We start from the raw sequence: 56,479 nt of genomic DNA on the forward strand, positions 1-56,479 counted from the left end.
CGGCACGACAACAATGAACTTAGTGAAGCCGTAACGCTTGTTCAGCTCGTAGACCGTGCGCAGGTATACATACGTCTTGCCGGTGCCGGTCTCCATCTCGATCGTGAAGTTCAGGTCGCGCCCGTCCGCCAGGTTGGACAGCGAGGAGAGCGGCAGACCATTACGCTCCTGGACCTCGTTCAGGTTCGCGTGCAGCTGATCAGGAAGAATTCGCAGCCGGTTCCCGACGCCGGCCGCGGGCGTGAACAGGTCGTCGTTGGCTCCGCTGACAGTGAAAAGGCTGTGTCCGCTCTCCTGCCCGTGGAATAGATCGCACACGGCATCCACGGCCGCCTTCTGATGCGGCAGCTCGGAATCGAAATGAAGCTTGGGCTTTTTCATCCTGACGTCCCCTCGGCTCACAGGCTCTTCACGACGAAGGGAGACTCTTGCTGTTCAAGGATTGCCACGAGGTTCGCCTTGGCGACGTCGTCGGCGAAAGCTGCGTCCTTAAGGAAGACCGTCACGTCCGCCTCAGGTTGCAGTTCGTAACGCCAAGCAATGATGCCCTTGGCGATTTCCTCCGAATTACTTGCATCAATTGAACCGGAGGGGGGAAGGCAGGCGAAGAGTAGGCCCCCGCCAGTCGCGAATACCTGGACGCCAGCAAACACGCGCGACTTCACGGACGAAGCAAGATCGAGCCCCTGACTCAGCAGCAACTCGAAAAGAACGTCCTGCTCCGCACGCTCTTCGCGGATGTTATCGATCTGCTCGAACGCTTGCTGCTCAAAATCTTGCCGGGAGGTATCCCAACGAACAATATTTCCTGCGCCTAGTGAGAATGACCGAAAACCGGTGTCCGCCGTACTAGAAATGCTGGCGGCAGCTTGCGAGGACGACCGCAAACGAGCACGAGTGATGTCCGCAATCGTGGGGAAGTCGCCGAATCCCGTCGGCTCCGGAAGCTGAGCAAGAATAAAGCGGCGGTTTCCGGGTCCTTCAGAGTTGGACTTCAGTACCGCCTCACCCGTTGATCCGGATCCCGCAAAGAAATCCAGGATGATATCTCCCGGATTACTGCCGATGCGGATCAGTAGACGGAGGAGATCTACAGGCTTGGGCGTATCAAAGATGGACTTTCTCCCAAATAGCACCTCCAATTCGCGGGCTGCATGCTGATTAAATGGCATATCCGGGAGGATTGAAGGGGTTGTCATGCCGTCCTTAGCCTCGGAGCGGTACAGTTTCCGCATAGGGGTAGTGGCTGTGCCATTAACACCCCAATAAAGGCGCCCATCAGCCTGCAGTCGCTCCATTTCTTCCTGTGAATGGCGCCAGCAAGTGCCTTGACGAGGGTAGACCACCTCTCCGGTATGCGGGTTAGTTAGGCCATAGTGAAGTGAGGCAACGTCGCGCCCGCCTTTGGCGTTAGCCGTCGTATCAATTTTACGGAAGGCGCCTCGCGGATCCGGGCCACCCGGCTCTCGAAAAACCTGGTACTGCGCGTCTGCCTTGGCCGTGCGCGGCATGAGGTTGAAGCGCTCTTCGGCTAGTGTTCGGGTCGAATTGGGCGCCAGCGCCTTCCCGTACACCAAGATGTGATCGTGCACGGAGCCAACAGTTCGATCGTTGGGGGCGCCATCACGCTTCCGCCAGATGAGGTCGATGACAAAGCAATCACCACCGAAGATCTCATCGCAGATAAGGCGAAGGTTAGCCACCTCGGTGCTATCAATAAAGATGAAAATTGCTCCGTCTTCGCTTAGGAGCTGTCGAGCGAGGAAGAGCCGGGGGTACATCATGTCCAGCCAGGCGCTGTGGTAGCGCCCAGAGGTCTCGGAGTTGCTGCTCAGTCGTGTTCCATCCGCGCCAGTCTGGCCTGTGAGCTCAAGGTAGTTCTGGATGCTGTCCTGGAAGCTATCCGGGTAGATAAAATCTTTGCCGGTGTTGTATGGCGGGTCAATGACGATGAGCTTGACCTGGTTTGCATAGCTCTTTTGTAGGAGCTTCAGAACCTCAAGATTATCGCCCTCGATCATGACATTCTGGGTGCTGTCCCAGCTCAGCGATTCATCCGGGCGCGGCAAAAGGGTCGCTGTGCTCGGCTTGAGGGCGATGCGACGGGCGTTGCGCTTGCCGAACCAGGTCAGCCCGAACTTCTCGTCGCCGTCATCGACGACGTCACCAAGCAGCTCGCGCAGCGCGTCAAAGTCAACCTTGCCCTCTGTGAAGGCAGACGGGAAGATCTTCCGGAGCTGTTCGAGGTTCTCTGCCACGAGATCCTTGGAGTGGGTCTCCGGGTCCCCCGGCTCAACCGTGTGCATCGTCACCCTGATCGTCCCCTGCTTCACTACGGCACCGCCCTGCTCGCCCGGTGCCCTCTTCTATGACCGTGGTCTTCGTACTTGCTGCGTTGCTACGCCAAGTGCAACGTATCTTGCACCACCGACAAGGCGACCCTCTTCGCCTTAATCTGGTCCTGTAGCTCGATCCTTCGTGGGATCTGCTTCTCCTTCTTGATCTGGGCAACCAACTTGTTGATCTCTGTCTCGAGTCGGCTGTTCTCCGTCAGGGCCGTGAGCTGGGCCTGTGCCGCATCCAAGGTGCCCGCGAGCGCAAACTCTCCGGTTACCGCAGCGACACGCAAGGCAACCGTACAGACCAGCCATCCCTCGTAGACCGTGCTGAGGTCGCTGCGCGGTTGCCGGTCGAGCTGCAGTGCGCTCAGGAAAGCATCGGCCACAGCCGCGGGGACGTCCCCAAGGGAAGCGGTCACAGGCGGGCTGTCCAGTGCGACATCGCCTTTGCGCACGTGTGACATGCGCTTCAGGGCAACCGATACACGCGGGCCGGACTCCAGCTCGCTGACGAGGAGGATCGGGTACGGCACGGCTCGATGGACAAGCTCTTCCAAGCGGGTGAGCTTGGTCCCGGTCCGGGCCCGGAGAGACATGACGTGGAGTTCCGGAACGCGTCGGCTGCCGTCCGGAGCCGTGTAGGCAGGAATTCCCACGGCATCAGGGCGTATCGCGGCGGCCCAGCACAGGGCATCGATGCCTTCCTGAAGCAACCGCCGATCACCGGCACTGAAGTCGGAGTGCGCTTGCAGCTGGGTCTTCGGTACTCGGACATCCACGGCACAATCCGCAGGCAGCCGAAGCGCGTCGACCACGTCGTCCGGGGTCATTGCCGGGCTTCCTGACCGTGGTGTGCAGCTGATCCGACTGGTTCGGCGCCGACACGGGGCAAAACGGCAAGAAAGGCGAGCACTTCGAAGTCATTGGTCCCGGCGAAGCCTCCTGCCGCAGCAGCCTGGGTGCCGTCCAGGCTGAACAGACTGGCGATAGCGCGTTCCTCCGCCTTGCCGGTGATGGAGCGTACAGCGGCAGCGAGGGCCTTACGGGCCGCTCCCATGTCGGCGCCGCGCCGGGTCCGGGCATCGAATAGCGCGGTGAGCTCCGGGTCAACTTGACTCTGCTCGGCACTGACCTTGCGCACCCGGTCAAGGATGCGTTTGGCTTGGGTGTGGCTGAGCTGCACCACGCCCTCCTCCCCGACATGGATGAGGTAGTGAGGGGCAAGTGGGTCGCCGGCCTGCACCGCCCGATCAGCCGCCTGTCCTTCGGCACGTAGGCAGAAGATCAGTCCGGGCGGGGTGTCGCCGTCGCTGTCCGCGACCGCGTGTACCCCGAGTGGTTCCACATCCAGCTCGCCGGGGTGCCGCTTGGCGTAGTCGGCGAGGTCGATGCGCAGATCGGTGAGAGTGAGGTCGGCGATAGACACACCGGTCGACAGGTCCTCTAGGTCGAGGACGGAGTCCTGGAGCTTGAGAAGTTGTGCGCGCCGGTACTCGAGATCGTTCATGGGGTCGCCGGCGCTGGTCTCGATGACGTTCTCTTCCCCAGTGGCGGAGATATCGAGGAGCACCATGCGTCCCGTGACTCGCTGCTCGAGGCCGATGTACTCTTCCAGGTCCATTTGCGGCCAGAAGTTAACGAGCTGGATGCGAGCGCTGCGCGAACCGAGACGGTCGATGCGGCCAAAGCGCTGGATGATGCGCACCGGGTTCCAGTGGATGTCGTAGTTCGCAAGCCAGTCGCAGTCCTGCAGATTCTGGCCCTCGGAGATGCAGTCCGTGGCAATGAGCAGGTCAAGCTCGCCTTCTCCTGCCAGGTCGTCCGGGCGCTGCTTCGAGCGCGGAGAGAACGCAGAGAGGATTCCGGGAAGATCGCGGCGCAGCTTGAGTGTGGTGCGGTTACTCCCGGTGCCCGTCACCAGGCCAGTCTCGACGCCGAGTTCGGCCCTAGCCCATTCGGCGATTTCTTCATACAGGTAGGCGGCGGTGTCCGCGAAGGCGGTGAACACAATGGCTTTGCGGTTGCCCGGGTTGATGGGATTGCGAACCTTGTCCGCGATCAGCTGCTTAAGGCGGCCCAGTTTCGCGTCACGCTCCGGGATCACCTGCTCGGCCCGATACAGCATCGCGGTGAGGCGTTCGCGGTCCTCCAGAAGGTCTTGGCGCCAGCGGATCAGGTCCATGTCCGCGATGAGAACCTTGATCTTGCCGCCACCGATCGCCAGCTCGTCTGAGCGAACGTCGTCGTACTCCTCCTCGTCGAGGGAGTCGGGGCGGTAATAGGTCTCGTGGCGGTCGATCGCACTCAGGTGCGCGTCGATGCGCTCCAGCTGTCGACCCACTGTCAGCTGGAAGGAGTGAACGGAGCTCTCCAACCGCTTGAGAATGTTCACCCTCATCAGGTTGACCAGGCTCTGCTCTCGGTCGGTCTGCTGGAAACTACCCTTGCCGCTCTTCAGACGGGTGGCGTACTTGTCCGCGTACTCGGCCCGCTTGTCGGGTCGCAGGTACTGCATAGGCGAGTAAGCGGCCAGATTGAGCTTGCGGATTTGGTCGTTGAGTTCGCCGATGGCGCCGAAGTCGCCCTGCGTGTCGATCTCCGACTTCACGTTGAGCGGTGCAAGACGCTCGGGGAATGAGCCTGTTTCGGCGGTGCCGTAGTACTTCTCGATGTGCTTGCGCGAGCGGGCGATAGTGAGCATGTCGAGTAGCGCAAAGTAGTCGAAGCCCAGCATGTCCACGAGCTGCGCCGCCGTGCGCTGCTCTGGGCCAAGTTCCTGCCACCGATTGAACTGGCGCTGCGCGACGCGGACAGTCTCGGCGATGCTGGCGATGCCGTACGGCGCCAAAGCCGTGTCGTCACTTTCAGTGGCGAAGGCGATCTGGTTGCGTAGGTCCGCGAGCCGGTTATTTACGGGCGTCGCGGAGAGCATGAGGACGCGGGTCTTCACCCCCTCCTGAACGATCTGGCGCATCAAGCGGTCATAGCGCGTTTCGCCGTTCTGCTTCGGGGAGTTGGCGTTGCGGAAGTTGTGTGACTCGTCGATGACAACCAGGTCGTAGTTACCCCAGTTGATGTGCGCGAGGTCGATGTCACCCGATCTTCCGGACTCGCGGGATAGATCAGTGTGGTTGAGCACATCGTAGTTGAAGCGGTCCGGGGCGAGGAGGTTTCGTCGGTCGTTCGCCGTGTACATCGTCCAGTTGTCTCGTAGCCGCTTCGGGCAGAGCACCAGGACACGATCGTTACGCAGCTCGTGGTACTTGATCACGGCTAGCGCCTCGAAGGTTTTTCCTAGACCGACGCTGTCCGCGACGATGCAGCCGCCGTAGCGGTTCAGTTTATCGATGGCACCGATAACGCCGTCCCGCTGGAACTTGTAGAGCTTCCCCCAAACCACGGTGTCGCGGATGCCGGTCTTCGCGTCGATGACCGTGTCCTCATCCAGCTCCCCGCCAGCAACGCTGAACAGGTGGTGGAGCATGAGGTGGTAGATGCGCTCCGGATCGCGGTAGCGCCCGAGGGCGCGCATCTGCTCCAGTAGCGGGCCTGTTTCAGGAGAGCCAGGGGTACTCTCCCACATCGCCTCGAAGAGGGCCGGGGCGAGAGCAGTCGCCTCGCTCTCGTTCTCGGACCGCAGGATCGACGTGTACGGGTTGCCGGGGGTCAGGCCGAGACCAGCGCGATCAAAGCCGAAGGAGCCCTGGGCCAGCGAAATCACTTCGCCGGAGGCCGCTCGGGTAACCAGGACGCCTTGGGGAATGGAATAAGACGGCGCATGACGCACCTCAGCCCGCCGCGCCAGCCACTCGGCGCACGATGCGGCCAGATAGCGGGACGACAGGCGATTGCGCGCTGCGCGATCGTGCTCACCGCCCAACAGATGCAGATCGGCGCCTACGCTCGGGAGCAGGAGGCGAGCCTCTTCCAGCTTGGCCAGCTCGTCACGGAGCTCTTCGAAGGCGTACACAGAGAAGGTCGGCGAGGTGAGATCCATTCCACCGCCCGGCTGCAGACTCGGCCGCACCGCATCGATCAACCGGTCGTTACCTCGGTTGCTCACGACCTTCAAGGCGTCCCCCCTCCAGACGCTGGTCCGCCCAGCGCACTCGATGCGGAAAAGTTTAGTGCCGACTGCTGATCCACTACGTGCACGATGCCCGTATAGACGCCCTGCCCAAGGGCTGGCACGGTCGTTTGGCCTTCGCTAGTGCGGCACTCCACAAGCACGGCCTTGAGCACTGAGTACAGGTAGGTGGCCCATCTGGTCGTCTTGGCCGGGTCAGGCTGGTGTGGCTGCACCTGCCGTTGGCGGCGTGGTTGTGAAGAGGCGGTTGTCGCGAAGAAGGGCCCACAGGACGCCGACGCGGCGGCGGGCGAGGGCGATGACGGCAGGTATGTGCTTGTGGCCCTCGGTGCGTTTCTTCAGGTAGTAGGTCCGGTAGGTCGTGACCGGGGTGGACGACCATTCCCGGCACTGCGTGATCGCATCGGTGGTCGAACGGGCGACCGGGAGGGCGGCCTGTGCGGCCTTCGTCCGGGCCTTGCAGCCGTTCGGGATGCCGGAGGAGGTGCTGACCGACAACGGCGAGCAGTTCACCGACCGGTTCGGGCAGGGTGGTGAGGTGTTATTCGACCGGATCTGCCGGGAGAACGGGATCGCGCACCGTCTCACTCAGCTGGCATCCTCGACCACGACGGGCAAGGTCAAGCAGTTCCATCAGACGCTACGGCGCGAATTCCTCGACGATTGCGACGCGTTCGAGAACATGGAGCAGGCTCAGGCGGCGCTGGATGCGTGGGTGGAGGCTCCTGCCGGCGACGTCGTCGCCGCCGACCCGAGCGACGAGGTCGCGCACGGACGGGAGCCCTGCTCGCAAGTGCAGATCGTGGAGTGCGGCGTTCACTACCTTCCCCGGCCCCTCGGGCAGATTCGGTCGCCTCAGGGTGTCCACACCGCCCTGGGACGCCATCGGCCAGGGTGCGCTCAGCGAGACGATCGGGTCTCTGATCGCCACGGGACTCGTGGCCGGCGGCGGTTGGTTGACCTGGAGAGTGCGCCGCCGGCGCAGGGGTAAGGCGACCCCGCACACCGTCGAACCCCTGTCGAGCCCTGTGCAGCACGACCGGATCCAAACCTGAGTCCGTGCCCGTCATCGGCTCCCGGACCCGCTCTGGCCGCCAGCCGCCGTTTTCACTCGCCAAGCGCCGCGCGCAGCCAGTCCAGTGAACCTGTCTCCAGCACAGCGTCAGCGAGCGCCTGACCCGCCTTGGTGGTGATCCGGCCCCGGCTGTTGTCGATCCACCGCTGAGCGTTGGCATAGCCCTGGTCCCGGTACTCGACGCCCTGGATCATGCACTCCAGCTTGTCGGCGTCCCGCGCGCAGATTGCTTCCGGGGACTCCTTGGCCTCGTACTCGGCGACCAAGTCACGTACCGCGTCGGCCAGGAGCTCGGGCATACCGGCAACTTGGTCGGCGGTGATGTCGCGGGGGTCGGCGTCGCCGCCGCTGTACTTCTTGCCGAGGTGGTTGACGTCCCCGGTGCGGGTCTCCTGGGAGTCGTGCCAGACGGCAAGGAACGCGGCCCGGGCCGGGTCGGCGCCCTCCAGTTTCGCGATGATGGTGGCGATGAGGGCCGTGCGCCACGAGTGCTCCGCGACCGACTCGGGGTGCTGTACGCCGGCCATCCACCATCCGGTGCGAGCCGTGTTCTTCAGCGTGCCCGCCTCGTACAGGAAACGGGCGACCGCGGTCAGGTCCTCGGACACCGTGGGGCTCCTCTCACGCCTCGGCGAGGCGGATCGCGTACCGGATGCTTTCCAGCTCCCGTCGTCCGCGCAACGAGAGCTCCCGGCTATCCAACATCACGGGGAGCCGATCGCGAAGGGCCCTAGCTGCGGCACCCGAGCGCAGCAGGTGGGGGCGGATCTGCAGCAGTGACCAGAGGGTGTGGATGTTGAGGTCGACGTAGCCGTGGTGCGGCGCCAGTCCTTGGACGAGGTGTACGAGGAGCTTGTCGCCGGGCCAGGGCCTTGGTGTGCGGTTGGCGATGAAGTCGTCCGACAGCTCCGTGTGCTGCATCTCGCCGACCCAGTAAGCCCAGTAGTTCAGGTTGGCGGCCTCGCCGGCTTCGTCGTCCATGAGCGCGGTGTCGATGAAGTGGCCCATGCGGTCGTGGTCGCCTTGCCGGGCGGCGACGGCCGCGACACTGCGAGAGTTGAGCCAAAGGGTCAGCCAGTCGTTCGGTCGCTCGGTGCGTTGTTGGTGGGCGAGCCAATCCGCTGCATCGGTCCGTGTGTCGTAGCCGGAGAGATAGAGGGCCTGGCGACGTAATAGGAATTGGCCTTCGCCGCGCGCCTGTTCAACGGTGCGCCGCATGGTGGAGAAGAACGCTGTGCGTTCCGGTTGGCTGAGCTGAGGGCCGGTCGGTGCGGGGCCGCGTCGGGAGCGCGGTGGCTGAGGCAAGTCCCGGATGGTCTGCGGCGGTACGCCGTTGAGTGGCCAGGCCACCACCTCGCCGAGGTCTCGCTGCATCACCATCGCGCCCAGCGGGCTTTCCTCAACCGGGACGTCGCAGTCGAGCACGGTCGACAGCAGGACATCTGCCTCCAGAGCGTGCTCGAGAGCTTGAAGGAGCGCGGACGGGGTTCCCATCTGCATCAGTCGGTGACGGTGCATGAGCATCTGACCGACCGGGACGGCGGTCAGCGGGCGGCGTCCTGTCTCCCAGCCGGCGATGGTGTCCATGGAGACTGACAGGTGCTCGGCGAGTTCCTCCTGTGTGTAGCCCTGCTGCTCCCTGACAAGGCGCAGGACGTACCCCGAGATCAGGCCGGAACGCGGTCGCGTCGGGGTTCCCGTACTGCCGGTCAGGGTTTTTCGTGAACTTGGCCGCATGGGGTGTCCGTTCCCGGGGTTCGAGTGCAAACCACCTGTACTCACAGTCACTTCAGCCTGTGATGTCGGAAATCTACCGTCGTAGCTGTCCCTGACTGAACGTAATAGGGAGGCAGTTGCTCATGGACCTCGATAGCTGCACAAATAGCTCGAACGTGTCATCTCGGACGGCGATGTCGCCCGGTCGCCTGCACCGAGTGGTGAGGAGAGAAAGCGGACGCACAACGCTGGATACGGAAAACGAAGTGGTCGCACGCAACCGCGCCGATCACCAGCTGGACGTCACCCAATGGCTTCTCCAGGCTGCCGATGATCCAGCCCGGGCGCGGGCTGAGTGGCAGACCATGGACGTTGCCCTCCTGCGCTGTGGCGTCCAGTTCTCTGCTATTCGTGTTCCGGCCCACGTCGTGTTCGCGGCTGCCCGTAGCGAGGACCGCACCGGGGTCGACGATTACCTTGAGGCAGCCCTGTTCGGCGGTCCGGTATTCCTTGATCGGCAATCAGGGCGGTACTACTGCCTGGTCCGGGCCGAACCGTGTACGCCCTGGCGGGTCCCAGATACGGCCTGCCTCGTCGCAGGGAGCTATCTCGGCGTCCCGCATCCGAGCATCGACTCGAGCCGATACCTGGCCCGATCGTTCTGGTGTGTGCCGCCGGACCGCCCCCAGGCCGTCTGCCAAGTCGACGCGGTGGCACAGATGGTCAACCTGGGCCGCTTCCGTTTGGCTGCGGAGAAGGAGCAGTCCGGTGCCTGAAGGCCGGCTGCTCGACTTCGATCTGGTCAGCCAGGCCTGGGCCGAGGCCTTGGAGCTGACCAGTGGGCTGCCCGCCACGGTTCCAAACCGGGCTGAGGTGGACGCGTTGACGCGCTATTTGCACAGGCACGTGGAACTGCTGGCCGCCGAGCTGGAAGCGGCGATCGAAGGGCAAGAGGAGGACACCAGCGACCGCGAGACCGCGCGTTGGCTCCTCATTCGCGCTCGCACGGCGCTCGATGACGAGCCGAGCTCGGACCATCGAACGGCCGCCGTCCACATGGAAGACCTCGCCCTGACCTGCCGGGCTCTGTACGCGCTGTGCCACCAACAGTCCAGCGCGCCCGTCCTCAGCGGTTAGCGCCCGCGAGCCCCGGTGCCAGCGACGCTCCTGGCCAGCCCGAGAGGGGCATGAGCCCACCCCTCTCGGCAGCGGGCAGTGGGGTCGCTTCTCAGGCTCCTGCCCACGTGACATGTGAAGGAACGCCATGCACAGCTTGCTCGCCAGCCCCTTCATGGGGCAGTACCTGCTTCTGCGGCCCGGCCATCCTCAAGGCATCCAAATACACCAGTCGAGCTACGAGGAACTGCGTGCCGCTGCTGCCGAAGGCCACGCGGCCCCGGCTTGGCTGCATGCCGCGGCCGCCGAGGCGTGGGGGACGACTCTGCCAGAAGGCGGCCTCTCCGCTGTGATGCTCGTCCGTGAGCCGTCGCCGTACGGCTTCGTGAAGGCGTCATGGGAGATCAACCTCGGGTGCGACTACGACTGCGGCTTCTGCTACCTCGGCGAGAAGAGGTTTGCCGGCCTGCCGTGGGAGGACAAGAAGCGCCTGCTGGAGATGATGCGTGACGCCGGTGTGTTGTGGCTGCAGATCACCGGCGGTGAGGCGCTGATCGACCCGCAGTTCGCTGCGGCCTACGAATACGCGCACGAGCTGGGCCTGATGGTGCAAGTGTCGACGAATGGATCACAGCTTCACAAGTTCGCGGTCCGTGAACTGTTTGCCCGATACCGGCCGTACCGGCTGACAGTGAGCCTCTACGGCGCGACCGAGGCAACGTACGAGGCGGTCACCCGCAACCGCGGCGCGTGGAACCGGTTCACCCGCGGCCTTGATGCGGCACGTGAGGCCGACCTGCCCGTACGCCTCAACGTGATCGTGTCCGACGCCAACGAGCACGAGTTGGACGCCATGGTGCGGCTCGCCGAGGATCGATGGGGCTTTCCGCAACAGGTGTACTCGAGTATGTCGCCGACGATCGATGGCGAAGCGAACCCGCTCGCCGCGCAGGCCGCCGGTCACCTGCGGCCGCGCAGCATCTTCCAGGGCTGCAACGCCGGTCACACCTTCTTCCACGTCAATCCGCACGGCATCGCATCCGTCTGCAAAGTAGGCCGCGATCCGAGCGTGAACCTCATGACCGAAGGCCTCGAAGGGCTTCGTCTGCTCGGCACAGTCGCCGAGTCCCTACAGCTCCGCACCGGTGGATGCTCCGGCTGCACGAAGGCCGCGACATGCAGGACGTGCCGACCGCTGGCGAGGCTCTACCAGGAGGCGGGGGACAACCGATCGCTCTACTGCCAACACGGAGGCTACGGATCATGACTCCACCCACCGCAACGCCAAGCCGACCTGAGCCGGTGATGGTCACCATCGGGCGCCGCCCGGCTGTGACCGCGACCAGCATCCTGCCCGTGCCCGTCCAAAATCCGGCGATCAGCAGGGGTGAGTTCCGGATCATCGGCGACGTGGACAGCGAGGTCGCTCAGGCAGCTGGGTGTAACTGCTCGGCCGGCGACGACAACCCGTACTAGACCGAGTCTCTGCCTTGCGCTGTCCCGGCTTACGCTGGCCGGGGCAGCGTCCCGCCCGCTCACCACCCGAGGAACCGCGCCCGTGTCCATGCCTCGCGTCGCCTTTGATGATCTTCCCCTCGCTGCCCGTCAAGGGGTCACCATCCACACGGGTCGGATCACAGCGACCAGTACCGTCGGCGGTGGCATCAACAGCGCCATCGCTGCCCTCCTCGACACCGAGACCGGCATCGTCTTCGTCAAGGGCATTCCAGCCGACAACCCGCAAGTCGCCTCACAGAAGAGGGAGATCGCGGTCAGCCCCTATCTGCCTGCGGCCTGCCCGAGACTGATGTGGCACGTGGAGGCAGGCGGCTGGGTGCTCCTCGGCTACGAGGCAGTCGATGGCCGCCACGCCGACTACACCAACAACGACGACCTCACAGTCGTCGTGGCCGCGCTCGTCGAGTTGCAAGAGGTCACTGCACCGGGTGACGTCCACCTGAAGACGGCGGTGGAGCGGTGGGGGAAGTACGCCAAGGAGGGGCAGGCAGGGCTGTTCGCTGGGACAGCCCTGCTGCACACGGACTTCGCGCCGGACAACGTTCTGATCGACAGCGGTAGGGCCCGCCTGATCGACTGGGCCTGGCCGACACGGGGCGCGGCGTGGATCGACCCGTTCATGCTTGCGCTGCGGATCATTGAGGCCGGGGCGACAGCCGCCCAGGCGGTCTCCTGGGTGCAGCGCGTTCCGTCCTGGCACGAGGCCGATCCCAAGGCGCTGGGCGCGTTTGCAGCTGCCGTGGCTGAGCTGTGGCGGGAGATCGCCGCCGAGGACCCTGCCCCTTGGAAGGTGGCGATGGCCGGCCACGCCGCTCGGTTGAAGACCTACGTCCTCGTCACACGGTGGGCGTCCTAGCCGTCACGGAATACGTGGCTGTCCCCGGCGTACAGCCCGACTCGGGAGCCGACCACGCCAAGATCCAGATCTAAAGGTGCAACGGCAGCGCAGCAGTGGGTCCTGCATGACGACGGCTCCCTGCGCGTCCTCGGCCGGTGTGGGAGCTCGCGTCGTCCAGGCAGAGCGTGCCCCCCGAGGAGGTCTTCACTGCGGAGGGCAGCGCGGTGTGAGTTGTCTACTGGCAGTTCGAAGAGCGCTTGTTGCTTGCTGGCCGTGTCCCTCAGGAGAGGTGTGCGGCTGCGGTCTTGTACGAGGCGGCCTGTGCGGGCGTCAGGTAGTGCGAGACGCGGATGAGGACCATGTCGTGGACGTAGTCGTACTCGGTGAGTGCGGGCATCGACTTGGTGACTGCCTGGATGTATTTGGCGCGGGCTGTCGCGTCGGCCGAGCTGCCGAACACCTCGATGGCGCCGCCGCGTTCGACGTCGCCCTTCTCTGTACCGGTCACGTCGGCCGCCTTGATCCTGCTGTCCGTGAAGGTGACCTTCGACGTGTACTGGTTCGGCCGGCCGAGGAGGTGGTTCGGGTCGTTCTCGGCCGTGACCGTCCCGGACAGCTTCGCGGAACTGACCTTGCCCGAGATGGAAGCAAACGCAGTGCTGGCGGTGAGCGGCTTACTCGCGGGGGCACCGGGTTTCTGCGACGAGCTCGAGTCGCTGTTGGACGTGCCGTTGCTGCATGCGGTGAGTCCCGTGAGGAGAGCGGTGGCGAGCGCGGCGGTGGCGAAGGTTCTGTTCATGCGGGCGATCATGGACGCCCGGCGCGTGATGGGTGGGCGGCGTGGCGCAATTGTGACGGGCTGTTCGGATTGCACGAGCGTCAGTTCCCCGGGTGCGGGTGAGTAGCACCGTCCCGTGTCTACGGGATCGGCGGGCTCGTGCGCGGCGGGCCGTTCACGGCCACTCTGAAGCCATCCAAAACCCAGCGGCCGGATGCTACGCCGAACTGGCAACTCCTGGGCCGTTCTTGAGGTGGACGGTCAGGCTCTGAAGTGCTGTCCACGCTTCGGCGTCGTGTCCGTCGCCAAGCGGGTAGTGGAGCGCCGGATAGCTGGGCGACCCGAGCTGCCGCGGTTTCGTCGCAAGGGGTGGGCGGCGCGCATGAGTGAGGCCGATGGCGCGCACGTCCCGCGGGCCCAGGGTGAAGGACACCGGAAGAGGTGGCGCTTCCAGGTGGGCGGGCAGGGTGAGGTCGGTGCGGCCGTTGCGGAGAGTGGTGAGCATCGTCGTCAGGCCGTGCGAGCTGACGAGCGTGGCGGCGAGGGATTCCAAGGCGGATAGGGGGATTTCGGCGGGTGTGGCGTAACCGAGCGTGAGGGCCGTGTCCTCGGCGACGCCTGCCGTGGTGCGGGTGATGCGGTGGGTGGCGATGGCCGGGTGGTCGGAGTTGCCGATCGCGATGAGGTGGGTCGGGGACGGAGCTCGGTCGCGGGCTAGGTCAGTCAACTGGCGTGGGGACCAGGGGAGGTTGACGGGTTCTGCCGTGCCCCAGCCCGTGGGTGCCGCGCCGGTGAGGTGGCGCCAGGCGGTTTCGAGAGCCCGGCCGAGTACGAGGTCGGCGTCGGGCGCGTGCACCGTGCGGAACGAAACCGTGAGTTGCCGCTGCTCGACGGGTGTGCTCGCTGCCGTGAAGGCGTCGGCGACCGTGGTGTCGGTCGGCGTGAACGTGCCGTCCCGCCAAGCGAGTCGTACGCCGGAGAGGCCGTCGTAGTAGCCGCCCGCAGGGTCCTGGATCACCCAGCGGTTGGGTGCACCGCCCAGTGCGGTACGCAGCGGCAGGGTGAGGCGGACGTGGGGTGGTGTGACGAGGTGGAAGGCACGGTTCGTCTGTGCCGTGGTGCGGAGGAGGTCCGACAGCCAGGCGGAGAGCGGGACGAGTGGGCGGTCGGCCAGGACGACCGCGGTCGAGTCGGTCAGGACGTCGACTATGGGGAGTGGCGAGGGGCGTGTCTGCGGCCGCTCGTCCGTCGTCGAGTCGTCCGGGATCGGGACGTGCGCCGTGTGTGCGGCGCCAGGCGGCCAGCTGGTTCCGCCGAGCAGCATCGTCAGGCGTCCGCAGACGGACCCGGCCAAGGCTTCCGCCTCACGTATGGCCGTGGAGGCGCGGGTCTCCGTCCACCAGAACGGCAGCTCGGGCGCTGTTACTTGGGGGCCCAGGAGGCGTTCGGCCTCGCCGGGGACGTGGACGAGGACCGGCGCCTCGACCGAGACCAGCGGGCGCCCGCCTGTCGTGCACAGCTGCAGGACCGCGCCGTCGTCCGTGGCGGTCAGGCTCAGCTCGGGGCCGCCTGCGTGCAGGCCGGCCAGGAGTGAGCGGGTGTCCGGCATCTTCGGGGTGAGCGCGATGACGTCCTTGGTCACGCGGGGGTCTCCATCGGGTCGGTCTCCTCTGTGAGGGCCGTCTGGATCAGCTGGTGGCGGCGGCCGCGGCGGACCAGGGTGCCTCGGCCCGGCGGCTGCGGGGAGGCGTACAGGCCGGGGAAGAGTTGGCCCTCCGTGCGGTCGCCCGTCATCACGAGGGCCGTGGCGCCGGTCTCGCGCAGCGTCGTCAGGAATGGCTCGTACAGCGCGCGCGAGGCGCCCGCGACGCGTCGGGCCACGACGAAGTGCAGTCCGATGTCCTGGGCCGAGGAGATGTACGGCAGGAACGGGTCAAGGGGCTGCTGGCCGGCGGCGGTGAGGATGTCGTAGTCGTCGACAAGGATCACGATCCGGGGTCCGGTGAAGGCCGGTTCGTCACTCAGCACGTCGGGATCGGCGGCTTCCGGGAGTCGTTTCTCCAGTTCCGTCGCGATGCCGGTGGCGAGGGCGGCGGACAGTTTCGCGTTGTGTGCGTAGCCGCCGCGGTACGGCTCCGGGATCACGCCGCGCAGGCCGCGCCGCGGGTCGAAGATGCCGAAGACGAGCTCGTCGTCGCCGTATCGGTCCACGAGCGAGCGAGAGACGAGCTTGAGGAGGTTGGTCTTGCCGCATTCGTTGTCGCCCAGGACCAGTAGGTGCTGGTCGGTGCCGAACAGGTCGAGGACGGCGGGGGACAGGGCCTCCTGGTCGACGCCGATCGGTATCGCGTGCGGTACCTCGGCGGTGGAGGGCAGGCGTTGCGCGGGCAGCCGGGTGGGCAACACCCGTACGGGGGCCGCCTGTTCGCCGTGCCAGGTGGCGCGCACCGAGCGTACGGCGTCCTCCAGGGCCGCTCCCAGGTCCGTGGACTGGGCGAGTGCGTCGAGGCGGGGCAGGGCGACGTGCGCGAACAGCTTGCCGTCGGTGAGGGCGCGGCCGGGGGTGTCGGCCGACAGGGTCTCGGAGAGTTTTCGGTCGACGGAGGAGTCGGCGGGGTCGTTGAGGCGCAGTTCGATACGGCTGCCGAACATCGACTGGGTGGCGATGCGGACCTCGTTCCAGCGCAGCATGCCCGCGACGACGTGGATGCCGTAGCCGCTGCCGCGCTTGAGGAGGTCGGCGACGGCGTCGTCGAGGTCGGCGAACTCGTCGCGCAGCGCGCCGAATCCGTCGATGAGCAGGACGACATCCGTGGAGCCGAGTTCGGGCAGCTCGCCCTTCGCGCGCAGGGTGCGCAGCTGGTCGACGGAGTCGATGCCGTGCTCGCGGAACACTTGCTCGCGCTCGGCGAGCATGGTGCGTACCTCGGCGACCGTGCGGGCGGCGCGTTCGTGGTCGGCGCGTCCCGCGATCCCGCCGACGTGCGGCAGGCCGGACAGCGCGCTCAGACCGCCGCCGACCAGGTCGAGGCCGTAGAGCGCGACGTCGTGCGGTGTGTGGGTCACGGCGAGGGACAGGGCCAGGGTGCGCAGCAGGGTCGTCTTGCCGGACTGCGGGCCGCCGATGACGGCTGTGTGCCCGCCGGCGGTGTTCAGGTCGTGCACCCACCGGCCCTGCCACTGCCGTGCCGGGTCGTCGAGGAGTCCGAGGGGAATCCGCAACGGGCCTTCTGTGCGGGTTAGTTGCAGTCCGTCCGCTGATGCCTGCACGGGTCCGGCTGCTGCCGTCAGCGTCACCGCGTCGGGTAGCGGCGGCAGCCAGATCCGCCGTACCGGTCCGGCCGCGTCCGCGAGCTGGTCCACCACGGTGGACAGCACGGTGGGCCCGCTGTCGCGCTCGCGCGGCACGGCCGCATCGCCGTTTCCCGCCGTCGGCCCGGTCGGCGTCTCCAGCGTGTTGTACGGCGGGTACGGCCAGGCCAGCGGCTCGTCGTCGGCGACCGCATCGCGCTGTACCGGCCCGCGGTAGGCGCCGGAGACGAAGCCGGCCTTGAAGCGTGTGTACGTGGATGTGTCGACCTTGAGATAGCCGAAGCCCGGCAGCGGGGGCAGGTTGAAGGCGTCGGTGGTCTCCAGGACCGTGCGCGACTCGTCCGCCGAGAAGGTGCGCAGACCCAGCCGGTACGAGAGATAGGTCTCCAGGCCCTTCAGCTTCCCGCCCTCGATGCGCTGGCTGGACAGGAGTAGATGTACGCCGATGGAGCGGCCGATCCGGCCGATGGAGAGGAACAGGTCGATGAAGTCCGGCTTCGCGGTGATCAGTTCACCGAACTCGTCGATCACGACGAACAGGTGCGGGAGTGGTTCGAGGTCGGGGCGGGCTGTGGCGCGCAACGCCCGGTAGTGACCGATGTCGGCGATGTGCCCCGCGTCCTTGAGGACCTGCTGACGTCGCTTGATCTCACCGGCCAGCGAGGTGTGCACGCGCTCGACGAGACCGGCCTGGTTCTCCAGGTTGGTGATGACGCCCGCCACGTGCGGCAGGCCCGTGAACGGGGCGAAGGTTGCGCCGCCCTTGTAGTCGACGAGCACCATCGCCAGATCCTCGGGCGGATGCGTCGTCACCAGCGCGAGCACGAGACTGCGCAGCAGCTCGCTCTTGCCGGAACCGGTTGCGCCCACGCACAACCCGTGGGGTCCCATGCCCAGTTCGGACGACTCCTTCAGATCGAGCAGGACCGGTTCGTGGCGGTCGTCCAGCCCGATCGGCACCCGTAGGAAGTCACGCTCACCACGCGGCGACCACTGCCGGGCCAGGTCCAGGGCGGCCGGGTCGCCGATGCCGAGCAGTTGGGGGAAGTCGACGGGGCCGGACACCGGTGTGCCGTCGGCGGCCGACTCGGGGGACAGGCGCAGTGGCGCCAGCATCCGGGCCAGTCCTTCGCCGCCGGCTGCGCTCACCGGGTCAAGCTCCCCCGAGACTCGTACGACGTGCTCGCCCCGCAGGTCATCGACCGTGACCCGGTCCCCGTCGACAGTGATCCGCACGGCGACCTGATCGGGCTCGTGCACCTGCTCGGCGAGCAAGTGCACAACCGTCACGCCCATGTCGCCGAGGGCAACGGCCGCGTCCGGGCGGGGCAGTTCGGCCGCGTTGTGTCCGTAGTCGTCGCTTACGACGAGCAGCCGGCTGCCGAGGCTCAGCGCGGTGCGGTCGGAGAGGCCGCGGCGCACCTCGGCGGCGTAAGAGGAACGCTTCTTCAGGTCGCCGGCGACGACCCGCGCCAACTGAGCGAGATCGGGTGCGATGCGCCGGGCGGCCACCGGCCCGTCCAGCTCGTCCGGATGCAGGACGTGCGGCAGCCACTTCGCCCACTCCCACTCCGCCATGTGCTCGCCGGGCACGCCCAGTGCGAGCGCGACGTCGTCGGGCGCGTGCGTGACGGCGGCCTGCACGAGCAGTGCCCGGGCGACGCGCAGGACGCCCTCGCGGTCGCCGATGAGGCTCACGTTGCCCGCGCGGTCCAGCGGCACCGTCAGCGGATGGTCGGTCGTGGTTGCGAACCGGGCCTGTAGCGCCCGCGCCTCGTTGAGCATGAACGGGTCCGGCGGCGTGAGCACCCCGCTCGCCGAGTTCTGTCCGACCACCACGTCCTGTACGGGTACGTCACCCACGCCGACGCGTAGTTGAAGGAAGTCGGCGTCCGTACGTCGTCGTTCCCACAGCCGCGCCGGATCGCGCACCAGGTCGTACAGCGCCGACGGGGGAGGGTTCAACTCCCGTGCGGCCTGCCGCCGTACGCGCTCTGCCGTGCCCAACTCCTCGCGGAGTTCCTCCAGATATTCCAGATACCGTTCGCGCTGCACTCTCCGCTGTCGCTGTGCCTTGCCGCGCTGTGACAAGAACAGCGCCACGGCCCCGAGCAGCGCGATGACGAGCACGACCGCGCCGAGGCCCGCGAACTGGCTGGAGCGGATGACGGTCATCATCACCACGGACGACATGACACCGGCCATCGGCAGCAGGGCCGTGGCCGCGGTGCCCATCTTTCCTTCGGGCAGGTTCGGCGGCGGCTCGATGGTGCGCGCCTCGGCCGCGGGCAGCGGGCGGGTGGCCCGGGCCGGGCGGTGGACCAGGTGCTGCGTCATCGGACTCGCACCGCCCGCTGCAGCGCCTGGGCCGCGAGCTGCGTGGCCGCGCGGCGCGTGCCCGAGCCGAGCAGCTGGGTACGGATGGGTCCGCCGGCCGCGAGATGCCGGTCGTAAGGCAGGTGCACGATGGTGACCCCTGTTTCGCGCAGATGCGCTGTGGCCGTCTTCAGGTCGAGGTTCTGGTCGGGTGTGCCCGAGGTGAGGGCGACGACGGTGGACGCGAGAGCCTCGTGCGGCAGTTGGGCGAGCCAGTCGAGAACGACGCGTGTCCCGCCGACGCCCTCGGCGGTGAGGGGGGCGACGACCACGCGGGCGTGTGCGGTGTCCATCGCGGTACGGGCCACTTCACCGGGCAGGGTCTCGCAGTCCACCAGAGTGACGGAGAAGTAGCGGCGCAGCGCCAGCGTCACCGTGCGGTAGGTGCGGATGTCCAGCGGAGGGCCGAGGCGTCCCTGGCTGGCGGGCAGCAGCCAGCCGCCGTCCGTGACCGGCACCAAGTACCCCGTGATGTCGGTGAGTTGCATCTGGGGAGTGAGGATGTGGGCCAGTTCGGTGCACGACCAGCGCACCGACTCGGCGCCCAGTCGCACCGGCAGTGTGCCGAGCGCGGCGTCCGCCTCCAGGGCGAGCACCGGGTCGTGCCGGTAGTGGTTGAACGTACGGGCGAGCAGCGCGGTGGTCGTCGTTTTGCCGACGCCTCCCCGGATCGACGTCACGGCGATCACCCGGCCCGTGGTGACCGGCTGCTGCAACTCCCGCCCGATCCGGGTCTCCTCGGCGACCTCCTGGGAGGCCGACGAGGTCAGCCGCCGGATGGTCTGTCCCGTCCGCCGCGCTATGGAGTCCCCGTGGGACGGCTTCCCCAGCGCGAGTGCGAGGCGCGGGTCGATGGTGGGGAGGGATTCGGGGGTGGGGAAGGGGAGGGCGGGGCCGGCGGGGCGGTGACGGACGACCGGCCTGCCGCTCGCCGCTGGTGGGGCGGAGGAGGGCCTGGCGGTCGGGGCGCTTTGCCCTTGGGGGTTCCGTGCAGGCACGGGCGGGGCGGTGGCGTCGCGGTACGGCGTGGTGTGGGGAGGATCGGACACGGGCTGGGGGAGCTGTTCGGCCGGCCGGGGCGGGTTCGTGGGCGGATGTGGCGGTATGTCACTGGGGGTTGCCGAGTCGGTCTGCGGGGGAGTCGGTTGCCCCGGGTTGGGGCGCTGTTCGGCGGGGTGACGGACCGGGAGCGGGGCTTTGACGCCCTCTCCTTCCCTCAGGCTCGCCGTAGCACCGGGCTCAAAGCCAGCGCGCTCCGAGGCGTCGTTCGCGTTGGCCACGGTTTCCGGACCGACCGGCGTCGGCGCGCCGCCTCGCAGTTCGCGCAGCACCTCGTCCTGCCAACCGCCGCCCTGAGCACTGGTCATCCCTGCCGCCTCACGCTCACGCGAAGGTGCCGAGCAGCCGCCCGTACACCCCGAAGGCGCCGATCACCAGCGGGAACAGCGCGATCACTCCGACCGACTCGAGTACGTCGCCGAACCGGCGCAACCGCACCCGCACATGCTCGGGCGGCTGCACCACGAGCACGGCCAGCGGGACGACCGCCAGCACCACCAGCGCCGCGAGTGGCCCGACCGCACCAGAGCGCTCCAGCCACACCCAGGCCAGCCGAACCGCCACCACCGCGGCCGCCACGAGCAGCGCGACGACCTCGGGGACCAGCGGATACGCCCGTGCCCGCAACGCGAGCACCAGCGTGACGGCCAGCGCGAGCAGCACCGTCCACACCGTGGTCGTACGCAGCACGAGCGCCCCGGCGACGGCGGCGGACACCGCCGTCACGACCGTCGCGAGGGCGAGCCCGCGGTGGGTGGCCGCGAGCGCCGTCGACACCTGATAGCGGCTCACCGAGGCGCCGCCCGAGCGCCGGTCGTCGAGACCCGAAAGCCCCGACGCCATCAACGCGAACCGAGGCAGCAGTCCCAGGACAACCACCGACACGACGGCGAGCAGCGCCGCGGCCTGCCCCGCCGACTGAAAGGCGAGCGCCACCTCCCAACACAGCCCGCCCCCAACGAGCGCAGTAGCACCGAAGACCCCGCCGCGTCCTAGTGGCGAGCACCATCCGAGCAGCAGCAGCGAGACGGCCACCACTCCAGCAACACCCGCCAGCCGCACCGCGCCCGACCAGTCCTGGGCATCCGCCAGACTCCACACCCCGAACGCACCCAGGGCGCCACCGGTGACGACGAGTGTGCCGGCGAGCCCGCGCAGTCCGGCCCGGCCGAACGCCGCACCAGCGGCTGCGGCGAGGGCGGCGATGACGAGGAGGACGGCACCCACGGTCTGCGCGGTGAACGCCTGGCGGGCGAGGAAGGAGGCGGCCAGCGCCCACCCGACCGTCGCACTGCCGGCGACAACGCGGCGCGCGGCGGGGCGCCATCGCCAGGCCCGTACGTCGAGATCGTCGGCGGCCTCGTCGGTCACGTCGTGGACGACGGGAGCGGACGGCGCGTCCTCGACACGCACGAGCCGCAACACCGCACCGTCGGCCACAGCCGCCGACTCCAAGGTGGCGTCCGGGTCGAGGACATTGCCGTCGCCCGCCACCAGATGACGTGTTTGCGGCCGCGTACCCACCCGATCGTCCAGCAGCCGCATCACCTCGGGAAGCAGCCGCCCGATCGGCTCCTGCGACGGCAGTACAAGATCGACCCGCCGTCGCTCACCCACCAGAGTGACCCGGCTCAACGCAAGCCCCGCACGGCTCGATGCCCCCGTAGATATCACGCGTTCGAACTTATCACCGGGCGGAAGGCGCACCGGTCGGTGTCTGCGCAGAGGGTGAGGATGGTGCTGTAGTCGAAGTTCCATACGGACTCAAGGCCTTGCCCAGAACCCGATGCGAAACAAACGACCACCCCACACACCCGGCGCACAACACCGCAGCGATCACCACACCCGCAAACACCTTGCCCAGCCGCTCGTCCACGGTCCGGCGCTGCCGCTGTCCGCCGAACAGCACGGCATCCCGCAGCCGTCGGCGCCGGACCGAGACCGACTCAAGAAGCTGGCTGTCGTAGTCCTGGGCTGACATGACTTAAGTCCTCGTTGTTCCATGAGGTGCAGGGGATCTAACTGAACCAGTCTGCACTCAACCAAGTTGGCGGGCCTCACGCACCCTCACCGGCCTGCGAGGCGGAGCGCAAAGCAAGTTCAGCGGTGCTCGGCATACGGGCAATCTCGATGCGGTGGGAGCCCCAGCACGGGCACTCCCTCTGATCACCGGAGCCAGAAGGTCAGGTCGGGGCCCAGGCCGCTCTCATCCGCATCCGGCTCAGCGAGCCCGTCAACGGTGGCCGTTCCGAAGTACGTCGGTTCTCCAGGCTCGGGGGCTATGCCGAGTAGGGCTGTGAGGTCTTTGAGTGCGGCAGTGAGCCGTGGAGCGTTGTTCTGGTAAATCTCGGGGTGCGGTCGCCCTGTGAAGTCGTACCGGCCCCAAATGTCGTGATGCACAGACAGCTCAGCTGAGAGACCCGTAGGAGCGGCGGAGAGGGACAGGTCGACGAGTCGGTACTCGCTCCGGGCATGTCCTCCCTCATCGATCCATGTTCCCGTACCGAGGACGTCGAAGTCGGTGATGCCGGCGGCAGGGTGGGCGGCGGGGCGACTGCCCCGTACCCGTTCAGAGAGACCCGGATCCTGCAGCAGTGGTTTGGTGAGCTCAAGCGTGGTCGTGATGCCAGTGGTCCCAGCGCCCATGATGTTCCAGGTGTACTCAAGCTGAACCGGGGTGAGAAGTTCGTATCGGGTCAGCACGTCACTCATCCGAGCTGCGAGCGAGAAGGTCGACTCCAAGCTTGGTTCGTCGAATTCGTAGAGATCCCAGAACCACGAACCGCGCGCCCGTGGTGCACGCATCAAAGTCGACATGGCATTTCCTTACGGGAACGTCGGGCCGTTCGGAGACAGGATTGCGATGCGGTGGCTCATCCCCTCGTGGTTCAGCTGCCTTGCCGTCTTCACCAACGTGGAGCCGACGCCGCCGGCCGGGCGTCGAGGAGTTAGCTGTCGTAGTCCTGGGCTTGCATGTAGCGATTCCTTGTGGTCCAGCGACTGGATGGCGTATGAGGCGTCAGCATTCGCGTCCTCGCAGCTCAGGCACATTTCTTCCTGATCCATCCCTCGCTTTTCGGCTATCATGGCTGGTACCTGCCGGTTGGCTATCTGTTCTTTTCCGTGACCTTCTTGATAAAAGCAGCCGCTTCCGCTTCGCTGATCTCCGCATGGTCGACCTCGTTGTGTCCCAGCGCGTACAGCTGCAGGTATTCGGTCGGTTCCCAGCGCAGGTTCCTCGTGAAAGCCTCGTCATGCGCTATGCAGCTCACGATGCGGCGTCTGACGATGCCATGGGGATTGCTGCGCGAGTAGCCGTCGCTGAACATGGCGTAGTACGTGCTGTCACCGAGGATCGGGCCGAGAACGCGTACGTTCGCCCCGCGGCTGTTGAGCCACTGCTCGAGTTCCCGTCCGTTGACCTCGCGCCGTGCGCCTGCCTGGTCGATGACCACAGGGCCAAAGAGGGTGCCCGAGAGCCCTCGGACGACTGTGTGCTCGTCCAGTACTGCCCTCAAAAACGTCTCACGCACTGATGCGTTGGTGAGATCGGCACCTTCCAGCCTCGCATCGGCACCTTCCAGCCTCGCATCGGTCAAGGAAGCACCATCGAGCTTTGCTGCCCGGAAGGAAGCCGACCGAGCATCGACCGCCCAGAGGCTGCTGCTTCCCAAGTCTGCTTCGTTCACGGTGGCGCCGCGCAGGGAAGCCTCGTCGAGCTCGGCCTTGACCAGGGATGCGCCGGAGAGATCGGCCTCGTCGAGCACGGCACCCTCCAGGTGTGCCCGATAGAGGTCGGTGCCGACGAGTTTGGCGTTGCGGAGGACGGTCTGCATCAGGAGCGCCATAGCGAGGTCCGTACCTGACAGGTCAGCCTGGGACAGGTCGAGTGCCGAGGCGTCCAGAAGCGAGTCGACCTGCTCGAGCCACTCTCCAAGAGCGGCGGCGGCCTCCGCGTCTAGGGGCATCATCCGGATGATTCGTTTGAAATCGCGGGTATCAGACAATCGCTCACTCCAACCATGTTGCTCGCCGATTGCCACCGGAGATCGTCCATAGCAGTCTGATGTGCACTGTCACGTCACGCGTGCGCTGCAGGAGAGGATCAGGCGTCAACCTCGCCGGCCCAGCCGAACCTCAGCAGTTCCTCGGGTAGATATTCGGACTCGACGTCGATGGGAAAGTCGGTATCGCGGGCCATGCAAGTGAGTGCGAGCGGGGCCAGGCCTACTTTGCATGATTGGCGCCATGGCGTCGTCCACGTTGTCCACGGGGAAGTCGTGGCGGGTCACGGTTGACGTCACTGACTACTCCGCGCTGGCAGTAGTCAGCCTCAGTGTGAGCTCTGCGCTGGCCAGCATGCGCGTGATCTCGATGGGTGGATTGTTGAACTCAGTCATTACCACATCAGCTGGATCGACTCGTCGAGTCTGGCCATCTCGTCCCTGCGCCTCGATGACATAACGATAACCGCGGGGCGCATTCGGATCGTTGGCTACCACCCAGTGAGCGCCGTGCCGCTGGATGAGGTAGTCGGCCACGTAGAAGAGCAGATCCGTGTGAAGTGTGACCCAGTCGGACTGCTCGAACTCGTTGAGCGGGAGCTTGGACACATAGTCCTGCAGGGACGGGATCAACTGCTGAGGGTCGCGCGAGTACACCTCTGGCGGCACCCCGAGCATGTCAGCCACATCCATTATGACCCGCCGCCCATGTCCAGCCCACTCTGATGCGTCAGGGCTCGGTGGCGTTGTCATGTGGGATACCTTTCATTGTGGTTGGCTCACTTAGGGGCAGGTCCGAATTCGATGAAGATTATTCGTGCCTGAATAAGATAATTTCGAAGTGCCTGCGATGGCGGTGCGTGGAGAAAAACCCACCGAGGATCAAACGTGGGGTCTTTTCTCCGCAGTGTCAAGTCTTTATTGATCTGTTCCTTGATGCCCGGGCTCAGGGGCACTTCGCCCTTGACTGCCTTGGTGCCACCGCCTTCGAGCTTAACGGTGCGCCACTCCAGGTAGTGCTTGACCTCGACGGCCAGCGTACGCCCGTCCGCAGTCCGGACCGGCACGTCCACGTGTCGTCCGCCAGGAGTTTCCACCGGGTGGTAGGGGTGCTGGTGTGGGGCCACGGGATAGTGCTGTTCGGGGCCTCCACCGAACATCTCCCGGACATAGTCCTCGGCGCCTTTGTACCGGGCACGGCTGTGGCGCATGTTCCGCATCTCGCGCAAGGTCCGCTCGGCGGTACCTGCTGGAAGTTCAGGTCGGCTGAAGTCAGGTTGCGCCGGGTGTCCGTTGTGCGCCTGTTCCTCAGCGCCGACTCCGTGGTCCTCCGCTTCTGCATCGTGCCCGTCATGCGTGGGGTCTTGACCATGGTGCGGCGGTTCACTCCTGTGTCCCGACTCGCCGTGACCACCGCCAGTCGAAGTACTGTGGCTCGTCGTCGACGCATCTCCCGAGCCGCGTGAGGCGCCACTCTCACCTGCCGATGGGCGCTCGGAGGCAGTCGAACCCTGCCCAACGTCTCGTGCGCCGCTCCCGGTAACACGCTCGCCGACGTGACCCGCATCGGCGACAGAGTTTGTCGCCGCGTGAGTGCCGACGAGTTCAGGTTCTCGGGTCCCTGCTGCCAGGGGTGTGTGCGGTGTGGACTCAAGGATTTCGCGTTCGGCGGCCGACGCCTCGACCTTGGCCCCTGTGACGTGCTGGCGCATGCTCCCGTCGGCGTCGAGGACGTGGCCATCCTGGGTGAGATAGACCGGGTTGCCCCTGGCCTCGACGTACTCGACGGCACTTTCGGGCACGGAGACCGGGCGCTCCGCGAGCGGCAGCGGGTGTTCGGCGGGCGCGTACCTGTCGGCGACGTTCGCCATGTCCAGGTACGTCCCGGTGTGGAGATTCTTCAGCGTGCTGAAGGTGTCGCCGACCTTGACGAAGGCGAACTTGCCCACCTTGCCGATGTACGTCATCGGATCGATGGCCCGGCCGACCTTGCCGGCCACCGAGAGAGTGCGGGCCGCAGCGCCCGCCTTGCCCGCCCCGCTTGCCGCGCTGCCGACGCCCTCGGTGCCGGCCACGGTCAGGACGTTGAAGCCGAACGCGCCTGCCGCGCGGGCCGGGTTGGTCTTCCACTGGTCGTAGGCGAGGAAACCTTTCACCGCCTGGGTGTGGACCTTGCGCGACTCACGCAGCCAGGAGGGCAGTTGGTCGTCCGGGATCAGCCACCAGGTGCCCAGCGTCGCGCTGGTGAGGGAGGTGGCGGTGCCGAGCTTGGCGAGGTTTTTCCAGGCTTCGCCGGCCGCGCCCCAGCCGTCCGAGCCGAAGAGGGTGCCCAGGCCGTGGAGGGTGCCGATGACACCGTCGTGCCAGACGCCGTCCCACACCTGCCCGGTCTGGTGGACCAGCCAGGACCAGCCCTCGTACTCCCGCTCGACCGGCGCTCCCCAGGGGGTTTCCTTGGCGTGGTCGAGGTCGTCGGCGTTGTAGCCGTATGTGTTCTTGCCGTGGGAGCCGTCGTCGGCGGTCAGACCGGCTCCGCCGATCAAGGCCATGATCTTGTTGTAGGCGGTGCGTTCGGCGGCCTGGAAGGCGGCGACCGTGTGGTTGACGTCGTGCCACAGGTCGTTGTTGTGGTCGACCTTGTCCTGGTCCTTGCGCCAGTCGTCGTCCCCGGTCACCGAGTTCACGAACGCGGTCGCGTCGGCCTTGAGCGCCTCCAGCTTCCGTACCAGCGGCTGGACTTCGAAGCTGTAGTCCGACAGGGCCGTGGCGACCTTCTCGAGGTCGTCGGCGAACGCGTCCGACTTCTGCTTCACCGGCAGCGTGGTGGCGAACAACTGCTCCGCCTCCGGCGCCGAATAAAACGCGGACAGGCCCTGGAACTCGGTGTGCACATCCGAGCCGGACGCCCGGAACTGGCCCGCGTCCGCGGTCAGCAGCATGACGTCGGTATCGAGCGTGGCCAGGTCGCCGATGAAGTGCGGGATCCCTGACGGGTCTATGAGCTTCGCCTCGTCGCCCACCGCTACTGGCCCTCCCGGGGACCCGTCTCACCCTTGCCGGGCAGGTCCACCTTGGGCTCCTTGGCCGCCGCCTGCTGGGCGTTCGCCGCCTGCTCCAGGGAGCCGGCCATGTAGTGGCGGGTGGCCTCGTCCGCTCCGTTCAGGGACCTCGAAGTCCGCTTGGCGATGTAGAGGAGGTCCCGGTTCCAGTGCTCCGCGAACTGGCCCAGTGCCGAACCGACCAGACCGGCCGTGCTGGTGTACGGGCCGTACTGACTGGTCAGGGTCCCCGCCGCAGAGGCAGCTTCCTCGAGATTGCCCTGTATCGCCGAGCCCGCGTCCGACATGTCCTTCGCCGCGGTCGCCGTCTTGGACAGCACGCCGTACACCCCGGCCGGATGGATGTCCCACCCCGTCACGACATTCCCCCTCGTCCCCGTACCTGCCGGCATCCGCCCGCCCTGCACCTGGCGCTGTGTCAGCCGATGTTGTCGACGGCCGACTTGGCCTTGGCCAGGGTCGACTGGGCGGTGCCGTCGTTCTGTTCCAGCGTCGAGCGGACCAGCCGGATGATCTCGCGGACCTCGCTGGCCGCGCGGTGCCAGCGGACTTCCTTGCCGTGGTACTCGTCGGCGACGCCGTCCGCGGTGAAGTCGGCCATCGCGGCCTTGACCGCGCGGTCGCGGTCGGCCAGCACGCGCTCCAGCTGGCCGATGACGCCGGCGAGACTGCCCTGGACCTCGGCGGAGGCGCCGGTGTCGTAGGAGCGCCGGTCCTGGTTCTGGGCCATGATCGAATGTCCCCCTGAAGTTGGTGACGGATAAGGCGACTTGGCGGCCGGTGGCTACGACGCTCAGCGCGCGCCGAAGCGGGCCGCGTCGAAGTTGGCGGCGCTCATGTTCTGTTGGGCGTTGTCGCCCAGCTCCACGTCACCGGTGCCGAACGCGGTGTCCATGCCGGACTGGCCGCCCAGGATCGCGCCGAGCGAGCTGTTCAGCTCGTTGGTGATCTCGTCGGCATGCGCCTTGAACGCGTCGAACGCGGCCTTGCCCGCCCCGTTGAACTTCCCCTCGAGCGGCTCCGCCGCCTGGATCAGCAGTCTGATCAGCGCGCCCAGGTCCTCGCTGGAACCGACGGTGCTCTTGCCGAGTTCCGACAGGGTCGTCGACCCCATGTCGAACTTCATCAACCCACCCCCGTAAGTGTGTTGTGTGTCATTGCTGCACGACCGTCGCGACATGATCGTGTGTCACGCACGCCTCACAGTTCGTCGAACATCCTCTCGTACCACCCGTTGCAGGCGCAACGCGGAAGGTGCCGAAGTGGCGTGATCCAGTTCATGAGGGGCCGTGAAAGACGTGTGGGGGCGGCGCAGCCAGGGCGGCCGCCCCCGCCCTGCCCGGCCGTGCACCGGCCTGTGTCGTGCCTCGATTTCGATTCGAGGTCGTGCGCGCACTGTTCTGCCCACTGTTCCGCTGTCCGAAGGGCGGAAGCGGAGGCACGGACCTGGGGGGCACGATGCGCATCATCGACCTGTCGTCACCGATCGACGCGGACGGCTGGGAACCGGACCCGATCCGCCACGAGATCATGACGCCCGCGGAGGGCGCCGTGCACATGAGCGAGGAGATGAAGAAGCACTTCGCAGTGGAATTCGATCCTTCCGCACTGCCCGGGGGCGAGCTGCTCTCCCTCGACACGCTGACGCTCACCAGCCACACCGGCACGCACGTGGACGCGCCTTCGCACTACGGCTCGGTCGGCGAGTACGGCACGCCCCGGGACATCGACCAAATGCCGTTGGACTGGTTTCTGCGCCCCGGACTGTTGCTGGACGTGAGCGACGTCGGTACCGGAGTCATCGGTGTCGACAGGATCGAAGAGGAGCTGGCCCGGACCGGCTGCCGGCCCGCGCCGCTCGACATCGTCCTGCTGCGCACCGGCGCGGACCGGTACGCGGGGACCCCGGACTACTTCACCCGGTTCGCCGGCCTGGACGGTCCGGCCACCGACTTCCTGCTGGACCTCGGTGTGCGCGTGATCGGCACCGACGCCTGGAGCCTCGACGCGCCGTTCGGACACATGATCCAGAAGTATCAGGAGACCGGCGACTCCTCGGTGCTGTGGCCGGCGCATTTCGCGGGGCGCCGCAGGGAGTACTGCCAGATCGAGCGGCTGAGCCGGCTCGACACGCTGCCCGGACCGAGCGGTTTCCGGGTCGCCTGCTTCCCGGTGAAGATCAAGCGCGGGGGAGCGGGCTGGGCCCGGGCCGTGGCGCTGGTGGACGAGTGACTCGGCGGGTGCGGCTGTTCTGTTTCCCGCACGCCGGTGCGGGCACCTCCTGTTTCGCCCGCTGGCAGGACGAGCTCCGGGACATCGCCGAGATCATCCCGGTGCTGCTGCCCGGCCGGGGCAGCAGGGTCCGCGAACCCCGTGTGACCGCCGCCGAACCACTCCTCGCCCTGCTCATGGAACAGCTCGAACCACTGCTCGACCGTCCCTTCATGCTGTATGGACACAGCCTCGGCGGCTATGTCGCGCACGCGTTCGCACAGGCGGTGGCGGCCTCGGGACTGGGCGCACCGGAGCATGTCGTCCTGGGGGCCGTACTGCCGCCGCACCGTCCCTCTCCGCTGCTGCCCCCCTCGCCCGCCCTGGTGTCCGACGAGGAACTCGTGGAGCGCCTGGCGGCGCACGAGATGCTGCCACCGGGCGTACTGGCCGGGCCTGCGGCGGGAATCTGGCGGCGCAGCACACTGCCGGTGCTCCGGGACGACCTCCGGCTCGCCGAGGCACTCCGCGTCTGCGGCACCGGCCCGCTCCCGGGCCCGGTCCTGGCCATCGCGGGCACCGAGGACACCGTGGCACCGGCTGCGTGGGTCGCGGAGTGGCAGCGGTACGCGTCCGCGGGATTCACGATGCGGACCGTGCCGGGCGGCCACTTGTTCGTACGCGAACGGCTGTTGCCGGTGTTGCTCCGGGAGGAGATCGACCGCCTGGCGAGCGGGTTCCGCTGCGGGTCGAGCACGAATTGAGGGTCCCGGAGCACCGTCGAACCCACAGAGCACCGAGCAGAGAGGAAAGGCTCGTGAAGACAGCGCGCGTCCGTCACCACAGCCGGGCGGCTCAGTCGGAGACAGGGCGGACAGGCGGTCCGCGATGAGCAGGCGTGTGGCCATCACCGGCATCGGGGTGGTCGCCCCGGGAGGCAGTGGGGGGACCAAGGCCTTCTGGTCGCTGCTGTCCGAGGGCCGTACCGCCACCCGGCCGATATCCCTGTTCGACGCCTCTTCGTTCCGCTCCCGGATCGCGGCCGAGGTGGATTTCGACGCCGCAGCGGCGGGCCTGAACCCGCAGGAGATCCGGCGGATGGACCGAGCGGCCCAGTTCGCCGTGGTCAGCGCCGGGGAAGCGGTCGCCGACAGCGGCCTGGACGTGGGTTCCCTGGACCCGCATCGCATCGGCGTCACCCTCGGCAGCGCGGTGGGCGCCACGACCGGCCTGGACGTCGAGTACGACGTGGTCAGCGACGGTGGTGCGCACTGGCACGTCGACCACGAGTACGCCGTACCCCACCTGTTCGGCTACTTCGTGCCCAGCTCCTTCGCCGCCGAGGTGGCCTGGAAGGTGAACGCGCAGGGGCCGACCGCGCTGGTGTCGACCGGCTGCACCTCGGGGCTGGACGCGGTGGGGCACGCCGCGGAGCTGATCAGGGAGGGCAGCGCCGACGTGGTGATCGCGGGCGCCACCGACGCCCCCATCTCGCCGATCTCCGTCGCCTGCTTCGACGCGATCAAGGCGACCACACCGCGCAACGACGATGCGGAGCACGCCTCGCGGCCCTTCGACCGCACGCGCAACGGCTTCGTCCTCGGGGAGGGTTCGGCGGTGTTCGTGCTGGAGGAGCTGGAGCAGGCGCGCGCCCGCGGGGCGCACGTCTACGCGGAGATCGCCGGCTTCGCCTCCCGCAGCAACGCCTACCACATGACCGGCCTGCGCCCGGACGGTGCCGAGATGGCCGAGGCGATCACCGTCGCCCTCGACGAGGCCAGGATCGGCGCGGACGAGGTGGACTACATCAACGCACATGGTTCCGGCACCAAGCAGAACGACCGGCACGAGACGGCGGCCTTCAAGCGCAGCCTGGGACGCCACGCCTACGAGACGCCCGTCAGCTCGGTGAAGTCGATGATCGGGCACTCCCTGGGTGCCATCGGGTCTTTGGAGATCGCGGCATCGGCCCTCGCCATGGAGCACGGTCTCATTCCGCCGACCGCCAATCTGCACGAGCCGGACCCCGAGTGCGATCTGGACTACACCCCGCTCACCGCCCGGGAGACGCGCGTGGACACGGTGCTCAGCGTCGGCAGCGGCTTCGGCGGCTTCCAGAGCGCCATGGTCCTCACCCGGCCCGAACGGAGGCCCGCGGCATGACGGACTCTGGCACCGAGCCGCCGGTCTTCACCGGGATCGGGGTGACGGCACCCAACGGCCTGGGCACGGAGGCCTGGTGGGACGCCACCTTGGCGGGGCACAGCGGCATCGGCCCCGTCACCCGCTTCGACGCCTCCCGATACCCGGCGACACTCGCGGGCGAGGTACCGGACTTCGACCCGAAGCAGCACATCCCCAGCAGGCTGCTGCCGCAGACCGACCACATGACCCGGCTCGCGCTCACCGCGGCCGAGGAGGCGCTGACCGACGCCAAGGCGGACCCGGCGCAGCTGCCCGAGTTCGCCGCCGGCGTGGTCACCGCGGCCTCGGCGGGCGGGTTCGAGTTCGGCCAGCGCGAGCTGCAGGCCCTGCGCGGCCAAGGCGGCCAGTACGTCAGCGCGTACCAGTCGTTCGCCTGGTTCTACGCCGTCAACACCGGGCAGATCTCCATCCGCCACGGGCTGCGCGGGCCCAGCGGTGTGCTGGTGACCGAGCAGGCGGGCGGCCTCGACGTGGTCGCCCAGGCCCGCCGTCAGCTGCGCAAGGGCAGCAGCATGATGGTCACGGGAGGCGTGGACGGTGCCGTCTGCCCCTGGGGCTGGACCGCTCAGCTCTCCGGCGGACGGCTGAGCACAGCGGACGATCCCGGCCGCGCCTACCTGCCGTTCAGCGACGAGGCCCGCGGCCATGTGCCCGGCGAAGGCGGCGCCATCCTCGTGCTGGAGGAGGCGGGCGCCGCCCGGGAACGCGGCGCCCGGGTCTACGGCCGGCTCGCCGGATACGCGTCCACCTTCGACCCGGCGCCGCGCCGTGGCGAAGAACCGGGACTGCGCCGCGCCGCCGAACTCGCCCTGGACGAGGCGGGACTCGCCCCGGAGGACATCGATGTGGTGTTCGCCGACGCGGCCGGTCTCCCGGAGCTCGACCGGCAGGAGGCGGAGGCGATCGGCCGCGTCTTCGGACCGTACGGGGTCCCCGTGACGGCGCCCAAGACGATGACGGGGCGGCTGGCCGCGGGCGGCGCCGCACTGGACCTCGGCGCGGCCCTGCTGTCGCTGCGGGATGCGGTGATACCGCCCACCGTGAACGTCGCCCGCCCCGCCGACGGCTATGCGCTCGACCTCGTCACGTCCGCCCGCCGGCGCCCGGTCCGTGCCGCCCTGGTGCTCGCCCGCGGCCATGGCGGGTTCAACGCCGCGGTGGTGGTGACGCAGGACCGCGCCGACGCATCCCACTGATCCCGCACACCGATCCCGCACACCGATCCGCACCACACATTGAAAGGGCCCTGTGATGGCTGAGATGACGCTGGACCAGCTGACCCGCCTGCTGCGCGAGTGCGCGGGCGAGGAGGAGGGGGTGGACCTGGAGGGCGACGTCCTCGACACCTCCTTCACCGATCTGGGATACGACTCCCTGGCCGTCCTCCAGACCGCCGGCAGTATCGAGCGCGAGTACGGCATAAGCCTTCCCGACGAGACCATCGCCGAGGCCACCACACCGCGGCAGCTGCTGGCCTTCGTCAACGAGTCGCTGGGGGCCGCCGCCTGATCCCGGCACCCGCACGACGTCGTCCGCCCGGAGCTCACCGAGCTCCGGGCGGACGACGTCGTCTCCGGGACCGACCGGGTCAGTCGAGGTCGTCGCGATGGATGTGACGGTGCTTGACCAGCCAGCCCCGTTCACCGCGCACCAGCAGGTCGCGGCAGCCGGTGCTGGCGCGCAGTTCCGGGCGCCTGCCGCGCGGTGTCTCCAGCACCTGCGCGTAGCAGGTCACCAGCACCTCGTCCGACTGCTGCGGCTGCACCCACAGCATGCCCAGCCAGTGCCGGCGCTGGATGCCGCGGGCCGTGTAGTCGTCCACGGCCCTGCGGGCCGCGGCGGCGATGACGGAACGGCCCACGGCGGGCTCCGCGAACGCGTTGCCGTCGAAGACGCCGTCCTCGGTGAAGGTCTCGGCCCACCGCTCGGCCTCGCCGTCGTCCAGCAACTGCATCTGCTGCGCGTAGAACTGCTGGATGTGCTGGTACAGCACGGCGAATGCGGGGTCGGCGGGAATGGTGCCGGTGACGGTCATGTGCGTGTCCCCTCCTGGCGGATGCGTGCGCAAGACGCGCGAGACGCGAAAGACATGGACGTGGTTTCGACGATGGTGGGGCCGCGACCTTCACGCTCCCTCGACGCCTGCTGGAGCCCCGCCCCGCCGGCCGTCACGGCCTCGTCCAGCGCTCTTCGACCCCGTTTCGAGGCCGTCCGGTCACGGTGAACGCCACCAACGTCCAAAGGGGAGTGCTCAAGATGGCGGCAGAGGAACGGCGGGTCGCTCTGATCACGGGAGCCACCAGCGGGATCGGCCTGGCCGTGGCCAGGGACCTGGCGAGGAGCGGCCTGGCCGTCTTCGTCTGTGCCCGTGACGCGGACGCGGTCAAGCGGACCGTGGAGGAACTGCGGTCCGCGGGCCTCGAGGCGGACGGCGCACCGGCGGACGTGCGCCGCCTCGACTCGGTGCGGTCGCTGGTGCGCTCCGCCGTCGAGTCCTACGGCCGTATCGACGTGCTGGTGAACAACGCGGGCCGCAACGGCGGCGGAGTGACCGCCGAGCTGGCCGACGAGCTGTGGTACGACGTGGTCGACACCAACCTCAACAGCGTCTTCCTGGTCACCCGGGAGGTGCTCAACCAGTCCGGGATGCAGGACCGCGGCTGGGGCCGGATCATCAGCATCGCCTCCACCGGCGGCAAGCAGGGGGTGGTGCTCGCGGCGCCCTACTCGGCGTCCAAGCACGGCGTGATCGGCTTCACCAAGGCCGTCGGCAAGGAACTGGCCCAGACCGGCATCACCGTCAACGCGGTGTGCCCCGGCTACGTCGAGACGCCGATGGCCCAGCGGGTGCGTTCGGGCTACGCGGCCGCCTGGAACACCACCGAGGACGACGTGCTGGAGCGCTTCCAGGCGAAGATCCCGCTCGGCCGCTACTCCACCGCCGAGGAGGTGGCCGGTCTCGTCGGCTACCTCGCCACCGACACCGCGGCGTCCATCACCGCGCAGGCGCTCAACGTCTGCGGTGGGCTCGGAAACTACTGAGCATCGACCAGGAAGGGACGATTCACGTGTCCGACAGGCACGCTGCCCTGCACACGGCCGAGATCGACGCGCCGGCGGAGACGGTCTACGAGATCATCGCCGACGTGACGCGCTGGCCGCAGTTCTTCGCCCCGAACGTGCACGTCGAACACCTCGGAAAGGGCGAGGGCACCGAACACATCCACATCTGGGCCACCGCCAACGGCTCCGTCAAGAACTGGACTTCACGCCGGGAACTGGACCGTGCACGGCTGACCGTCACCTTCCGGCAGGAGATCTCCACCCCGCCCGTCGCCTCGATGGGCGGCACCTGGGTCGTGCTCGCCGAGGGCGACGCCCGCTGCCGACTGGAGCTGCGCCACGACTTCACCGTCGTCGGCGACGACCCCGACGGAGTGACCTGGGTCAACAGCGCGCTGGACCGCAACAGCGCGGCCGAACTGGCCGGCATCAAGCGCGTCGCCGAGGACTGTGCCTCGCTCGACGAGGTGATGTTCGAGTTCGCGGACACCGTGCACATCGCGGAAGACGGCACCCGTGTCTTCGACTTCCTCAACCGCGCCGACCTGTGGCCCGAGCGGCTTCCGCACGTCGCCCGGCTCGACTTCACCGAGGCGGAGCCCGGAGTGCAGATCATGGCGATGGACACCAAGGCGGCGGACGGTTCGGTGCACACCACCGAGTCGGTGCGCGTGGTCTTCGGCACCGAGCGGATCGTCTACAAGCAGACCACGGTGCCCGCGCTGCTCACCGCGCACACCGGGTGCTGGACCATCGCGCCGAAGGGCGACGGCGTGGACGTCACCTCGCAGCACACCGTCATCATCAGGCCCGAGGCCGTCGAGAAGGTGCTGGGCGCCGGCAAGACGGTCGCGGACGCCCGTGCGTACGTCCAGCACGCCCTGAGCACCAACAGCCGTGCCACCCTCGGCCATGCCAAGGACTTCGCGGAGGTGTCGCGCGGCTGAGCGGAAGGGTGCGGGCGGGCCGGACGGCTCCGAGCGGCCGGGCGGAGGGAGACCCTCCGCCCGGCCGTTTCGCTGTCGTGCCCGGCTCGATCCGGGTTCGAGCGGCTCCTGTTGAGCTGTGCGGTGACGCTGGAGGCGGGGCGCACGGCCCCGGGACGCGAGGAGAGAACCCATGGGTGAACCGCACTTCTCGGACGAGATGCGCAAGACGCTCGCCTGGTACGAGCGGATGCGCCGGGACGAACCGGTCAGCCATGACCCGGCGTCCGGACGGTGGCGCGTCTTCCGCTACGCGGACGGACTGAAGGTGATGCAGGACGCGGAGACGTTCTCCAACGACATGAGCGAATTCATGCCGCCCGTCGAGGAGCTCATCGCGTTCCAGAAGGGCAACTTCCAGAACATGGACATGCCCCGCCACCGGGAGCTGCGCGGCCTGGTCAGCCAGGCGTTCACGCCCCGCTTCGTGGCCGGGCTGGAGACGCGGATCACGGAGGTGGCACGGGAGCTGCTGGACGCCGTGGACGCGCGGGGCGACACCCTGGACGTGGTGGCCGACCTCGCCCACCCGCTGCCCGTCACCGTCATCGCCGAGGTGATGGGCCTGCCCAAGTCGGACCACACGCTGTTCCGCAGGTGGGCCTACGCGCTGCTCGTCGACAACGGCGTGGACGCCATCCGCAGCGAGGAGGGCGTGGCCGCCATGGCCCCGCACATCCGCGAGATGAACGCCTACCTCACCCAGCATGTGCAGCGGCACCGGGCCGAGCCGCGCGACGGGCTGATCAACGATCTGATCCGGGCCGACATGGACGGCAGGCGACTGGACGACGTGGAGATCGTCGGCTTCCTGGGCCTGCTCCTGATCGCCGGGTTCCTCACCACGAGCGCGCTGATCGGCAACGCGGTCCTCTGCCTCGACGAGCACGCGGAGGTGGCCGCCAAGCTGCGCGAGGACCCGGCGCTGCTGCCCGCGGCCATCGAGGAGGTGCTGCGCTACCGCTCGCCGCTCATCTGGCTGGACCGCAGGGCGGCCGTGGACACCGAGTTGAGCGGGTACCGCATCCCGAAGGGCGCGCTGGTCAGCGTGGCCCTGGTGTCGGCGGCGCGGGACGGCGACGCCTTCCCCGATCCGGACACCTTCGACATCGGCCGCAGCTCCAACCGGCATCTGTCCTTCGGGAAGGGCGCGCACGTCTGCCTCGGCGCTCCGCTGGCCCGCCTGGAGGCGAAGGCGGTGCTGACCGAACTCCTCACCCGCTACGAGTCGTTCGAGGTCCCCGGCACCGAACCGGTCGAGTTCCACGACCCGGAGGGCCTGCTCGCGCCCAGCAGGCTGCCGCTGCAGGTGCGTACGGCGTAGCACGGCGCGACGACAGAGCCCCGGAGACCTCGACCCGAGGTCTCCGGGGCTCTGCGGCGGCTGGTCCTAGTCCGTCAGCGCTTCGGCGAGCGAGCGGTAGAAGGCCAGCACCCCCGGCTCCTTGGGGCTGAGGTGGCCGCGCTGGGCGTAGCGCGAGCCGACCCCGCGCTGCACGGCCTCCAGACCCTGCCGGTCCTCGGCGTTGACCCGTGCGGTGAACTCCTCCAGCGGCCCGCGCAGGTTCTCCAGGCCGGCCTGCTCGACGAGCTGCCGCGGCATGAGCGTGCCGCCGCGCACCACCGTGCGGTCCAGGGAGGCGGGGACGAGGCTGAGCCAGGCGATCGTCTCGCCGAACGTGGCGACGCTGCCGCAGGGGAAGACACGGAAGCTGTAGAGCACCTTCTGCTCGTCCTCGGTCAGCGGCAGCACAGCCGGCCGCACGGGGTTGCCCGCCGGACTGAGCAGCCGCGAGACCACCGGCGAGTCGAAGTGCACCTCCATGTCGATGCCACCGGTCATCAGCGGCTTGACGGTCTCCGGGTGGAAGCCGAGGGCGTGGTAGTTCTCGTGGCCGTTCTCCACGGCCACCTTCCAGTTGCAGTACCACTCCTCGGTCCAGGTGGAGACCTGGACCATGTCGTCAAGACGGTAGTTCTCCATCTCCTTCTCGACGACGGCCAGTTCCGGGGCGAGCGGCCGGGCCTGCGGATCGAGGTTGACGTAGACGAAGCCGTGCCACTCCTCGACGGCGAAGCCGGGAAGACGGCAGGACGCCGGGTCGAAGTCGGGGTTGCCCCGCATATGGGTCGCGGCGATGAGCCGGCCGTCCATGTCGTACCGCCACAGGTGGTACGGGCACGTGAGGTCCTTGGCATTGCCCTGCCCCGCCTCGACCAGCGGCATCAGCCGGTGGCGGCAGACGGGTGACGAGGCGTGCAGGGCACCGTCCCTGCCGCGGGCCACGAGAACGGCCTCGCCGGCGATGTCCAGGGCCACGTAGTCACCGGGCGAGGCGAACTGGTCGGCGTGGCCCACCAGCACCCAGGAACGGTGGAAGATCCGCTCGCGCTCCAGCTCGTACAGCCCGGGATCGGTGAACGCCCGCGGTGGCATGCTCAGTTGCGGCGGGACCGGAGCGAGGTACTCGCGCAGCTGCGTCAGCAGCCCGGTGGTCTCGTCCGTGCGGACGGCGGCGGGGCCGGTCGTGGTGGTCATCGTGACTGCGCCTCCTCGCGCCCCTCTTCCGGGGTGATGGCACCCAGCGCCTTCCACGCTTCGTCATCCATCCAGGCGGGGATGCTGGTCTCGCCGTTCACGCCCTTCTCGATGAAGGCGATGTTGTGGTAGGTGTGCACGCCGATCACCTCCGACTGGGTGATCGTCCGAGGCTCTTGCGGCTTCGGGTCGAACTCCGCGTAGTGGATGTCGTCGAGCAGCCGCTTGAGCAGCCCCACGGAGGTGTCCGGTGCGGTCACCGGCCCCGGGGTGCCGCCGAACCGCGGCCAGTACGAGGTCTGCAGATCCTCGATCACATACAGCCCGCCGGGCCGCACGTGCGGGAAGAGCGCGTCGAACGAGACGCGCACGTGCTCGTTCTCGTGGCTGCCGTCGTCGATGACGATGTCGAACGGGCCGTACTCCTCGGCCAGTTCCCGCAGGGCCTCGGGGTTGCCCTGGTCGCCGGTGAGCGCCTTGAGCCGGGTCTGGTCCAGTGCGGACTTGTCGAACAGGTCGAGGCCGAAGACCATTCCGCGGTGGAAGTACCGCTTCCACATCTTCAGCGACGGGCCGCCCAGGTCGTTCGCGTACCCGCCGATGCCGATCTCCAGGATGCGCACGGGACGGTCGCGGTACTTGGCGAAGTGGTTCTCGTAGTGCTGTGTGTACCAGTGGAAGCTGGCCCACTTGTCCGAGCCGTACCGCACGGAGAGCTCGCCGAGGCCGGGTGCCTCGCCGGTGCAGCCGGAGAGCAGGGTCCCGCCCGCCTGGTGGGTGGAGTCGAGGATGTTCCGCAGCCGGCTGAGGTCGTCGGGCCGGTCCGGGAGGAAGATGTCCGTGAAGTCACCGCTGTGCTGCCGGTGCAGCGGGCCGTACAGGCGGCGCACCAGGTCGGTGAGGGTGAACTGCAGGTGCCGGCGGATCACCACCGACGGGTCGTCGCCGTCGATGATCCGGATCGGTTCGCCACGGGACATGCGCAGCACGGTGCGGTGGGTCTCCTCGCCGTGGCCGACCTCCAGCGCGATGTCGACGGGAGTGGTGTTCACGGGATCGTCGCAGCGGAACAGCACCTCGTCGACGAGGACCGCGACGATCGGTTCCAGCCCGACTTCCTTCACCAGCTGGGCTGTCTCGGTATCAGGTGCGGTCCCGCACAGGGTGAGGCGCCCGGCAAGGCTCTCCGTGGTCATCTGACGGTTACCCTCTCTGCGGTCGAAAGCAGGATGAATACGCGGGCGACCGTAGGGGTCGCTGCTTGAGGTGGGGTCAAAGCCCGCTCGGGACGCCGGGCGGGGCGGTGGCCGGTGAACCAGGCACGGCGGCCAAGTCGCGGCGCGGACGGCAGCCGGGCTCGTCGTGGATCCCGCGCCGGTCGAGGCAGTGGTGCCGGACCCGCCCACACCGTGCTCATCGCGGGAGCCGACCCGGCCCTGGTACGGCAGGTCGAGGACCGCAAGGGCCGCGGCGCCCGCACGGCATCGGCTCTGCTGCGCGGTTCACTGGACGGAGAGCGCGCCGTCGACCGCCAGCACGGTGCCGTTCGCGTACTGCGCTTGCGGCGAGGCCAGTTGGACGATCCACCAGGCGATCTCCTCGGCAGTTCCGACGCGGCCCGCCGGGATACGGTCCTGCATCTCCTTGATGAAGGCCGCGTAGTGCTCCGGGGGCAGGCCGTTGCGGGTCGCCATGCCGGTGTCGATGACGCCGGGCGCCAGACCCACCACGCGGACCCCGCGCGGGGCGAACTCGAGGGCCCAGGTCCGGGTGAGGAAGTCGAGGGCGACCTTCGTCGCGCCGTACACGGACATGCCGGGCCAGGCACGTCGCCCGAGCGAGCCGGCGGTGCTGAGGTTGACGACGGTGCCGGAGTGCGCGGCGAGCGCGTCCAGGGCCCGCCGGGTCAGCAGGACCGGCGCGCGCAGATTCGTGGCGAGCTGGGCGTCGAGGGTCGTGGTGTCGAGGTCCTCGAGCGGGCTGTGGACGCCCAGGGCCGCGTTGTTCACGAGAACGTCGAGGCGGCCGTACCGCTCCAGCGCGGTGGTGATGACGGCGTCGGGCCCGTCGTCCGCGGTGATGTCGGCGGCCAGGGTGCTGATCGCGGGGTGCCCGTCGGCCGTCTCCGTCAGCGGTTGTGGGGTGCGTCCCACCACGAGGACGTTCGCGCCCTCGGTGGCGAAGGCCCGGGCCGTGGCCCGTCCGATGCCGCTCCCGCCACCGGTGACGACGACGGTCCTGCACTGGGTGTGCTTCATCTCCTCAGTCACGGCCGCACCGTAGGAGGCCCCGCTTGAAAGCCGCTCGACGAGCGGGTGCCCGCCGGGTCCAGCCGGATTCGAGGGCGAACGTGTGGGGTGTGCGGGGCAGCAGGCCCGGCGAGGGCCGGTCCTACGGAGGGAAGAAGGACGAGATGAGCGATGGCGCGCGGCACCGGCCGGCGCTGGGCCCCGTGGCGGTCGGCCCCGACGACCCCCGCTACGCCGACCTGGTCAACGGTGTCAACCACCGTTTCACCGGCACTCCCGAGCACATCCGCGTCGTCGGTGGCGCCGAGCAGACCGTCCGTGCGGTGCAGGACGCCGTCGACGCCGGTCTGCGCATCGCCGTGCGCAGCGGCGGGCACTGTCTGGAGGACTTCGTCGACGGGCCGGACACCCGGTTCCTCATCGACATGTCCCAGATGGACGCGGTGTGTTACGACCCCGCCATGGGCGCGTTCGCCGTCGAGCCGGGCGTCCAGCTCGGGGCGCTCTACCGCGCCCTGTACAAGGGCTGGGGCGTCACCATCCCCGGCGGCTCCTGCCCCACGGTCGGCGCCGGCGGCCACATCCTCGGTGGTGGATACGGCCCGCTGACCCGTCTGCACGGCTGTGTGGTCGACTATCTCCACGCGGTGGAGGTGGTGGTCGTCGACGCCTCCGGCACCGCCCGCACCGTGGTCGCGAGCCGCGACGACGAGGGGCCCCTGCGGGATCTGTGGTGGGCCCACACCGGAGGCGGCGGCGGCAACTTCGGCGTCGTCACCCGCTACTGGCTGCGGGCGCCGGACGCCGAGCCCGGCGCCGAGCCCGGCGCGCTGCTCCCGCGCCCGCCGGCCACCGTCCTGGACAGCCTGGTGACATGGTCGTGGCAGGAGATGACCGGCGAGCGCTTCCGGCGGCTGATGCGGAACCACGCCGCGTGGCACGAGCGCAACAGCGCTCCCGGCTCTCCCTACGCGAGCCTGTTCAGCGTGCTGGGCGTGATGCACAGCGCGTCCGGCGTCATCATCATGAGCACCCAGATGGACGCCACCGTGCCGCACGCCGAGAAGCTGCTGCACAGCTACACCGACGCGCTCTCCGAGGGAGTCGGCCCACGACCCGCGCACACCGTGCGGACCCGGCCCTGGCTCCAGTCGATGCTCCAGCCCACCCTGCCCGACACGGTGACCGGCATGCGCTCCAAAGGCAAGGCCGCCTATCTGCTCAAGGGTTACGACGACGGCCAACTCGACGTGCTGCACCAGGCGTTGACCGACTCGGAGTACGGCCACCCCGGCGCCGGCGTGCTGTTCATGTCGTACGGCGGACGCGTGGCCGAGGTGCCGCCGCACGCCACCGCGACGGCGCAGCGCGGTGCCGTGATGAAGGCGTTCTACGTGGCTCTGTGGCAGGACCCGGCGGAGGACGCCACACACCTGGCCTGGACACGGCAGCTGTACCGGGACGTGTACGCGCGGACCGGCGGCGTGCCCGTACCCGGCGGACAGAGCGACGGCACGTACATCAACTACCCGGATGCCGACCTGGCCGACCCCGAGTGGAACAAGTCGTCCGTGCCCTGGCACACGCTCTACTACAAGGACAACTACCCCCGGCTCCAGCGGGCCAAGGCGCACTGGGACCCGCGGGACGTCTTCCGGCACGCGCTGTCCGTGCGGCTGCCGGACGCCTGACCCGTCCGGCCGCCGGCCGCAGAAGGGGACTGCCCGGTGCGCGCATGCTGCGGCACCGGGCAGTCCCCTTCTGCGTTCTCCGGCTCACGTCCGCGTGTACGAGGTCGAGTCGAAGGCGCCCGGCTCGGCGAGCGGGACGACCTCGAACGAGAGGTGCGGGCTCATCGGGTTGTCGTAGAGGTGGGTCAGCAGTTCCTCGTGCGAGGCCACGTCGTAGACGAGCAGCCCGCCGGCGGCGCCCACGCGGACCCAGCTGTGCCGGATCACGCCGCGCTCGACGAGCTTGCGGGTGTACGCGAAGCCCTCCGGCAGCCGCGCCCGGAACTCATCGGCGCTGATGCCCGAGGGGGCCTGGGTGGCGAGAACGGCGAAGAGGGCCATGGCTGTTCGTCCTCCTGAGATCGTCCTGGACAAGCCGGGGGGGGGTGGGCAGGGGGGAAGCGGATGCGCGGTCACGCGGCGGCCACTGGGTGCTGTGCGGCCATCCGTTCCAGAACGGGCACGATCGCGTGGGGGGTGGGCTCGGCCGTCATCTCGTCGCGCAGTGCCTGCGCGCCCTTGGCGAACGACGGCTCGTGCAGCAGCCGGTCGAGCGCCGAACGCAGTCCGGCCGGGTCCAGCTCGGCGGGCGGGACGAACACTCCGGCGCCCAGCTCCTGGGTGCGGCGGGCCCGGTGGACGTTGTCCCACATCGAGGCCAGCACGAGCTGCGGTACGCCGTGCGCCGCCGCGGTCGCCCAGGTGCCGGCCCCGCCGTGGTGCACGATCGCCGCGCAGGTCGGCAGCAGGACGTGCAGCGATGCGAAGTCGACCACCCGGATGTTGTCGGACACGGTGGTCAGCCGCGCACGCTCGGCGTCGTCGAGGATCGCGACGATCTCGGCGTCGAGGTCGGCCACGGCCGCGAAGAAGTCCTCGGCGGAGACGGCGCGCCCGTCGGGGGAGTCGATGGTGCGCACGCTCAGGCCCTTGGTCAGGCAGATCCGCGGCCGGTCGGGCGCGGTACGCAGCCAGGACGGCACAGTGGCGGGCACCGGGCCGTTGTACGGGACGTACCGCATGGGCACGGTGTGCGGCCCGGCCGCCAGCCGCATGCTCGCCGGCATCTGGTCGATGCTCCACCGGCCGGTGATGGTCTCCTCGGTGAACTCCAGGCCGTAGCGGCCCAGTTGGCCCGAGAGCCAGTGCCGCACCGGGTCGGCCCCGGGCGTGCGGACGGCATCCACGCCGTCGCGGGCGTGATGGCCGAGCAGCGCCTGACGCATGTGCAGGAAGAGGTCGGGGCCCCACAGCAGCCGCGCGTGCGGGACTCCGGTGACCTGCGCGGCGACGGCGCCGGCGAAGGTGAACGTCTCCCAGATGATCAGGTCCGGCCGCCAGGCGCGGCAGAATCCGACGAGCTCGTCGATCGTCTCCTCGTCGTTGATCCGCGAGTAGAAGGCCGACGTCATCAGCTCGTTGCTCGTGCGCAGGAACTCCGCGTCCACCGGTCCGTCCGGGGTGCCCATGAGGTCGCGGCCCTCGTGGTGGGCGTAGATCCGCGGGCCCGCCTCGGCCATGACCTGGGCGAGCCGCGGGTCCCGGCCGACCGGAACGGCGGTGAGCCCGGCAGTGGTGATGCTGCCGGTCAGCGGAGGCTGGGCGGCCACCCGCACTTCGTGTCCCGCTGTGCGCAGCGCCCACGCCAGCGGGACGCAGCCGTTGAAGTGGGCGTCCAGGGCGGGCGCCGCTATCAGTACGCGCATGGGTGCCTCTCCGGCCGGGGTTGACGTGGCCCGCCCAGGCTGGCCCGCGGTGCTCGAAGATGCCTGGAACCTCGCTGTGCCGTGGTGCGGACGGACCGCTCAGGCCCGTGCCGGATCCGTGTCCTGCCCCTCCTGCGCGGGGCCGGGCAGCGGCTCGCCCTGCTGCCTGCCCGGCAGGACGAGCAGGGCCAGGACGACCGTCGCCGCCGCGAAGCAGGTGGCCGCCGTGAAGCCCCGCTCGACACCGCTGGTGAGGAGGTGATCGGCGTCGGACCCGCGGGGGGCGTCCCGCTCGCCCTGGCCGAAGACGGTGACCAGGATGGCGAGGCCGAGTGAACCACCCACCTGCTGCAGGGAGTTGAGCACACTGGAGGCGGCCCCGGACTCCTCGGGCGGCACGCCGGAGACGGCGAGCACGGTGAGCGGAATGGTGGAGAAGGCGATACCGCAGCCGTAGACGAGCAGCGCGGGCAGCACGCCCACGAGGTAGCCGCTGCCCGGATCGATCCGCGAGAGCCACAGGTTGGCGAGGGTGATGAGTCCGGCGCCGAAGACGATCAGGGGCTTGCCACCGAACCTCGCGAAGGCCTTGATGACCACTTTCGCCAGCGGCACGACCACGGCCGTGACAGGCAGGAAGCACAGACCGGCTTCCAGCGGTGTGAAGTGGAAGACCTGCTGCACGTACCGGGAAAGGAAGAACAGCATGCCGATCATGCTGCCCTGGACGAGCAGCACCGCCACGTACGAGCCGGCCCGGGTGCGCCCGCTGAACAGGCTCAGCCGCACGACGGGCTGCCGGGACCGGGACTCGACGACCAGGAACACCGGGAGCAGCACGACGGCCGCGGCGCACGAGACCAGGGTGGCCGTGGCACCCCAGCCGTGGTCCGAGGCGTTGATCACGCCGTACACCAGGGCGGCCATGCCGAGGGTCGAGGTGAGCGCCCCCGCCAGGTCGAAGCGGCCCGGCTGCCGGGGCGTCTCGTCGATGAGCAGCGGTGTGAACACGAGCACGAGGACGCCGATCGGCACGTTGACGAACAGCACCCAGCGCCAGGACGCGACGTCCGTCAGGACGCCGCCCAGGATCAGGCCGAGTGCCGCGCCCGCACCGCCGATGACGGAGTACACGCCGATCGCCCGGGCCCGCCGGGGCCCCTCCTCGAAGATGGAGACGATGAGCGCGAGGGTGCTCGGCGAGGCCATGGCGGCGCCGACGCCCTGGAGCGCGCGGGCCGCGAGCAGCCACCAGCCCTCGGTCGCCAGGCCGCCGAGCAGCGAGGCCACGGTGAAGACGGCCACCCCGGTGAGGAACATCCTGCGGCGCCCCAGGATGTCCCCGGCCCTGCCGCCCAGCAGCAGCAGTCCGCCGAAGGCGAGCGCATAGGCGTTGATGACCCACGACATGGAACTCGTGGTCAACCCCAGGCTCCCCGCCATGTCCGGCAGCGCGATCTGGACGATCATCAGGTCCAGGACCAGCATCAGCTGGCAGACCACGATGACTGCCAGGGCCGGACCGGTGCGAGCCGACATACCTTCTCCTCATGATGGCGCCGAATACGCGGAATACGCGTGGATCGCCGGGGACCGTACACCAATTCCGAGATCGCTTCACATGAGCGGCGGCGGCTTGACAGAATGCCCTTTTACTGGTCTCGGAATTATCGAGAAAGGGGATTTGACTTTTCCTCGGATATCGTGTCCTGCGGTGCCCGGCAGGTGGCCCGGAAAAGGTGGAGCGCTTTCCGCGCGGAGCTGCCACCGCAGGTCGAGCCTGCCTCGACCCGCCGCTCCTAACGTCGGCCCCGCCCGTCCGCGCCGGCGGAACGGGCCCCTGTCCACACGGCACCGAAGGAGCGCCCATGTCGGCGGAAGTCGCACGTGAACCGGAAAACATCCTCATCGGCCTCGCCGACCGCCCGGACACCGAGGCCGCCGCAGGGCTGGCGGAGCTCGGCGCCGCCCGCTGCGCCGGGACCCTGCTGCGCGAACTGGCCTTGCGCGCCGCCCTGTTCCCGGAGCCCGCCGACAAGACGACGGTGAAGGTGAGCCTGCGCCTGGGCGGCGAACTGCTCGGCTACGGGGTCACACTGGGCGGCGGCGTCGCCGAGGTGACGCAGAGCGCGCCGCAAGGGGCCCTCGCGAGCCTCTCCCAGGACCTCGTCGAACTGCTGCGCGCGGTGTACGGGGCGCCGGGCCGGCACACGGCGACCCTGGAGCTGCACGTGGCCGACCCGGACCGGCCCCTCCTCGACCCGGCCGACCCGGCCCACGCCGAGCGGGCGGCCGCCGTCACCGCGCTGCACCAGCTGGCCGCGGCGATCGGCCGCCCGGCCCGCTCCCTCGACGAACTCGCGGTGCGCTTCGGCTCCGACAAGTGGGGCGGACACTGGTACACCCCGCACTACGACCGCTACTTCGCCCCGCTGCGGGAGCGCCCGGTGACCCTGCTGGAGATCGGCATCGGCGGCTACGACGCACCCGACCAGGGCGGCGCCTCCCTGCGCATGTGGAAGCACTACTTCCCGCGCGGCACGGTCTACGGCCTGGACATCCACGAGAAGCACGGCATCGCCGAGCCGCGCCTGGTGCCGCTGCGCGGGGACCAGGGAGACGTGCCGTACCTGGAGGGACTGGCGGGGGACATCGGCCCCTTCGACATCGTCATCGACGACGGCAGCCACCTCAACCACCACGTCCTGACGTCCTTCCGGACCCTCTTCCCGCACGTGCGGCCCGGTGGCCTCTACGTGATCGAGGACGTCCAGACCGCCTACTGGCCGGGCTGGGGCGGCAACGACACCGACCTCAACGACCCGGGCACCTCCATGGGCCTGGTCAAGGGCCTCCTGGACGGGCTGAACCACCAGGAGCGCCGGCCGGCCGCCGACGAGACGGGCCTCTCGTACACCGACCGCAACATCAGCGGGGTCCACGTCCATCACAATCTGGTCGTGATCGAAAAAGCGGTCAACCGTGAACAGGGAGCGCCTTCCTGGGTGCCTCGCGATGTCGATCCGGAAAGCTGGTACACCGATGCGGCGCGGAACAATTAGAGCACTGTGAAATCGGGGTATCTCTCGGGGTATCCTGCACAGCGCTTTTCCGAATCCACGATTTCGAGGAGACAGGACCGCTTATGGGACGCCCCGAGGTTCCCGGTCAGTTACAGGCGACGTTCGTGCCGGACGCCGAGGTGCCCGGGAAGGGGCGGATGGCCTTCTGGGGGACGCCGGACCCGGTGGCGCACGCGGCGGCCCTCGGACTGCGCGTGCCGCTTGCCGGGCCCGGGGCCGGACTGCCCGTGGTGCTGCCCGCCGGTGACCTGCTGGTCGGCGCGGAGGTGCCCGCGCTGCTGGTACCCCTCGGCGAGGCGCTGGCCGCTCTCGCGGGCCTTCCCTCCGCGGACCCGTCGTCCGGCGGGCCACGGCTCGGAGCGTCCGTGCACGCCTGGGCCGTCGCCGCGAAGCTCGCGCTGGAGCACGTCGTCGCGGGACACCTGACCCCCGTGCTGTCTCCCGGCAAGGAGGGCCACGCGTACGCGCACTGGCGCGCCGACCGCGGCGGCGACCCGCGGCTGGCCGCTCTCGCCGAGGTGCTGCCGGCCGCCGCGCACGCCCTGCGGATCCCCGCGGACGGCACCGGCACGCAGGACGGTGCCGAGGACGTGCGGGTCTGTGCCCCGCACGAACTGCTCGGCGCCTTCTGCGACGCCGTCGCCGACTTCTGCGCCCGCGCCGCGGCCGACGACGGCGCGCCCGGCGCCCGGCCGCACGCGACGGCGGCCGTCCGCACCGGCGACTGGCCGGACGCCTGGCTGGAAGCCCTCACCGGCGGGGCGGAATCGGCCGTTGTCACGGCGTCCGGTGCACCCCCGGCCGAGCGGCTCACCGCCTGGGCGGGATCCGCCGCCGGAGAGCACGTCCCGGTACGGCTGTGCCTGCGGCTCGGGCTGCCCGCCGGACCGGACGCTCCGTGGCCGCTGACGTTCCACCTCCAGACGGTGGACGAGCCGGCGCTGCTGGTGCCCGCCCAGCGTGTGTGGACCACGCAGTCCGCCACGCTCACGCTCGGCAGCGGTGTCCTGGACCGGCCGCAGGACGTCCTCGCCGAAGGGCTCGCCCTGGCGGCGCGCACCTTCCGACCCGTCGCCGGCGCGCTGTCCCTGAGCCATCCCGTCCAGGCCATGCTCACCCCGTACGAGACCGCCGAACTGCTCGGCGACGGCGGAACCGCGCTGCGGACGGCCGGGATCGAGGTGCTCGTCCCCGACGGGCTGGACGAGCCGGGCAACGTGCTCGGCCCGCGCCTGCGTGTGGGGTCCCGCCGCGGCGGCAGGCCCGCGGACAGGAAGAACACGAAGAAGACAGGCCCGCACGGCCGTACGGTCACCTACCGGTGGGAGGCCGTCGTCGGGGACGAGACACTGACCTCCGACGAGGTCGCCGCCCTGGCCGAACGCGGAGAACCCCTCGCCCCGTGGCGCGACCGGTGGGTGCGGCTCGACTGCACACGGATCGACGAACTCGCCGCACTCGTCGGCAGCAGCGGACGGCTGTCCATGGCGGAGGCACTGTCCGTCGTCCTGTGCGGCCGCCACCACACCGAGGAGTTCGGCGAGGTGCCGGCGCTGGCCGACGGCTCCGTCGCGGAACTGGTCACCGCGCTCCGCGAGTTGGGCAACGGCGGCGAACCCGAGCTGACCGGGGTGCGCGCGGAGCTGCGGGACTACCAGCGGCGCGGTGTGGCCTGGCTGCAGAGCCTGACCGGGCTCGGGTTCGGGGCGCTGCTCGCCGACGACATGGGCCTCGGCAAAACCCTCCAGACCATCGCGCTGATCGCGAGCCGCACCGGCGAACTCCCCAACCTCGTGGTCTGTCCCACCTCCGTGATGAGCAACTGGGAGCGGGAACTCGCCCGGTTCGCACCCGGGCTGAGCGTGCGCCGGCACCACGGTCCCCGGCGCGCCGTCTCCGCGGACGACTTCCAGCCCGGCGACGTGGTCGTCACCAGCTACGCCCTGCTGCGCCTGGACGCCGAACTGCTCACGTCCCTCGACTGGAACCTCGTCGTCCTCGACGAGGCACAGCAGATCAAGAACCACGCCGCGCAGACGGCCCGCGCCGCCGCCCGGCTCGCCGCGCGGCAACGCGTCGCGCTGACCGGTACCCCGGTGGAGAACCGGCTCTCCGAGCTCTGGTCGATCATGAATTTCACCAACCCGGGTCTGCTCGGCTCGCACCGCCGCTTCAAGGAGCGCTTCGCCGACCCGATCGAACGCGAAGGGGAGACCGAAGCCGCCGAGCGGCTGCGTGCCGTCATCGGTCCCTTCGTGCTGCGCCGGCTCAAGAGCGCGGTGGTGGACGAACTGCCGCCGAAACTGGAGTCGACGGTTGCCTGCAACCTGACCGCGGAGCAGGCCACGCTCTACCGGTCCGCGGTGGCGGCGGCCTTCGACACCGACGGCGGGCTCGGCACCGGCCTCCGACGGCACGGCAACGTACTGCGCCTGCTCACCGAGCTCAAGCAGATCTGCAACCATCCCGTCCAGTACCTGCGCCGGGGTGAACAGACCGGTGAGGAGCGGCTCGCGGGACGCTCCGGCAAGCTCGCCCGGGCCACCGAGATGCTCTCCGAGGCGGTGGCCGCGGGGGACCGCGTGCTGGTCTTCACCCAGTACCGGGTCATGGGCGAACTGCTGAGCCGTCATCTGGTCGCGGAACTCGGCCTGGACCACGTGCCCTTCCTGCACGGCGGCACCCGGGTCGAGGAGCGTGACCGCATGGTCGAGGCCTTCCAGCACGACGAGACGGCGTCCCCGGTCCTCGTCATCAGCCTCAAAGCGGGCGGCTTCGGCCTCAACCTCACCCGGGCCGCGCACGTCCTGCACTACGACCGCTGGTGGAACCCCGCCGTCGAGCAACAGGCCACCGACCGCGCCCACCGTCTCGGCCAGACCAGAACCGTCCATGTGCACAAGCTGGTCACGGCGGACACCTTCGAGGAGCGCATCGACGCGCTGCTGGAGAGCAAGCGCTCGCTGGCGGACGCGGTCGTCGGCACGAGCGAGACCTGGCTCTCCGAACTCGACGACGCAGCCCTCCGTGACCTTGTCCAACTCGCAGATTCAGGAGTCGACGAGTGAGCCCGGCAGCAACCCGTACCCGGTCCGACGGCGGCAGGCAGCGCCCGGCGGCCACCGGATCCACCGCATGGAGCAGGCGCTGGATCCGCGCCCTGGAATCGCTCGGCGCCACCTATCCCAACACCCGGCTGCCACGCGGCCGTTCGCTCGCGCGCAACGGAGCCGTACAGGGCCTCGCGGTCCGGCCCGGCGAAGTCACGGCGAGGGTGGAACAGGCCAAGGGCGCCTGGCAGGTGACCCTCACCCTGCCGGTGTTCTCCGACGACCAGTGGGCTGCGGGCGTCCGCGCCCTGGCCGGGCAGCTCCAGCACGCGGCGAGCCTGCTGGAGGGCCGTATGCCGGAGAACATCGACGAGACCCTGGGCCGGGCGGGGCTCGCCGCCTTCCCGCGCCGTGGCGAGCTCTCCTCGCGGTGCGACTGCCGGGACAACGGCAACCCGTGCGTGCACGGCGCCGCCGTGCACTACACCTTCGCCGACGCGTTGCAGAACAACCCCTTCCTGCTGCTGGCCCTGCGCGGCCGCAGCCGACAGGAACTGCTCGCCGAACTGCGCGCGGCCCGCGCCGGTCGTGGCCCGCGCGACACCGCCGGCAGGCCCGGGGTACCGGTGGCCGAACTGCCCTCCGGGGAAGCCTTCTTCGCCGGCGGCGACCTCTCCGCCGTACCGCTGCACTCGCAGGAGCCGGCCGACCCCGCACGTCAGCTGCGCCGTCTGGGCCCGCCGCCCGGCTGCACGACGGCCCATGCGGAGCTGCTGGCCGCCGTCGTCGAGAAGGCCGCGGCGTACGCGCAGCGGCTGGAGCAGGGGGCGTAGGGGATGTCGGGCTTCGAGCGTTCGTCGAGCGGCCGGGGACAGGATCGGCGGCATGACCCGCCGGACAGACCCTGACTGCCCCGGGACCGACGTGGAGAGGCCGTATCGATGATCACGTTCGTCAACCGTTTCGAAGTGCACGGCTCCGTCGACGAGTTCGAGCGGGCCTTCGACGCCACCTCGGCGTTCTTCGCCGCCCGGCCGGGATTCCTGGGGCACCGCATGCTCCGCGCCGCCGACCTGCCGGGGCGGTATGTCAACGTCGCCGAGTGGGAGAGCCGCGAGCACTTCGAACGGGCGCTGGCGCACCCGGAGTTCCTGCCGCACGCCAAGGCCCTGCGCGCGCTCGCCACCAGCGACCCGAACCTGTACACCACGGTTCTCGAACGAACCGCCCCGAAGTGACGTGTGCCGGTGTCCCGCGGCACGGTTCGGGCCGCGGGACACCGGTCAGTCCACGACGAAGGGCGACGGTGCCCGCAACGCCCCGGGCGACTCGCCGTTCAGGACCGCCTGGTGCATGCGCTGGAGCCGGGGGCTCGGCTCCACACCGAGTTCCCTGCGCAGGTAGCCGCGCAGCCGGCGGAACTCCTCCATCGCCCGCCAGGTGTTGCCCGAGCAGTGGAAGGCGGTCATCAGCTGGGCGCACAGGTTCTCGTTCAACGGGTGCCGTGCCGTGAGGACGCGCAGCTCGGCGATGAGGGACGAGTACCGGCCGAGCCGCAGATCGGCCTCGATGCGCTGCTCCAGCACCTGCATACGGGACTCCTCCATGCTGATGGCCTCGAGCTCCAGCACCACCCCGCGCGGCACGTCTCCCAGCGCCGGTCCGCGCCACAGGCCCAGCGCCCTGCGGAGCAGGTCGGCCGCCGTGCGGGGATCACCGGCCTCCAGGGCGGCACTTCCCCGCTGCGCCAGGTCCTGGAACTCGGCCGAGTCATGGCTCTCCACGCCCGGTGTCAGACGGTAGCCGCCGAAGGAGGTGGCGAGGACGTCCTTGGGCGTGAGGGGGGAGTCCGGAGCCAGGGTGGCGGCGATCTGACGGCGCAACTGCAGAATGTACGTCTGGAGCGTGGTGGCGGCACTGCGGGGCACCGCGTTCCCCCAGACTTCCTCCATCAGCGTGCTCACGGGTACGGTGTGGCCTGCCCGCAGCGCGAGCATCGCGAGGACCTGACGCGGTTTTCCAGCGGTGGGGACGATGGATGAGCGGTTGTGGTCGATGGACAGCGGTCCCAGGACCCCTATCTTCACGAGTACTCTCCGATCCTGCTGGTTGATGCGTATACCAGGAGCGTTTCACCTCAACATCCCGAACCCCAGAGCATCGGGCACCAATGCCGTGTGAATCCCGCACCGTCGGCATGTGAGTTCCTCACCTCCCGGGGTCACGCGCCGTAGGGCGTACGAACGGCCGCAGGGCCGGGCTCTCACGAGAGCCCGGCCCTGCGGCCGTTCGAGTGGGGCGGGGTGCCGTGCGGTGGGTGTCAGGCCTCGCCCTTGGCCGCCGCTCGCTCCTTCGCGGCCTCCTGGGCGCCGGCCTTGGCGCGCAGTGCCACCGGTTTCCAGAAGACCAGGAGGAGGAGGCCGACGGCGGCGAGAGCGGCCGAGACGAGGAAGACGGTGCTCATCGACTCGGCGAACGCCTGCCTGAGCGGATACGAGACGGAACGGGGCAGCGTCTGCAGCGAGGAGGTGTTGTGCACGACCTCCCGCGCCGCCCCGGTGTTCCCGGAGTTCAGGGCCGAGATCAGCTGCCGGGCTGCCTGGTCGTGGGTGTTCTGCGCCGCCTGGGCGACCTCCCGCCGGTAGGCGGGCTGACGGAGCGCCGAGTCCACGTGCCGCGCGATGGCCGACGGCGTCAGCGCGAACCACACGGAGAGGAGGACCGCGACGCCGGCGGTGCCGCCGATCTGCCGGAAGAACGTGGCCGCCGCCGTGGAGATGCCCAGGTCCCGGGCGGGCAGGATGTTCTGCATCACCAGGGTGATCGGTTGGCTGAAACAGCCGATGCCGAGGCCGAACGCGAACGTCACCGGCAGCAGGGCCGGCAGGCTCTCCGTCCCCGACAGGACGTACAGGAGAAACATGCTGAGCACGGTGAGAACCGCGGAGACGATCGAGTGGATCCGGTACGTGCCCGTGCGGGAGATGATCTGACCCGAGGTCAGCGCCCCGGCGATGGTCCCGGCGATCATCGGCAGGAGCAGCACGCCGGCGTGCGTGGGGCCGGCGCCGAGCACCACCTGGAAGTACTGCGGCACCAGGCTGAACAGACCGAGGACGAGCGCGCCGAGGATGAAGGCCAGCACGGTGCCCTGGGAGAACCGCAGGTTCCGGAAGACCCGCAGCGGCAGCAGCGCACTCGTGTCCATCCACTTCTCGACCCACAGGAACAGCAGGGTGCCCACACCGAACACCACGAAGCAGGCGACGGACCGGCCCGAACCCCAGCCCCACTCCTGGCCGAACTGGGCGACGACGAGCATCGGGGTCAGCGCGACGGTGAGAACCACACCGCCGATCCAGTCGATGCGCACGCCCGCGCGGCGCGCGTGCTGGATGTTCAGGACCCGGTACACGACGAGCAGGGTCACCAGACCGAGCGGCACATTGATCAGGAACGCCCAGCGCCAGCCGGTGATGCCGGCGATGCTCTGCGAGTTCGACAGGAAGCCGCCGATGAGCGGACCGATGACGCTGGAGCCGGTGAACACGGCCAGGAAGTAGCCCTGGTACCGGGCGCGTTCGCGGGGCGCGACGATCTCGCCGAGGATCGTGAACGCCAGCACGCTCAGACCGCCGGCGCCGATGCCCTGCACGGCGCGGAAGGCCGCGAGCTCGTACATCGACGTCGCGCAGGCGCAGGCGGTCGAGCCGATCATGAAGACGGAGACGGCGAACAGATACGACGGTTTGCGCCCGAAGAGGTCGGACAGCTTGCCGTACAACGGCGTGACGATGGTCGAGGTGACCAGGTAGGCGGTGGTGACCCAGGCCTGCTGGGAATAGCCGCCGAAGTCGTCGGCTATGACACGGATCGAGGTCGCGACGACCGTCTGTTCCATCGCGATCAGGAAGATGCCCATGAGCAGCCCGGACACGATGTACAGGATCTGCCGATGGGTCAGTGCCGCCGGTGGTGACTCGGGTTTCTGGGCGAGGGTGCGGTCAGCCATGGTGCGTACTCTCTTCTGGTCGATCCCGGTGGAACGCGCACGGAAGTCGGCCGTCGGGCGGCTCCGCCCGACGCCGGCGTCGTCGTCGATCCCTTCCGTTCACCGAGGGCGCGAGAGATCCGGACCGGTGAACGGCTGCCGAGTGCGCCGTGCGGCGGCTGCCTCGGCGCAGCAGGTCACACGCGCTCGTAGAAGCCGTCGAGGCGACCGCGCGCGAGTACGTCCCCCGCGGCGGCCAGCACGGCCCGCGGCTTGGCGGAGTCCGGCACGGTGCCGCTCTTGCCGATCGTCAGCGGCTTGCCCAGGGCGAACAGCTGGAAGGCGTAACGGTGCGGGCCGTGGCCCTTGATCGGCGCCGGTCCGAGGTAGCCGCGGCGCGAGCCCGAACTGAGCAGCCGTACGCCGTCCGCGGGGGTCTCGGCGTCCAGGCCGCCCTGGGGGAGACCGGTCAGGGACGGGTCGAGCAGGGCGATGCCGTGGTTGTACGGATACGCGGTCGGTGCGTCGGGGTCCTCGATGACCAGCAGCAGCTGCGCCGTCCCCGCGGGTGCCGCCTCCCAGGTCAGCGCCGGTGACAGATCCTGGCCGCCGAGGCGCTTGCCGGCGTGCAGGGTCGGGATCGTCGCCTCGTGCGGGAAATCGGGGCTGCTCAGCTTCAGCGTGTTCTCGCCGGCCAGGTTCGGCGCGTTCCAGGCGAGCCCCTCGTCCCCGGCCCGCTTGTTTTTCAGCAACTTCCCCATCACTGCCATGAGTTACTCCCTGTGGTGGTGTTATCGGATACGTCCCAGCCGCCGAGTGGCGGCGGGGGCGAGCAGGGGTTCGGCGAAGCGGCATATCTCCTCGGCCCCGTCGAACTCCTGCGTGGTCGGTTCGTCCCAGTCATCGCTGAGGGGCGCGCCGGGCCAGTTGTGGCCGCCGCCGAACACTGTCCAGGCGACGACCTGGGTGCCGCCGACACCGCCCTCGGTGGTGACGCGGCTGGAGAGGTCCGTGGTGCGCGTGCTGTCCCTTCCGGGCGGGCACCGGTTCGTGGCACGCCAGTGCTCGGCCGTCTCCTCCAACGACAGCGTTCGGCCGCGCAGTTGGCCCCGTAACCCGCGGCGCCGGGAGTACCCGGAGCCGATCGGTGTGATCGTGTCGGCGGTGCCGTGGATGAGCATCGCCGACACGGCGTGCGTCGGCCGCCTGTCGAGCAGGGCCGCGGGAAGCCCGCCGGCGATGGCCGCCACGACGGCCACCTGGTCGCTCGCCTCCAGCGCCAGCCGGTGGGCCATGAACGCGCCGTTGGAGATGCCCGCCACGACGGCCTGGTCGTCCGGTGTGCCGTACCGCTCTGCGGACCAGTCGATGATCGCGCGGATGAAGGCCACGTCGTCCACCCCGGCGATGTCGGCGCTCGTCACGCCGCGGCCGTCCGCCCAGCACCCGCCGAGGCCGTCCGGATAGGCGACCGCGAAGCCCCAGGCGTCGGCCTGCTGGTCGAAGGTCGTCCACTCGCGCATGATCTGCCCGGTGACGTTCCACTGGTGGCCGTGCAGCACGAGGACCAGGGGCATCGGCCGGTCGTCGGGCGCCGCGCGCGGCAGCCGGACCGCGAAGTCGCGGTGCCTCCCGCCGATCCTCAGCTGCCCGGCGACCAGCTCGCCATCACCTGACATGTGCGCTCATACCTCCAGATTTCGGCCGTCGGACGGCGTGGTGCGGTGATGTCGAGTGGAGTCGGGACGGAACACGACCTGCCCGCGGTCGGTGTGTCCGGGTCCGGCGGGCGGGCGGCGGCACCGGTTTCGGGGGGTGCCGCGGGGTCAGGACTCGATCCTTATACACCGGAAGCGCGACGCCTCGCACAGAAACATTACGGACAAATCGCGTTAAATATCCCCTAGTTGCGGCACGATCCGTCCGAGGGGCCCGAGTGGCCCGGGGTGCGACCGTCGCGAGCCCGCTCGATACATCCTCGAGCATCCCCATAGCCGGCACCACAAGGATCGGCCCCACTGGACCATGTCCTTCGCCGGGTCGAAAGGGTGATCTGTGACGGATACGCGACTTCCGTTGGCCGACATCAGAGTCATCGACGTGTCCACTCTGCTCGCCGGGCCGTTCGCCGCCCGGCTGCTGGCCGACTACGGCGCCGAGGTGATCAAGGTCGAGCACCCGTCGGGAGACCCGTTCCGCAGGTTCGGCCGGTCGAGAGACGGCGTTCCGCTGTGGTGGAAGGTCTTCAACCGCAACAAGAAGAGCGTGGTGCTCGACCTCTCCGACAGCGAGGACGCGGCACGGTTCCGGGAGTTGGCGGCCGGCGCCGATGTCGTCATCGAGAACTTCCGGCCGGGCACGCTGGAACGCTGGGGCCTGGGCCCGGAGG

At 68.9% G+C, this 56,479-nt stretch carries 50 protein-coding genes and 2 pseudogenes (2 of these 52 running past the window's edge); 20 read left to right on the forward strand and 32 right to left on the reverse strand.

Features of this window, described 5'->3' with window-relative positions:
• The 5 genes and pseudogenes from ACFY1U_RS02220 to ACFY1U_RS02240 form a co-directional block, all read right to left on the reverse strand.
• Window positions 1-381, reverse strand: the start of a protein-coding gene (locus tag ACFY1U_RS02220; protein WP_390692237.1) for a type III restriction-modification system endonuclease. 2,601 nt of this gene lie to the left of the window's left edge; the window shows 381 of its 2,982 coding nt (coding positions 1-381); its start codon is at window positions 379-381; its stop codon lies beyond the left edge, outside the window.
• Between the two features lie 17 nt (window positions 382-398).
• Window positions 399-2,258 carry a site-specific DNA-methyltransferase gene (locus ACFY1U_RS02225; RefSeq protein WP_390692238.1) on the reverse strand — a complete coding sequence of 620 codons (1,860 nt, stop codon included), beginning with the start codon at window positions 2,256-2,258 and terminating at the stop codon, window positions 399-401.
• A 140-nt stretch (window positions 2,259-2,398) separates the two neighbouring features.
• Window positions 2,399-3,169, reverse strand: coding sequence for a DUF4391 domain-containing protein (locus tag ACFY1U_RS02230; RefSeq protein WP_390692239.1), 771 nt, complete (start codon window positions 3,167-3,169; stop codon window positions 2,399-2,401).
• Window positions 3,166-6,402, reverse strand: coding sequence for a helicase-related protein (locus tag ACFY1U_RS02235; RefSeq protein WP_390692828.1), 3,237 nt, complete (start codon window positions 6,400-6,402; stop codon window positions 3,166-3,168). Before ACFY1U_RS02235 ends, ACFY1U_RS02230 begins: the two co-directional genes overlap by 4 nt.
• A 219-nt stretch (window positions 6,403-6,621) precedes the next feature.
• Window positions 6,622-6,780, reverse strand: a pseudogene (locus ACFY1U_RS02240) (IS110 family transposase); the annotation flags it as partial.
• A 4-nt stretch (window positions 6,781-6,784) separates the two neighbouring features.
• Here ACFY1U_RS02240 and ACFY1U_RS02245 point away from each other — a divergent pair.
• Window positions 6,785-7,147, forward strand: a pseudogene (locus ACFY1U_RS02245) (DDE-type integrase/transposase/recombinase); the annotation flags it as partial.
• 386 nt (window positions 7,148-7,533) lie between these two features.
• On the opposite strand, the gene ACFY1U_RS02250 reads toward ACFY1U_RS02245, so the two are convergent.
• Both ACFY1U_RS02250 and ACFY1U_RS02255 read right to left on the reverse strand, forming a co-directional pair.
• Window positions 7,534-8,109, reverse strand: a complete 576-nt coding sequence (locus tag ACFY1U_RS02250; protein WP_390692240.1) for an HD family hydrolase — start codon at window positions 8,107-8,109, stop codon at window positions 7,534-7,536.
• A gap of 13 nt (window positions 8,110-8,122) precedes the next feature.
• The gene (locus ACFY1U_RS02255; RefSeq protein WP_390692829.1) at window positions 8,123-9,238 is read right to left on the reverse strand and encodes a helix-turn-helix domain-containing protein; all 1,116 of its coding nucleotides are present in this window, start codon (window positions 9,236-9,238) and stop codon (window positions 8,123-8,125) included.
• A gap of 122 nt (window positions 9,239-9,360) precedes the next feature.
• Between ACFY1U_RS02255 and ACFY1U_RS02260 the strand changes: the two genes are divergently transcribed.
• From ACFY1U_RS02260 to ACFY1U_RS02280, 5 genes are all read left to right on the forward strand, one after another.
• The gene (locus tag ACFY1U_RS02260) at window positions 9,361-9,993 is read left to right on the forward strand and encodes a hypothetical protein (RefSeq protein WP_390692241.1); all 633 of its coding nucleotides are present in this window, start codon (window positions 9,361-9,363) and stop codon (window positions 9,991-9,993) included.
• On the forward strand, window positions 9,986-10,354 hold the full coding sequence (locus ACFY1U_RS02265; RefSeq protein WP_390692242.1) for a DUF6415 family natural product biosynthesis protein: 369 nt from the start codon (window positions 9,986-9,988) through the stop codon (window positions 10,352-10,354). Before ACFY1U_RS02260 ends, ACFY1U_RS02265 begins: the two co-directional genes overlap by 8 nt.
• A gap of 127 nt (window positions 10,355-10,481) precedes the next feature.
• Window positions 10,482-11,600: a radical SAM protein gene (locus ACFY1U_RS02270; RefSeq protein WP_390692243.1), complete on the forward strand. Its 1,119-nt coding sequence runs from the start codon at window positions 10,482-10,484 to the stop codon at window positions 11,598-11,600.
• The gene (locus tag ACFY1U_RS02275) at window positions 11,597-11,809 is read left to right on the forward strand and encodes a hypothetical protein (RefSeq protein ID WP_390692244.1); all 213 of its coding nucleotides are present in this window, start codon (window positions 11,597-11,599) and stop codon (window positions 11,807-11,809) included. The genes ACFY1U_RS02270 and ACFY1U_RS02275 overlap by 4 nt, the downstream gene beginning before the upstream one ends.
• A gap of 88 nt (window positions 11,810-11,897) precedes the next feature.
• The gene (locus ACFY1U_RS02280; RefSeq protein WP_390692830.1) at window positions 11,898-12,707 is read left to right on the forward strand and encodes an aminoglycoside phosphotransferase; all 810 of its coding nucleotides are present in this window, start codon (window positions 11,898-11,900) and stop codon (window positions 12,705-12,707) included.
• 262 nt (window positions 12,708-12,969) lie between these two features.
• Here the strand turns inward: ACFY1U_RS02280 and ACFY1U_RS02285 are convergent, their stop codons facing one another.
• The 14 genes from ACFY1U_RS02285 to ACFY1U_RS02350 form a co-directional block, all read right to left on the reverse strand.
• Window positions 12,970-13,488 (reverse strand): hypothetical protein, encoded by a 519-nt coding sequence (locus ACFY1U_RS02285; RefSeq protein ID WP_390692245.1) that lies wholly within the window; start codon window positions 13,486-13,488, stop codon window positions 12,970-12,972.
• A gap of 196 nt (window positions 13,489-13,684) precedes the next feature.
• Entirely contained in the window at window positions 13,685-15,109 is a 1,425-nt protein-coding gene (locus tag ACFY1U_RS02290; protein ID WP_390692246.1) for a DUF6177 family protein, read from the reverse strand.
• A complete protein-coding gene (gene eccCa, locus ACFY1U_RS02295; protein WP_390692247.1) occupies window positions 15,106-19,116 on the reverse strand; it encodes a type VII secretion protein EccCa in 4,011 nt (1,336 codons plus the stop codon). The genes ACFY1U_RS02290 and eccCa overlap by 4 nt, the downstream gene beginning before the upstream one ends.
• Window positions 19,113-20,522, reverse strand: a complete 1,410-nt coding sequence (locus tag ACFY1U_RS02300; RefSeq protein WP_390692248.1) for a type VII secretion protein — start codon at window positions 20,520-20,522, stop codon at window positions 19,113-19,115. Before ACFY1U_RS02300 ends, eccCa begins: the two co-directional genes overlap by 4 nt.
• Before the next feature lie 16 nt (window positions 20,523-20,538).
• Window positions 20,539-21,888, reverse strand: a complete 1,350-nt coding sequence (locus ACFY1U_RS02305; protein ID WP_390692249.1) for an EsaB/YukD family protein — start codon at window positions 21,886-21,888, stop codon at window positions 20,539-20,541.
• Window positions 21,889-21,901: 13 nt separating this feature from the next.
• Window positions 21,902-22,195, reverse strand: a complete 294-nt coding sequence (locus tag ACFY1U_RS02310; protein WP_390692250.1) for a hypothetical protein — start codon at window positions 22,193-22,195, stop codon at window positions 21,902-21,904.
• 185 nt (window positions 22,196-22,380) lie between these two features.
• The gene (locus tag ACFY1U_RS02315; protein ID WP_390692251.1) at window positions 22,381-23,031 is read right to left on the reverse strand and encodes a hypothetical protein; all 651 of its coding nucleotides are present in this window, start codon (window positions 23,029-23,031) and stop codon (window positions 22,381-22,383) included.
• A 290-nt stretch (window positions 23,032-23,321) separates the two neighbouring features.
• The gene (locus ACFY1U_RS02320; protein ID WP_390692252.1) at window positions 23,322-24,257 is read right to left on the reverse strand and encodes a pentapeptide repeat-containing protein; all 936 of its coding nucleotides are present in this window, start codon (window positions 24,255-24,257) and stop codon (window positions 23,322-23,324) included.
• 62 nt (window positions 24,258-24,319) lie between these two features.
• Complete coding sequence (locus ACFY1U_RS02325) at window positions 24,320-24,439, reverse strand: Imm49 family immunity protein (RefSeq protein WP_390692831.1); 120 nt, start codon at window positions 24,437-24,439, stop codon at window positions 24,320-24,322.
• An 82-nt stretch (window positions 24,440-24,521) separates the two neighbouring features.
• The gene (locus tag ACFY1U_RS02330; RefSeq protein WP_390692253.1) at window positions 24,522-24,911 is read right to left on the reverse strand and encodes a hypothetical protein; all 390 of its coding nucleotides are present in this window, start codon (window positions 24,909-24,911) and stop codon (window positions 24,522-24,524) included.
• An 86-nt stretch (window positions 24,912-24,997) separates the two neighbouring features.
• Window positions 24,998-27,238: a hypothetical protein gene (locus ACFY1U_RS02335; RefSeq protein WP_390692254.1), complete on the reverse strand. Its 2,241-nt coding sequence runs from the start codon at window positions 27,236-27,238 to the stop codon at window positions 24,998-25,000.
• A 2-nt stretch (window positions 27,239-27,240) separates the two neighbouring features.
• The gene (locus ACFY1U_RS02340) at window positions 27,241-27,636 is read right to left on the reverse strand and encodes a DUF6507 family protein (RefSeq protein WP_390692255.1); all 396 of its coding nucleotides are present in this window, start codon (window positions 27,634-27,636) and stop codon (window positions 27,241-27,243) included.
• Window positions 27,637-27,695: 59 nt separating this feature from the next.
• The gene (locus ACFY1U_RS02345; protein ID WP_390692256.1) at window positions 27,696-28,007 is read right to left on the reverse strand and encodes a pore-forming ESAT-6 family protein; all 312 of its coding nucleotides are present in this window, start codon (window positions 28,005-28,007) and stop codon (window positions 27,696-27,698) included.
• 63 nt (window positions 28,008-28,070) lie between these two features.
• The gene (locus ACFY1U_RS02350) at window positions 28,071-28,403 is read right to left on the reverse strand and encodes a hypothetical protein (protein WP_390692257.1); all 333 of its coding nucleotides are present in this window, start codon (window positions 28,401-28,403) and stop codon (window positions 28,071-28,073) included.
• A 332-nt stretch (window positions 28,404-28,735) separates the two neighbouring features.
• Between ACFY1U_RS02350 and ACFY1U_RS02355 the strand changes: the two genes are divergently transcribed.
• From ACFY1U_RS02355 to ACFY1U_RS02375, 5 genes are all read left to right on the forward strand, one after another.
• Complete coding sequence (locus ACFY1U_RS02355) at window positions 28,736-29,509, forward strand: cyclase family protein (RefSeq protein ID WP_390692258.1); 774 nt, start codon at window positions 28,736-28,738, stop codon at window positions 29,507-29,509.
• On the forward strand, window positions 29,506-30,252 hold the full coding sequence (locus ACFY1U_RS02360; protein ID WP_390692259.1) for a thioesterase II family protein: 747 nt from the start codon (window positions 29,506-29,508) through the stop codon (window positions 30,250-30,252). The genes ACFY1U_RS02355 and ACFY1U_RS02360 overlap by 4 nt, the downstream gene beginning before the upstream one ends.
• Before the next feature lie 124 nt (window positions 30,253-30,376).
• Window positions 30,377-31,651: a beta-ketoacyl-[acyl-carrier-protein] synthase family protein gene (locus ACFY1U_RS02365; protein ID WP_390692260.1), complete on the forward strand. Its 1,275-nt coding sequence runs from the start codon at window positions 30,377-30,379 to the stop codon at window positions 31,649-31,651.
• Entirely contained in the window at window positions 31,648-32,889 is a 1,242-nt protein-coding gene (locus ACFY1U_RS02370) for a ketosynthase chain-length factor (RefSeq protein WP_390692261.1), read from the forward strand. The genes ACFY1U_RS02365 and ACFY1U_RS02370 overlap by 4 nt, the downstream gene beginning before the upstream one ends.
• 55 nt (window positions 32,890-32,944) lie before the next feature.
• Window positions 32,945-33,202 carry an acyl carrier protein gene (locus ACFY1U_RS02375; protein WP_390692262.1) on the forward strand — a complete coding sequence of 86 codons (258 nt, stop codon included), beginning with the start codon at window positions 32,945-32,947 and terminating at the stop codon, window positions 33,200-33,202.
• A 79-nt stretch (window positions 33,203-33,281) separates the two neighbouring features.
• Here ACFY1U_RS02375 and ACFY1U_RS02380 read toward each other — a convergent pair whose 3' ends face one another.
• Window positions 33,282-33,728 carry a nuclear transport factor 2 family protein gene (locus ACFY1U_RS02380; protein ID WP_390692263.1) on the reverse strand — a complete coding sequence of 149 codons (447 nt, stop codon included), beginning with the start codon at window positions 33,726-33,728 and terminating at the stop codon, window positions 33,282-33,284.
• Between the two features lie 221 nt (window positions 33,729-33,949).
• Between ACFY1U_RS02380 and ACFY1U_RS02385 the strand changes: the two genes are divergently transcribed.
• From ACFY1U_RS02385 to ACFY1U_RS02395, 3 genes are all read left to right on the forward strand, one after another.
• Entirely contained in the window at window positions 33,950-34,735 is a 786-nt protein-coding gene (locus tag ACFY1U_RS02385; RefSeq protein WP_390692264.1) for an SDR family NAD(P)-dependent oxidoreductase, read from the forward strand.
• 26 nt (window positions 34,736-34,761) lie between these two features.
• Window positions 34,762-35,703, forward strand: a complete 942-nt coding sequence (locus ACFY1U_RS02390; RefSeq protein WP_390692265.1) for an aromatase/cyclase — start codon at window positions 34,762-34,764, stop codon at window positions 35,701-35,703.
• A 172-nt stretch (window positions 35,704-35,875) separates the two neighbouring features.
• A complete protein-coding gene (locus ACFY1U_RS02395; protein WP_390692266.1) occupies window positions 35,876-37,066 on the forward strand; it encodes a cytochrome P450 in 1,191 nt (396 codons plus the stop codon).
• Window positions 37,067-37,132: 66 nt separating this feature from the next.
• On the opposite strand, the gene ACFY1U_RS02400 is transcribed toward ACFY1U_RS02395, so the two are convergent.
• The 3 genes from ACFY1U_RS02400 to ACFY1U_RS02410 form a co-directional block, all read right to left on the reverse strand.
• Window positions 37,133-38,281, reverse strand: coding sequence for an aromatic ring-hydroxylating dioxygenase subunit alpha (locus ACFY1U_RS02400; protein ID WP_390692267.1), 1,149 nt, complete (start codon window positions 38,279-38,281; stop codon window positions 37,133-37,135).
• The gene (locus ACFY1U_RS02405; RefSeq protein ID WP_390692268.1) at window positions 38,278-39,477 is read right to left on the reverse strand and encodes a hypothetical protein; all 1,200 of its coding nucleotides are present in this window, start codon (window positions 39,475-39,477) and stop codon (window positions 38,278-38,280) included. The genes ACFY1U_RS02400 and ACFY1U_RS02405 overlap by 4 nt, the downstream gene beginning before the upstream one ends.
• Window positions 39,478-39,783: 306 nt before the next feature.
• A complete protein-coding gene (locus ACFY1U_RS02410; RefSeq protein WP_390692269.1) occupies window positions 39,784-40,551 on the reverse strand; it encodes an SDR family NAD(P)-dependent oxidoreductase in 768 nt (255 codons plus the stop codon).
• Window positions 40,552-40,694: 143 nt separating this feature from the next.
• On the opposite strand from ACFY1U_RS02410, the gene ACFY1U_RS02415 reads away from it, so the two are divergent.
• Window positions 40,695-42,221, forward strand: a complete 1,527-nt coding sequence (locus ACFY1U_RS02415; protein WP_390692270.1) for an FAD-dependent oxidoreductase — start codon at window positions 40,695-40,697, stop codon at window positions 42,219-42,221.
• Window positions 42,222-42,305: 84 nt separating this feature from the next.
• Here ACFY1U_RS02415 and ACFY1U_RS02420 read toward each other — a convergent pair whose 3' ends face one another.
• The 3 genes from ACFY1U_RS02420 to ACFY1U_RS02430 all read right to left on the reverse strand — a co-directional run bounded on the left by ACFY1U_RS02420 (window position 42,306) and on the right by ACFY1U_RS02430 (window position 45,505).
• Window positions 42,306-42,602 carry a muconolactone Delta-isomerase family protein gene (locus tag ACFY1U_RS02420; protein ID WP_390692271.1) on the reverse strand — a complete coding sequence of 99 codons (297 nt, stop codon included), beginning with the start codon at window positions 42,600-42,602 and terminating at the stop codon, window positions 42,306-42,308.
• A gap of 71 nt (window positions 42,603-42,673) precedes the next feature.
• Window positions 42,674-43,966 carry an activator-dependent family glycosyltransferase gene (locus tag ACFY1U_RS02425; protein ID WP_390692272.1) on the reverse strand — a complete coding sequence of 431 codons (1,293 nt, stop codon included), beginning with the start codon at window positions 43,964-43,966 and terminating at the stop codon, window positions 42,674-42,676.
• Window positions 43,967-44,065: 99 nt separating this feature from the next.
• Entirely contained in the window at window positions 44,066-45,505 is a 1,440-nt protein-coding gene (locus ACFY1U_RS02430; RefSeq protein ID WP_390692273.1) for a DHA2 family efflux MFS transporter permease subunit, read from the reverse strand.
• 329 nt (window positions 45,506-45,834) lie between these two features.
• Here ACFY1U_RS02430 and ACFY1U_RS02435 point away from each other — a divergent pair, with 329 nt between their 5' ends.
• The 4 genes from ACFY1U_RS02435 (at window position 45,835) to ACFY1U_RS02450 (ending at window position 51,337) form a co-directional block, all read left to right on the forward strand.
• Window positions 45,835-47,028, forward strand: coding sequence for a hypothetical protein (locus tag ACFY1U_RS02435; protein WP_390692274.1), 1,194 nt, complete (start codon window positions 45,835-45,837; stop codon window positions 47,026-47,028).
• Between the two features lie 83 nt (window positions 47,029-47,111).
• On the forward strand, window positions 47,112-50,117 hold the full coding sequence (locus ACFY1U_RS02440; RefSeq protein WP_390692275.1) for a DEAD/DEAH box helicase: 3,006 nt from the start codon (window positions 47,112-47,114) through the stop codon (window positions 50,115-50,117).
• Window positions 50,114-50,932, forward strand: a complete 819-nt coding sequence (locus tag ACFY1U_RS02445) for an SWIM zinc finger family protein (RefSeq protein WP_390692276.1) — start codon at window positions 50,114-50,116, stop codon at window positions 50,930-50,932. The genes ACFY1U_RS02440 and ACFY1U_RS02445 overlap by 4 nt, the downstream gene beginning before the upstream one ends.
• A 108-nt stretch (window positions 50,933-51,040) precedes the next feature.
• Window positions 51,041-51,337 (forward strand): antibiotic biosynthesis monooxygenase family protein, encoded by a 297-nt coding sequence (locus tag ACFY1U_RS02450; protein WP_390692277.1) that lies wholly within the window; start codon window positions 51,041-51,043, stop codon window positions 51,335-51,337.
• A 45-nt stretch (window positions 51,338-51,382) separates the two neighbouring features.
• Here the strand turns inward: ACFY1U_RS02450 and ACFY1U_RS02455 are convergent, their stop codons facing one another.
• The 4 genes from ACFY1U_RS02455 to ACFY1U_RS02470 all read right to left on the reverse strand — a co-directional run bounded on the left by ACFY1U_RS02455 (window position 51,383) and on the right by ACFY1U_RS02470 (window position 55,769).
• A complete protein-coding gene (locus ACFY1U_RS02455) occupies window positions 51,383-52,186 on the reverse strand; it encodes a BTAD domain-containing putative transcriptional regulator (RefSeq protein ID WP_390692278.1) in 804 nt (267 codons plus the stop codon).
• A 233-nt stretch (window positions 52,187-52,419) separates the two neighbouring features.
• Window positions 52,420-54,111 (reverse strand): MDR family MFS transporter, encoded by a 1,692-nt coding sequence (locus ACFY1U_RS02460; protein ID WP_390692279.1) that lies wholly within the window; start codon window positions 54,109-54,111, stop codon window positions 52,420-52,422.
• Window positions 54,112-54,287: 176 nt separating this feature from the next.
• A complete protein-coding gene (locus ACFY1U_RS02465; protein WP_390692280.1) occupies window positions 54,288-54,860 on the reverse strand; it encodes a YbhB/YbcL family Raf kinase inhibitor-like protein in 573 nt (190 codons plus the stop codon).
• A gap of 21 nt (window positions 54,861-54,881) precedes the next feature.
• On the reverse strand, window positions 54,882-55,769 hold the full coding sequence (locus ACFY1U_RS02470) for an alpha/beta hydrolase family esterase (RefSeq protein ID WP_390692281.1): 888 nt from the start codon (window positions 55,767-55,769) through the stop codon (window positions 54,882-54,884).
• A gap of 397 nt (window positions 55,770-56,166) precedes the next feature.
• Here ACFY1U_RS02470 and ACFY1U_RS02475 point away from each other — a divergent pair, with 397 nt between their 5' ends.
• Window positions 56,167-56,479: the 5' portion of a CaiB/BaiF CoA transferase family protein gene (locus tag ACFY1U_RS02475; RefSeq protein ID WP_390692282.1), read on the forward strand. 830 nt of this gene lie beyond the right edge of the window; the window shows 313 of its 1,143 coding nt (coding positions 1-313); it begins with the start codon at window positions 56,167-56,169; its stop codon lies beyond the right edge, outside the window.

The sequence above is a fragment of the Streptomyces sp. NPDC001351 genome (genome assembly GCF_042896045.1).
Classification (GTDB): domain Bacteria; phylum Actinomycetota; class Actinomycetes; order Streptomycetales; family Streptomycetaceae; genus Streptomyces.

Coding starts and splice junctions, on each gene's coding strand:
- ACFY1U_RS02230 (WP_390692239.1), bottom strand. CDS start 3,169: ATGACCCCGGACGACGTGGTCGACGCGCTTCGGCTGCCTGCGGATTGT.
- ACFY1U_RS02255 (WP_390692829.1), bottom strand. CDS start 9,238: ATGCGGCCAAGTTCACGAAAAACCCTGACCGGCAGTACGGGAACCCCG.
- ACFY1U_RS02260 (WP_390692241.1), top strand. CDS start 9,361: ATGGACCTCGATAGCTGCACAAATAGCTCGAACGTGTCATCTCGGACG.
- ACFY1U_RS02270 (WP_390692243.1), top strand. CDS start 10,482: ATGCACAGCTTGCTCGCCAGCCCCTTCATGGGGCAGTACCTGCTTCTG.
- ACFY1U_RS02275 (WP_390692244.1), top strand. CDS start 11,597: ATGACTCCACCCACCGCAACGCCAAGCCGACCTGAGCCGGTGATGGTC.
- ACFY1U_RS02280 (WP_390692830.1), top strand. CDS start 11,898: ATGCCTCGCGTCGCCTTTGATGATCTTCCCCTCGCTGCCCGTCAAGGG.
- ACFY1U_RS02285 (WP_390692245.1), bottom strand. CDS start 13,488: ATGAACAGAACCTTCGCCACCGCCGCGCTCGCCACCGCTCTCCTCACG.
- eccCa (WP_390692247.1), bottom strand. CDS start 19,116: ATGACGCAGCACCTGGTCCACCGCCCGGCCCGGGCCACCCGCCCGCTG.
- ACFY1U_RS02300 (WP_390692248.1), bottom strand. CDS start 20,522: ATGACCAGTGCTCAGGGCGGCGGTTGGCAGGACGAGGTGCTGCGCGAA.
- ACFY1U_RS02310 (WP_390692250.1), bottom strand. CDS start 22,195: ATGTCAGCCCAGGACTACGACAGCCAGCTTCTTGAGTCGGTCTCGGTC.
- ACFY1U_RS02315 (WP_390692251.1), bottom strand. CDS start 23,031: ATGTCGACTTTGATGCGTGCACCACGGGCGCGCGGTTCGTGGTTCTGG.
- ACFY1U_RS02330 (WP_390692253.1), bottom strand. CDS start 24,911: ATGGATGTGGCTGACATGCTCGGGGTGCCGCCAGAGGTGTACTCGCGC.
- ACFY1U_RS02345 (WP_390692256.1), bottom strand. CDS start 28,007: ATGGCCCAGAACCAGGACCGGCGCTCCTACGACACCGGCGCCTCCGCC.
- ACFY1U_RS02350 (WP_390692257.1), bottom strand. CDS start 28,403: ATGAAGTTCGACATGGGGTCGACGACCCTGTCGGAACTCGGCAAGAGC.
- ACFY1U_RS02355 (WP_390692258.1), top strand. CDS start 28,736: ATGCGCATCATCGACCTGTCGTCACCGATCGACGCGGACGGCTGGGAA.
- ACFY1U_RS02365 (WP_390692260.1), top strand. CDS start 30,377: ATGAGCAGGCGTGTGGCCATCACCGGCATCGGGGTGGTCGCCCCGGGA.
- ACFY1U_RS02370 (WP_390692261.1), top strand. CDS start 31,648: ATGACGGACTCTGGCACCGAGCCGCCGGTCTTCACCGGGATCGGGGTG.
- ACFY1U_RS02375 (WP_390692262.1), top strand. CDS start 32,945: ATGGCTGAGATGACGCTGGACCAGCTGACCCGCCTGCTGCGCGAGTGC.
- ACFY1U_RS02380 (WP_390692263.1), bottom strand. CDS start 33,728: ATGACCGTCACCGGCACCATTCCCGCCGACCCCGCATTCGCCGTGCTG.
- ACFY1U_RS02385 (WP_390692264.1), top strand. CDS start 33,950: ATGGCGGCAGAGGAACGGCGGGTCGCTCTGATCACGGGAGCCACCAGC.
- ACFY1U_RS02395 (WP_390692266.1), top strand. CDS start 35,876: ATGGGTGAACCGCACTTCTCGGACGAGATGCGCAAGACGCTCGCCTGG.
- ACFY1U_RS02400 (WP_390692267.1), bottom strand. CDS start 38,281: ATGACCACCACGACCGGCCCCGCCGCCGTCCGCACGGACGAGACCACC.
- ACFY1U_RS02405 (WP_390692268.1), bottom strand. CDS start 39,477: ATGACCACGGAGAGCCTTGCCGGGCGCCTCACCCTGTGCGGGACCGCA.
- ACFY1U_RS02415 (WP_390692270.1), top strand. CDS start 40,695: ATGAGCGATGGCGCGCGGCACCGGCCGGCGCTGGGCCCCGTGGCGGTC.
- ACFY1U_RS02420 (WP_390692271.1), bottom strand. CDS start 42,602: ATGGCCCTCTTCGCCGTTCTCGCCACCCAGGCCCCCTCGGGCATCAGC.
- ACFY1U_RS02425 (WP_390692272.1), bottom strand. CDS start 43,966: ATGCGCGTACTGATAGCGGCGCCCGCCCTGGACGCCCACTTCAACGGC.
- ACFY1U_RS02430 (WP_390692273.1), bottom strand. CDS start 45,505: ATGTCGGCTCGCACCGGTCCGGCCCTGGCAGTCATCGTGGTCTGCCAG.
- ACFY1U_RS02435 (WP_390692274.1), top strand. CDS start 45,835: ATGTCGGCGGAAGTCGCACGTGAACCGGAAAACATCCTCATCGGCCTC.
- ACFY1U_RS02440 (WP_390692275.1), top strand. CDS start 47,112: ATGGGACGCCCCGAGGTTCCCGGTCAGTTACAGGCGACGTTCGTGCCG.
- ACFY1U_RS02450 (WP_390692277.1), top strand. CDS start 51,041: ATGATCACGTTCGTCAACCGTTTCGAAGTGCACGGCTCCGTCGACGAG.
- ACFY1U_RS02460 (WP_390692279.1), bottom strand. CDS start 54,111: ATGGCTGACCGCACCCTCGCCCAGAAACCCGAGTCACCACCGGCGGCA.
- ACFY1U_RS02465 (WP_390692280.1), bottom strand. CDS start 54,860: ATGGCAGTGATGGGGAAGTTGCTGAAAAACAAGCGGGCCGGGGACGAG.
- ACFY1U_RS02470 (WP_390692281.1), bottom strand. CDS start 55,769: ATGTCAGGTGATGGCGAGCTGGTCGCCGGGCAGCTGAGGATCGGCGGG.